44 protein-coding genes and 1 pseudogene (1 of these 45 running past the window's edge) are annotated in these 57,671 nt (G+C 70.6%); 23 read left to right on the forward strand and 22 right to left on the reverse strand.

What is annotated here, in order from left to right:
• The first annotated feature begins 3,070 nt into the window (after positions 1 to 3,070).
• The 7 genes from K8640_RS34200 (at position 3,071) to K8640_RS34230 (ending at position 7,673) form a co-directional block, all read left to right on the forward strand.
• Positions 3,071 to 3,391, forward strand: coding sequence for a hypothetical protein (locus K8640_RS34200; protein ID WP_223750915.1), 321 nt, complete (start codon positions 3,071 to 3,073; stop codon positions 3,389 to 3,391).
• Positions 3,392 to 3,684: 293 nt separating this feature from the next.
• Entirely contained in the window at positions 3,685 to 4,488 is an 804-nt protein-coding gene (locus tag K8640_RS34205; RefSeq protein ID WP_046718730.1) for a ParA family protein, read from the forward strand.
• A gap of 93 nt (positions 4,489 to 4,581) precedes the next feature.
• Entirely contained in the window at positions 4,582 to 5,475 is an 894-nt protein-coding gene (locus tag K8640_RS34210) for a ParB/RepB/Spo0J family partition protein (protein ID WP_141325121.1), read from the forward strand.
• A 3-nt stretch (positions 5,476 to 5,478) separates the two neighbouring features.
• Positions 5,479 to 5,925 carry a bactofilin BacM gene (gene bacM, locus K8640_RS34215; protein WP_141325120.1) on the forward strand — a complete coding sequence of 149 codons (447 nt, stop codon included), beginning with the start codon at positions 5,479 to 5,481 and terminating at the stop codon, positions 5,923 to 5,925.
• A 3-nt stretch (positions 5,926 to 5,928) separates the two neighbouring features.
• On the forward strand, positions 5,929 to 6,462 hold the full coding sequence (locus K8640_RS34220; RefSeq protein ID WP_223750916.1) for a hypothetical protein: 534 nt from the start codon (positions 5,929 to 5,931) through the stop codon (positions 6,460 to 6,462).
• A 360-nt stretch (positions 6,463 to 6,822) separates the two neighbouring features.
• The gene (locus tag K8640_RS34225; protein WP_223750917.1) at positions 6,823 to 7,290 is read left to right on the forward strand and encodes a CoA-binding protein; all 468 of its coding nucleotides are present in this window, start codon (positions 6,823 to 6,825) and stop codon (positions 7,288 to 7,290) included.
• Between the two features lie 197 nt (positions 7,291 to 7,487).
• A complete protein-coding gene (locus tag K8640_RS34230; protein WP_223750918.1) occupies positions 7,488 to 7,673 on the forward strand; it encodes a hypothetical protein in 186 nt (61 codons plus the stop codon).
• Positions 7,674 to 7,751: 78 nt separating this feature from the next.
• On the opposite strand, the gene egtD is transcribed toward K8640_RS34230, so the two are convergent.
• Both egtD and egtB read right to left on the reverse strand, forming a co-directional pair.
• On the reverse strand, positions 7,752 to 8,774 hold the full coding sequence (gene egtD / locus K8640_RS34235; protein ID WP_223751026.1) for an L-histidine N(alpha)-methyltransferase: 1,023 nt from the start codon (positions 8,772 to 8,774) through the stop codon (positions 7,752 to 7,754).
• A gap of 18 nt (positions 8,775 to 8,792) precedes the next feature.
• Entirely contained in the window at positions 8,793 to 10,136 is a 1,344-nt protein-coding gene (gene egtB, locus K8640_RS34240; protein ID WP_223750919.1) for an ergothioneine biosynthesis protein EgtB, read from the reverse strand.
• Between the two features lie 192 nt (positions 10,137 to 10,328).
• On the opposite strand from egtB, the gene K8640_RS34245 reads away from it, so the two are divergent.
• Complete coding sequence (locus K8640_RS34245; protein ID WP_223750920.1) at positions 10,329 to 10,718, forward strand: response regulator transcription factor; 390 nt, start codon at positions 10,329 to 10,331, stop codon at positions 10,716 to 10,718.
• Between the two features lie 12 nt (positions 10,719 to 10,730).
• On the opposite strand, the gene K8640_RS34250 is transcribed toward K8640_RS34245, so the two are convergent.
• Positions 10,731 to 10,922 carry a hypothetical protein gene (locus tag K8640_RS34250; protein WP_141325115.1) on the reverse strand — a complete coding sequence of 64 codons (192 nt, stop codon included), beginning with the start codon at positions 10,920 to 10,922 and terminating at the stop codon, positions 10,731 to 10,733.
• Positions 10,923 to 11,325: 403 nt separating this feature from the next.
• On the opposite strand from K8640_RS34250, the gene K8640_RS34255 reads away from it, so the two are divergent.
• Positions 11,326 to 11,856, forward strand: a complete 531-nt coding sequence (locus K8640_RS34255; RefSeq protein ID WP_223750921.1) for a hypothetical protein — start codon at positions 11,326 to 11,328, stop codon at positions 11,854 to 11,856.
• Positions 11,857 to 12,042: 186 nt separating this feature from the next.
• On the forward strand, positions 12,043 to 12,423 hold the full coding sequence (locus K8640_RS34260) for a helix-turn-helix domain-containing protein (protein ID WP_046717224.1): 381 nt from the start codon (positions 12,043 to 12,045) through the stop codon (positions 12,421 to 12,423).
• A 119-nt stretch (positions 12,424 to 12,542) separates the two neighbouring features.
• Here K8640_RS34260 and K8640_RS34265 read toward each other — a convergent pair whose 3' ends face one another.
• Positions 12,543 to 14,225: a serine/threonine-protein kinase gene (locus tag K8640_RS34265; RefSeq protein ID WP_223750922.1), complete on the reverse strand. Its 1,683-nt coding sequence runs from the start codon at positions 14,223 to 14,225 to the stop codon at positions 12,543 to 12,545.
• 298 nt (positions 14,226 to 14,523) lie between these two features.
• Between K8640_RS34265 and K8640_RS34270 the strand changes: the two genes are divergently transcribed.
• On the forward strand, positions 14,524 to 15,018 hold the full coding sequence (locus tag K8640_RS34270) for a hypothetical protein (RefSeq protein WP_223750923.1): 495 nt from the start codon (positions 14,524 to 14,526) through the stop codon (positions 15,016 to 15,018).
• A gap of 7 nt (positions 15,019 to 15,025) precedes the next feature.
• Here K8640_RS34270 and K8640_RS34275 read toward each other — a convergent pair whose 3' ends face one another.
• A complete protein-coding gene (locus tag K8640_RS34275; protein WP_223750924.1) occupies positions 15,026 to 17,872 on the reverse strand; it encodes an Ig-like domain-containing protein in 2,847 nt (948 codons plus the stop codon).
• Positions 17,873 to 18,432: 560 nt separating this feature from the next.
• On the opposite strand from K8640_RS34275, the gene K8640_RS34280 reads away from it, so the two are divergent.
• Positions 18,433 to 19,608: an ankyrin repeat domain-containing protein gene (locus K8640_RS34280; RefSeq protein WP_223750925.1), complete on the forward strand. Its 1,176-nt coding sequence runs from the start codon at positions 18,433 to 18,435 to the stop codon at positions 19,606 to 19,608.
• Positions 19,609 to 19,698: 90 nt separating this feature from the next.
• On the opposite strand, the gene K8640_RS34285 is transcribed toward K8640_RS34280, so the two are convergent.
• Entirely contained in the window at positions 19,699 to 22,548 is a 2,850-nt protein-coding gene (locus K8640_RS34285; protein WP_223750926.1) for an Ig-like domain-containing protein, read from the reverse strand.
• A gap of 538 nt (positions 22,549 to 23,086) precedes the next feature.
• The gene (locus K8640_RS34290) at positions 23,087 to 24,046 is read right to left on the reverse strand and encodes an ornithine cyclodeaminase family protein (protein ID WP_223750927.1); all 960 of its coding nucleotides are present in this window, start codon (positions 24,044 to 24,046) and stop codon (positions 23,087 to 23,089) included.
• Positions 24,047 to 24,124: 78 nt separating this feature from the next.
• Here K8640_RS34290 and K8640_RS34295 point away from each other — a divergent pair, with 78 nt between their 5' ends.
• Both K8640_RS34295 and K8640_RS34300 read left to right on the forward strand, forming a co-directional pair.
• Complete coding sequence (locus tag K8640_RS34295; protein WP_223750928.1) at positions 24,125 to 25,075, forward strand: DUF1152 domain-containing protein; 951 nt, start codon at positions 24,125 to 24,127, stop codon at positions 25,073 to 25,075.
• A 67-nt stretch (positions 25,076 to 25,142) separates the two neighbouring features.
• A complete protein-coding gene (locus K8640_RS34300; RefSeq protein ID WP_223750929.1) occupies positions 25,143 to 28,985 on the forward strand; it encodes a serine/threonine-protein kinase in 3,843 nt (1,280 codons plus the stop codon).
• A 9-nt stretch (positions 28,986 to 28,994) separates the two neighbouring features.
• On the opposite strand, the gene K8640_RS34305 is transcribed toward K8640_RS34300, so the two are convergent.
• The 6 genes from K8640_RS34305 to K8640_RS34330 all read right to left on the reverse strand — a co-directional run bounded on the left by K8640_RS34305 (position 28,995) and on the right by K8640_RS34330 (position 33,566).
• Positions 28,995 to 29,429, reverse strand: coding sequence for a hypothetical protein (locus tag K8640_RS34305; protein WP_223750930.1), 435 nt, complete (start codon positions 29,427 to 29,429; stop codon positions 28,995 to 28,997).
• Positions 29,430 to 29,631: 202 nt separating this feature from the next.
• Positions 29,632 to 31,251 (reverse strand): sigma 54-interacting transcriptional regulator, encoded by a 1,620-nt coding sequence (locus tag K8640_RS34310; RefSeq protein WP_223750931.1) that lies wholly within the window; start codon positions 31,249 to 31,251, stop codon positions 29,632 to 29,634.
• A gap of 63 nt (positions 31,252 to 31,314) precedes the next feature.
• Positions 31,315 to 31,710 carry a hypothetical protein gene (locus K8640_RS34315; protein WP_223750932.1) on the reverse strand — a complete coding sequence of 132 codons (396 nt, stop codon included), beginning with the start codon at positions 31,708 to 31,710 and terminating at the stop codon, positions 31,315 to 31,317.
• Between the two features lie 200 nt (positions 31,711 to 31,910).
• Positions 31,911 to 32,339: a DUF4326 domain-containing protein gene (locus tag K8640_RS34320; RefSeq protein WP_223750933.1), complete on the reverse strand. Its 429-nt coding sequence runs from the start codon at positions 32,337 to 32,339 to the stop codon at positions 31,911 to 31,913.
• A gap of 15 nt (positions 32,340 to 32,354) precedes the next feature.
• On the reverse strand, positions 32,355 to 32,636 hold the full coding sequence (locus K8640_RS34325; RefSeq protein ID WP_141325103.1) for a hypothetical protein: 282 nt from the start codon (positions 32,634 to 32,636) through the stop codon (positions 32,355 to 32,357).
• A 189-nt stretch (positions 32,637 to 32,825) separates the two neighbouring features.
• Positions 32,826 to 33,566 carry a cyclopropane-fatty-acyl-phospholipid synthase family protein gene (locus K8640_RS34330; RefSeq protein ID WP_223750934.1) on the reverse strand — a complete coding sequence of 247 codons (741 nt, stop codon included), beginning with the start codon at positions 33,564 to 33,566 and terminating at the stop codon, positions 32,826 to 32,828.
• A 196-nt stretch (positions 33,567 to 33,762) separates the two neighbouring features.
• Here K8640_RS34330 and K8640_RS34335 point away from each other — a divergent pair, with 196 nt between their 5' ends.
• From K8640_RS34335 to K8640_RS34345, 3 genes are all read left to right on the forward strand, one after another.
• A complete protein-coding gene (locus tag K8640_RS34335) occupies positions 33,763 to 35,145 on the forward strand; it encodes an FAD-binding oxidoreductase (RefSeq protein WP_223750935.1) in 1,383 nt (460 codons plus the stop codon).
• A 163-nt stretch (positions 35,146 to 35,308) separates the two neighbouring features.
• On the forward strand, positions 35,309 to 35,704 hold the full coding sequence (locus K8640_RS34340) for a YciI family protein (protein WP_223750936.1): 396 nt from the start codon (positions 35,309 to 35,311) through the stop codon (positions 35,702 to 35,704).
• Position 35,705: 1 nt separating this feature from the next.
• Positions 35,706 to 36,968 (forward strand): RNA polymerase sigma factor, encoded by a 1,263-nt coding sequence (locus K8640_RS34345; protein WP_223750937.1) that lies wholly within the window; start codon positions 35,706 to 35,708, stop codon positions 36,966 to 36,968.
• Between the two features lie 549 nt (positions 36,969 to 37,517).
• On the opposite strand, the gene K8640_RS34350 is transcribed toward K8640_RS34345, so the two are convergent.
• Complete coding sequence (locus K8640_RS34350; protein WP_223750938.1) at positions 37,518 to 39,104, reverse strand: class A beta-lactamase-related serine hydrolase; 1,587 nt, start codon at positions 39,102 to 39,104, stop codon at positions 37,518 to 37,520.
• Positions 39,105 to 39,278: 174 nt separating this feature from the next.
• A complete protein-coding gene (locus tag K8640_RS34355; protein ID WP_223750939.1) occupies positions 39,279 to 40,109 on the reverse strand; it encodes an alpha/beta hydrolase in 831 nt (276 codons plus the stop codon).
• A gap of 379 nt (positions 40,110 to 40,488) precedes the next feature.
• Between K8640_RS34355 and K8640_RS34360 the strand changes: the two genes are divergently transcribed.
• The 3 genes from K8640_RS34360 (at position 40,489) to K8640_RS34370 (ending at position 44,516) form a co-directional block, all read left to right on the forward strand.
• The gene (locus K8640_RS34360; RefSeq protein ID WP_223750940.1) at positions 40,489 to 42,693 is read left to right on the forward strand and encodes a phosphodiester glycosidase family protein; all 2,205 of its coding nucleotides are present in this window, start codon (positions 40,489 to 40,491) and stop codon (positions 42,691 to 42,693) included.
• A gap of 441 nt (positions 42,694 to 43,134) precedes the next feature.
• Positions 43,135 to 44,064 (forward strand): hypothetical protein, encoded by a 930-nt coding sequence (locus tag K8640_RS34365; protein ID WP_223750941.1) that lies wholly within the window; start codon positions 43,135 to 43,137, stop codon positions 44,062 to 44,064.
• A complete protein-coding gene (locus tag K8640_RS34370) occupies positions 44,061 to 44,516 on the forward strand; it encodes a type II toxin-antitoxin system VapC family toxin (protein ID WP_223750942.1) in 456 nt (151 codons plus the stop codon). The genes K8640_RS34365 and K8640_RS34370 overlap by 4 nt, the downstream gene beginning before the upstream one ends.
• Positions 44,517 to 44,599: 83 nt before the next feature.
• On the opposite strand, the gene K8640_RS34375 is transcribed toward K8640_RS34370, so the two are convergent.
• The 6 genes from K8640_RS34375 to K8640_RS34400 form a co-directional block, all read right to left on the reverse strand.
• Positions 44,600 to 46,657 (reverse strand): serine/threonine-protein kinase, encoded by a 2,058-nt coding sequence (locus tag K8640_RS34375; protein WP_223750943.1) that lies wholly within the window; start codon positions 46,655 to 46,657, stop codon positions 44,600 to 44,602.
• Between the two features lie 115 nt (positions 46,658 to 46,772).
• Positions 46,773 to 47,585, reverse strand: coding sequence for an exopolysaccharide biosynthesis glycosyltransferase EpsA (gene epsA, locus K8640_RS34380; RefSeq protein ID WP_223750944.1), 813 nt, complete (start codon positions 47,583 to 47,585; stop codon positions 46,773 to 46,775).
• Positions 47,582 to 49,783: a GH44 family glycoside hydrolase EpsB gene (gene epsB / locus K8640_RS34385; RefSeq protein WP_223750945.1), complete on the reverse strand. Its 2,202-nt coding sequence runs from the start codon at positions 49,781 to 49,783 to the stop codon at positions 47,582 to 47,584. Before epsB ends, epsA begins: the two co-directional genes overlap by 4 nt.
• Before the next feature lie 29 nt (positions 49,784 to 49,812).
• Positions 49,813 to 50,376 carry a serine O-acetyltransferase EpsC gene (gene epsC, locus K8640_RS34390; protein ID WP_223750946.1) on the reverse strand — a complete coding sequence of 188 codons (564 nt, stop codon included), beginning with the start codon at positions 50,374 to 50,376 and terminating at the stop codon, positions 49,813 to 49,815.
• Positions 50,373 to 51,401 carry an exopolysaccharide biosynthesis glycosyltransferase EpsD gene (epsD, locus tag K8640_RS34395; RefSeq protein WP_223750947.1) on the reverse strand — a complete coding sequence of 343 codons (1,029 nt, stop codon included), beginning with the start codon at positions 51,399 to 51,401 and terminating at the stop codon, positions 50,373 to 50,375. The genes epsC and epsD overlap by 4 nt, the downstream gene beginning before the upstream one ends.
• Positions 51,398 to 51,919: a hypothetical protein gene (locus K8640_RS34400; protein WP_223750948.1), complete on the reverse strand. Its 522-nt coding sequence runs from the start codon at positions 51,917 to 51,919 to the stop codon at positions 51,398 to 51,400. Before K8640_RS34400 ends, epsD begins: the two co-directional genes overlap by 4 nt.
• A 154-nt stretch (positions 51,920 to 52,073) precedes the next feature.
• On the opposite strand from K8640_RS34400, the gene epsE reads away from it, so the two are divergent.
• The 3 genes and pseudogenes from epsE to K8640_RS34415 all read left to right on the forward strand — a co-directional run.
• Positions 52,074 to 53,300, forward strand: coding sequence for an exopolysaccharide biosynthesis GT4 family glycosyltransferase EpsE (gene epsE / locus K8640_RS42970; RefSeq protein ID WP_223750949.1), 1,227 nt, complete (start codon positions 52,074 to 52,076; stop codon positions 53,298 to 53,300).
• Positions 53,301 to 53,575: 275 nt separating this feature from the next.
• Positions 53,576 to 55,144, forward strand: a complete 1,569-nt coding sequence (gene epsF / locus K8640_RS34410) for a response regulator EpsF (RefSeq protein WP_223750950.1) — start codon at positions 53,576 to 53,578, stop codon at positions 55,142 to 55,144.
• A 123-nt stretch (positions 55,145 to 55,267) separates the two neighbouring features.
• A pseudogene (locus K8640_RS34415) lies at positions 55,268 to 56,236 on the forward strand (hypothetical protein); the annotation flags it as partial.
• Between the two features lie 24 nt (positions 56,237 to 56,260).
• Here the strand turns inward: K8640_RS34415 and wzy are convergent.
• Positions 56,261 to 57,671 carry the 3' portion of an exopolysaccharide repeat unit polymerase gene (wzy, locus tag K8640_RS34420; RefSeq protein ID WP_223750951.1) on the reverse strand. 182 nt of this gene lie beyond the right edge of the window, so only the last 1,411 of its 1,593 coding nucleotides appear in the window; its start codon lies off the right edge, out of view; it ends in the stop codon at positions 56,261 to 56,263.

Below are 57,671 nucleotides of genomic sequence, written 5' to 3' on the forward strand. Positions count from 1 at the left end.
CGCAGCCATGAAACGGAAGCGGTCCACACCAAGGCCATGCCGTGTTCCACGTGGAACGCGCACCCGCATGCGGCGCGCGCGGGCTCTCCTCTCGCCTTGTCGCCATGAGGTGGAGCGGTCCGCGGCAGGCCATGTCGTGTTCCACGTGGAACTTGGATGAGCACCGCGAAGAAGCCCGATGAAGAAAGCCGACGAGTTGGCCGTTCCACGTGGAACGTGGAGGCAGGCCATGAAGGTGCGAGTCACTGCCGAGGCTCCAGCACGAACCAGGAAGAAGGGCAGGGGTTTCGTCCGGGCCCACGGTTGAGTGAGGCGCGGCCACGCGAGGAACGGCGAAAGGTGCACGTGGATGGAGACCTGTGAAGGCGATGCCAGTTCCACGTGGAACGTGGATGCGCCGGAGAAGGTGGCATCGGGTCCGAGGTCGCACCGCCACGAAGCTCGAAGACGGATGCGGCGACCCCACGTGTTCCACGTGGAACGTGGCGTGGCTCCACAGGTGCTGCCCGTACCGATGTGAAGAGGTACTGGGAAGCAGGCCGATGCTGGTTCGTGTTCCACGTGGAACGAGGATGGGCTCAGCCAGCGGGACGCGCGGTCATCACGAGAAGCAGGCGGAGGCCTTGTTCGTGTTCCACGTGGAACGTGGAGAGGCTCCGCAGGTGCTGCCCGTATCGATGTGAAGAGGCGCGGGAAGCAGGTGGACGCTGGCTCGTGTTCCACGTGGAACGAGGGTGAGCTTCAGCCAGCGGGTGCGTGCACGCTCATCATGTGGAGCATCACGAGAGGCAGGTGGGTGCCTGTTCGTGTTCCACGTGGAACGTGGATGAGTTCCCGCGAGCGGGTACGTGCGCGCTCATCACGAGAAGCAGGTGGGCGCCTGTTCGTGTTCCACGTGGACCGTGGATGGGCTCAAGCCGGCGGGTGCGCGCTCATCACGAGAAGCAGGTGGACGCCTGTTCGTGTTCCACGTGGAACGTGGATGGCCAGCATGGGCGCGCTCAGGCACCCATCGATGTGGCGCGATGGGAACGGCAGGTGGGGACCTGTTCGTGTTCCACGTGGAACGTGGATGCGCATCGCGAGCGGGTGCTCGCACAGGTGCCACCTGGGTTCGAGCCATGAAGGGTCGAACCATGTTCCACGTGGAACGCGGGATGGATGCCGTCCGGTCGGACCGAGCAAGCCACCCCATCGATGAAGGCTTCGATGACGACTCCACCGTTCCACGTGGAACGCGCATGGGCATCGAAAAGGCGTGCTCAGGCATGCCGCCAGTTGGGCTCGCGCGTGGAGGGTCGTGCCGTGTTCCGCGTGGATGAGCGTCACGCGGTGGTGCTCGCGCAGGCCGTCACCTGGATTCGAGCGTGAAGGGTCGTGCCGTGTTCCACGTGGAACGAGGTCCGGATGCCATCCGGTCGAACACCCCTCCCCACCACATCCATGAAGGCATCGATGGCGACTCCACCGTTCCACGTGGAACGCGGATGAGCGTCACGCGGTGGTGCGCGCGCAGGCCGTCACCTGGGTTGACCGTGGAGGACCGTGTCGTGGTCCACGCGGAGCGCGGAGCGGAGACCCCCAGGCATGTCCTGCTCGAACGCGGCGAAGAGGCTGACGAGAAGGCGCCGATGCGACTCCACCGTTCCACGTGGAACACGCAGGGACGTCGCGAAGCTGTCGCGGGCGTGGTGTGGCATCGGCGCGGAGTGGTTCGCGAAGCAGCGGAAGTCCGAACCACGTTCCACGTGGAACGCCACGGGATGAGTCCGCGCACGCCCCGACCAGCAGCACGCCAGAAGCTGGCGATGCTGGGACGTGTGCCTCGTGGAACCTGGATGCGCACCGCGAGGTGAGCGGATGACGACGTCGCAGCGGTGATGCGCGGCACGACACGCCAACAGGTGGTCTGGCCGTTCCACGTGGAACGTGGAGGCGGGACATGAAGGCGCGCGGTGACCGAACGGCATCGGCGCGAAGTGGTGATGGGGGCCGATGGATGGCCAGCCCGGTTCCAGGTGAAGCGTGGATGCGCGCGGCACAGGTCCAGATGTCTGGACGTTCAGATGTCTGGGCGTTCAGGGGCGCATCACCGCGAAGCTGTGAAAAGTCAGCGGAGGCCAGTCCCTGTGCCAGGTGGAGCACGGATGCTCGCGATGCAGGGCTCGGGTTCGGATGCCGCATCGCCGCGAAGTCGCGAGACGTCGATAGAGGTCAGTCCCTGCTTCCCGTGGATGGGGCGCATGACGGTCCACGCCAGCGGTGACACGGCGTCGATGCGTGGCGGCGAGGAGGAGTCGATAGATGCGGGTCCCCGTTCCGCGTGAACGTGGATGAGGTGATGCAGGCCGGTGGTTCGGATGCGGCATCAGCGCGAACCAGGGGGAGGGCGATGGGCGGTCGGTCCTCGTAGAACCTGGATGAGGGACAGGAAGGTCCAGCCACACGCGACCGGGCCTCGGTGGGGAGCCGCGAGAAGTCGATACCCGTCGGCCTCGGGTCCAGGTGGAGCTCGGATGCGACACTGAGGTCCAGTCCAGGCGGGACGCGACCGCAACTCCAAGCCGCACGAAGTCGATGGAACCCAGCTCCTGCTCCATGTGGAACCCGGATGCGGAGCATCAAGGCTCAGCCGTCCATCGCGCGGCCTCGGTCCGAAGCGGCGTGAGCTCACGTCGACGCGCCGAACCGAGCTTCGCGGGGACGGGCCTCACCGAGGTCTGCGCGACCTGTCACGACATCGGTCTGAAACGCGGGTGGACGTCGCGAAGGCGGGTCCTCGTGGCGCCGCGTCGGTGAGACGCAGCTCGAGAAGCCGGCCGCGGGCTTCGTCGAACCTCACATGAACTCCCCTCAAGAGCCACGCTGCGCTGTTCACGTGATGAGGCCAGGCCCTCGTTCAGGAGGTGCTCGAGGTGCGCGCCGAAAGGTCATCGTGTTCCGCGTGGAACGCCCGCCCGGTTCGCGTGACGGAAACACCCACCCACGCTCCACGCGGAACCTCGTGTCCGGACTCCTCCCGTCCCCGCGTCCACGCGCGGCCACCCGCTCCGGAAGGAAGGAAGACCCCATGCCGCCCCACGACGACGCGACGCTGTCCGACATCTCCAAGCGATGGAAGTCCGCGCTGCTCATCGAGAGCTGGCGGTCACTCCCCGCCGCGTCGCGCGAAGAAGTCCTCGCCGACATGGAGGACTCAGCTCGCACGCTCCGCGACCACGACCCCAAGCTGTCCGAGTCCTACGTCGCCGCGATGGACGCGCTCGATGTCGTCGGACTCGATGGAACCCTGCACCTGTGGACCCAGGCCACGGACGACGTACGGCACCTGCTCGACGAAATCACGCGCCTGCGCGCCGAGCTCCAACGCGAACGCACCCGCCTCAGGTAGCCGCACGCGCCTCCTTATAAGGAGGGCATCCGAGCGAGCCCGTTGCGGCACCGTGGACCCAGGATGCCAGGGCACCGCTCGCCGGGTTCTCCAGCATGAAGACGGCTCTTCCAAGTCTTCGGAATCAGGCCGTTTGGAAGGCTGGCAGGCCCTCGGATGAAGCGTTCGCGCAACGTGCGCCGCGAATTTGATCCGACACCGAGGCGCATGTTAGCAGCGGGATCAGCGTGCAACCGTGCACCGCATCACGCACGGCGCCTGGCTCTCGCCAGGCATGAGAGAGGATGGGGCTCGTGGGTCGAATCATCTGCATCTCCAATCAGAAGGGCGGCGTGGGCAAGACGACCACCGCCATCAACCTGGCCGCGAGCCTGGCCTCCGCCGAGCGCCGCACGCTCCTGGTGGACATGGACCCGCAGGGCAACGCCGGCAGCGGCCTGGGCCTCAAGCAGGACAAGCTCCACGGCACCATCTACGACGCGCTCCTCAACGGTCGTCCCATGAAGGAGCTGTTCCACCCCACCGAGCTGCGCTACCTCCAGGTCGTCCCCGCCACGCCCGACCTCACCGGCGCCGAGGTGGAGCTCGTCGGCCAGGAGAACCGCGAGTTCCGCCTGCGCGACGCCCTGCGCCCGCTCGCCGCCGAGTTCGACTACATCATCATCGACTGCCCGCCCTCGCTCGGGCTGCTCACCCTCAACGCGCTGTCCGCCGCGGACTCCGTCCTCATCCCGCTGCAGTGCGAGTACTACGCGCTCGAGGGCCTCTCCCAGCTGACGCACACCATCGACCTGGTGAAGCAGGGCCTCAACCCGGACCTGAAGATGGAGGGCATCCTGCTCACCATGTTCGACGCGCGCGCCAACATCGCCCACCAGGTGGTGGAAGAGGTGCGCGGCTACTTCAAGGACCAGGTCTTCCAGGTCGTCGTCCCGCGCAACGTGCGCCTGTCCGAGTGCCCGTCCTTCGGCAAGCCCATCATCCTCTATGACATCAAGTCGAAGGGCTGCGAGAGCTACCTGGCGCTCGGCCGCGAGTTGATGAAGCGCGACACCCCCAAGTCCCCCCGTCAGGCGCCTCGTCGTCGGGTGGCCTGAAATCTTGCCGCGCGTCGTGCGCCACCGTCACGCCCGGTCCGCTCGCGCCGCCCATGCCCGCCGTGAGTCGACTCACGGCGCCGGAGTCATGTCTTGGTGAAAGCAGACACGCAGAAACGCGCTCTCGGTCGCGGCCTCTCCGCGCTCATCCCCCAGGCCGCTCCCGGTGGCGGCAAGGCCGCCGAGCAGGCCGCGCTCAAGGCCGGCGTCCTCAAGCTCCCGATTGAGTCCATCCACCGGGACAAGGACCAGCCCCGCCATCACTTCGACGAGGAGAAGCTCAAGGAGCTCACCGAGTCCATCCGCGTGCAGGGCGTCATCCAGCCCATCCTCGTGCGCAAGGACCAGGACGGCTACCGCATCATCGCGGGTGAGCGCCGCTGGCGCGCGTCCCAGGCCGCGGGCCTCAAGGAGGTCCCCGCCATCGTCAAGGAGGTGACGGAGGTCCAGGCCTTCGAGCTGGCCCTGGTCGAGAACCTCCAGCGCGCGGACCTCAACCCGATTGAAGAGGCGGAGGGCTACAAGCGCCTCACCGACGAGTTCAAGCTGACGCAGGAGCAGATCAGCCAGCGCGTGGGCAAGGAGCGCTCCACGGTGGCCAACGCCCTGCGCCTGTTGGCCCTGCCCGCGGACGTCAAGGGCATGGTGGCCGACGGCTCGCTGAGCATGGGACACGCGCGCGCGCTGCTGGGCGTGCCCCGGCTGCCGGAGCTGCAGAACCTGGCCAGGCAGGTGGCCGAGAAGAAGCTGTCCGTGCGTGACACGGAGCGGCTGGTCCAGCAGAGTCGCTCCAACGGCAAGAAGGATGCGGGCAAGACGCCGCCGAAGCAGAGCCCGCAGGTGAAGTCCCTGGTGGAGGAGCTCCAACGTCGATTGGGGACGAAGGTCCGGTTGACCGAACGAAGCCCGGGAAAGGGCACCATCGAGGTGGACTTCTTCTCCTACGATGACCTGGACCGGCTGTTGAAGCTGCTCAGGAAGGAGTAGCGCGTGGCGCTCCTTGGCGGGAAGAAAGACGAAGCACCCAGCAGGCCCTTGTTCAAGCGGGAGGAGGAATCCGTGTCGCAGCGCTCTGGTGAGGTCCATACGCTTCTGGGCAAGGGAAGCGAGTTCGAGGGGAAGCTCACCTTCGAGGGGCAGGTCCGTATCGACGGGAAGTTCCAGGGGCAGATCATCACCAAGGACGTGCTCGTCATCGGTGATGGCGCCAAGGTCCAGGCCGAAATCCAGGCCGGCACCGTCATCATCAACGGACAGGTCGAAGGCAACGTGAAGGCGACGCAGATCATCGAGCTCAAGACGCCCGGCCGCGTGAAGGGCAACCTGGAGACGCCGTCCCTGTCGATGGACCGGGGCGTCATCTTCGAGGGCTCGCTGAAGATGGAGAACCTGGGCGGCAACACCCGTCCTCCTCCTCCTGGCGGCGAGAAGAAGTAGCCGGTGCGGCGCGCCAGGCACATCGCGTCCGGCGTGGTGCTGGCGCTGCTGTCCGGGTGCAAGGGCTGCGACGGGGGGAAGGACTCCCCCGACGCGTCCTCCCCGGAGCAGACCTCGCGCTCGGGCGTGAAGGTGCCGCTGCCGGAGGGCTGGTCCGCGCAGGTCGCTCCTGATGACAGCTTCCAGGCGGGCCCTCCTGGCCGCCCGGTGCTCCGGGTGGACCTGCGACGCGGCAAGGGTGAGGAGATGCCCTCCGTGGAGGACCTGGCCGACCGGGTGCGCGCGGAGTCGAAGAACTTCGAGGTGTCCCTCGACCAGGAAGAGGAGAAGGACACCTACGCGCTGCTCCGCGTGACGCTGGCGCCCAAGCAGGGTGACGGTGGCGTCGGCGCCGCGGCGCCCGCGCTGTTCGGCGCGCGCCGCGTGGGCAATGACTTGTTCCTCTGCGCGACGCTGCCGGGGGCCACGCCGGAGGATGTGCGGCTGGCCACCGAGGCGTGCCGCGAAATCGAGGTCCAGTCGGCGCAGCCGCGCTGAGCCTCACGGCGCGCCGGGGCCCCCGGGCGCGATGTCCCGCTCATCACCGCGAGTCTTCCGCCCACGCGGCGTCGTGCCTCGGTGGGTGGGCGCGAGACGCTGGCTCCTCGGGACGCGCCCTTCGACGCACAGCCGCTGCTCCTCGTGGAACATCTCCCTCGGTGTGAGGCGCACGACGCGGGCGGAGACTGCGCTCGCCCCTTCGAGCAAGCGGGCAGGAAGGCTCCGTTCCGCTCGCACCCCCCACGAGCGCAACGCGGCGCGCGTGCGCGCGTCTGTCGCTGGGACTGGGACCTCGCGGGTGGGCTGTTGCCACCCGGAAGCGGCTCCCATGCACGGCGGCTCGTGGTGGAGGTGGTCATGGACTGGAGAGCGAATCTCATCGAGGACGACGCGGGCGTCCGGGACGTGCTCACGCGCTCCCGACGGGTGGCGGTGCTGGGCATCCGCCCGGAGAGCCACGCGCACAAGCCCGCGCACTCGGTGCCCGCGTACCTGCAGAAGCACGGCTACGACATCGTGCCCGTGCCCGTGCACGGCGAGACGGAGCCCATCCTCGGGCGGCCCGTGTACCGCGCGGTCGCGGACATCCCCGGACAGGTGGACCTGGTGCAGGTGTTCCGTCGCCCGGAGGACATCGACGCGCACGTGGCGGACCTGCTCGCCAAGAAGCCGCACGCGGTGTGGTTCCAGCTGGGCATCCGCAATGACGCCGCGGCCGAAAAGCTCGCGCGCGCGGGCATCCGCGTGGTGCAGGACCGGTGCATGAAGGTGGAGCTGGCGCGGCTGTCCCAGGAGCGGGAGCTGTCCGGGGCGAGTCCGGCGTGACGCCCGGAAGCAAGCAGGCGTGGCGCGGTCCTGAACATTCCGCGAGCGCCAAGCGTCCCACGCATTATGGAAGGATGGAGTGGGGACTTCCCCATTCCGTCGCGAGTCCTTAACCTTGTCGTTACCCCGGCCCGTGGTGGGTGAACACCCCGACCCATCCCAGGACCTCCACGCAGCGCCCAGCAAGGAGTCCCCGCATGTCGTTCACCGGAATGCTCCCCCTCCACCTTGCCACCGTGGACCTCAGCCCCGTGGGTGAGCGGCTGTTCGCCGCGAGCGGGCTGGCCGTCACCGTGCTGGCCGCGCTCTGGTACGCGTGGACGCGCCCCGTGGCGCAGCCCGTGCCTGTGCGCGTCTCCTCGCGTCGCAACCCGCGCCGCTAGTCGCTCCGGTGTTTGAAGCCCTCGGGCCCGAGGGCCGGGTGACACCCGACCCCAGGCCCGAGTCCGAGTCCGGACGTCTCAGCCGCGCTTGAGCGCGAGCGACAGGGCGAAGTCACCCGCCTCGTCCGTCCACCACGCGGCAAGCCCCAGCCCGGCCGCGTCCAGCTCCGCCTCCACGCGGTGCTGTTCGAACTTGCAGCTGACCTCCGTGCGCAGCACCTCGCCCGCGGCGAAGTCCACGCGGCGCTTGAGCGACTGCATCCACACGGTCTGCTCGCGCCGCGACACCAGGCGCATCTCCACCCAGCGGTTGTGCTCGTCGAAGGGCGCGAAGTGCTCGAACCCGTTCGGGTCGAAGTCCGCGCCCAGCTCGCGGTTGAGCACGCGCAGCACGTTGCGGTTGAACTCCGCCGTCACGCCCGCGCTGTCGTTGTACGCGGCGTACAGCCGCTCGCGGTCCTTGATGAGGTCGGTGCCCAGCAAGAGGCCGTCACCGGGGCGCAGGCCCGAGGACAGCTCCGCGAGGAAGCGCGCGCGCTGCGCGGGCTTCAGGTTGCCGATGGTGCCTCCGAGGAAGGCCACCAGCCGCCGTCCGCCCTGGGGCAGCCGGTTGAGGTGGTGCTCGAAGTCGCCCACCACCGCGTGCACACTGATGCCCGGGTACTCGCGCGCCAGCGTCCCCGCCGCGCGGCGCAGGAAGGACTCGCTCACGTCGAAGGGCACGAAGCGCGACAGCTGCCCCGCCTCCTCCATCGCGTCCAGCAAGAGGCGCGTCTTCTCGCTGGTGCCGCTGCCCAGCTCGATGAGCGTCGTCGCGCCGCTCAGCCGCGCCACGTCCCCGGCGTGGGCGAGCAGGATTTCGCGCTCGCGCCGCGTGGGGTAGTACTCCGGCAGGCGGGTGATGTCGTCGAAGAGCTGGCTGCCGCGCTCGTCATAGAGCCACTTCGGCGACAGCTCCTTGGGCGTGTTGCACAGCCCCTCGAGCACCTCCTGCTTGAGCGCGCGCCGGGCGTCCCCCGGCCTCACGTAGACCTCCACCTTCACCCCGGGAAAGCCGTTCGGCTTCTCCTCGAGCGTCGTCGTCTCCACCGCCTCCACCATCGAGCTCATCGCCTCTCCTCACGCCTCTGACGCACAACGAAAGCCGGCGAAAATCTGCCGGCGGATGGGGTAGTCCCAGTTGCGGAATCCGTTGCGGACCGCCACCGGTGCGCTCGCCCACGCTCCTCCTCGCAGCACCTTGTAGTCCTCGCCGAAGAACACCTCCGAGTACTCGCGATACGGGAACGCGCCGAAGCCCGCGTAGGGCTGGAAGTCGCTCGCCGTCCATTCCCACACGTCGCCCAGCAGGCCCCAGACCCCCTCGGCGCTCACGCCCTGGGGGTGGCTGCCCACCGGCAACGGGCCCCACGTGTCTCCACCCAGGTTGGCGTGCGCGGCCGTGGGAGGTGCGTCACCCCACGGGTGCTCGCGTGCCACGTCGCAGGCGCCGTGCGCGGCGCGCTCCCACTCGGACTCGGTGGGCAGGCGCTTGCCGGCCCAGCGCGCGTACGCATCCGCTTCGTACCAGCACACGTGCTGTACGGGCTCGTCCGAGGGCAGCGGCTCCACCTGACCGAAGCGCCTGCGCAGCCAGCGTCCCGCCTGTTGTGGCAGCCAGAACTGCGGATGGGCGAGCGCCTCCGCGCGCACGAAGTCCCAGCCCTTCGGGTGCCACCAGCGCGGCTCGGCGTAGCCACCGTCCTCGATGAAGGCCTGGTACTCGCCGTTGGTGACGGGGTGCGCGTCCAGCAAGAAGGGGCGCACCTCGCGGGTGTGCACGGGGCGCTCGTTGTCGAAGGCCCACGGGTGGGTGCTGCCCAGCCGCGCGACGCCGCCGGAGATGAGCACGGGGTGTCGCGAGACAGGCGCGGGCGCGGGGCGCGCGGGCACCGGCGGCAGGCGGTACTCCACCTCCGTCATCAACTGGAGCGTGGCCGCGAGCGTCTCCGCGTGCTGCTGTTCGTGCTGCGCCACCATGCCGAAGACGTAGCCCCCGGCGAGCAGCGGCGTGTCGCCGTCCTCGGGGACGTGCTCGGACAGGTGCGCGCGCACGGCCTCGCGCACGCGCGCGGCGTAGGCGAAGGCGGACTCGGGAGGGAGCAGCGGGAGCGTGGAGCGCGTGCTCCTGGGATGTCGGAAGGCGTCGTAGATGGTGTCGAAGGCCGGGTCCGTCAGGGCCGGGGCCCCGAGCGCGCGCAAGAGCCACTGCTCCTCGTAGTTGGCCACGTGCGCGACGTCCCAGATGAGCGGCGACATCAGCGGCGAGTGCTGGTTCATCAACACCCGCTCGGGCAGCCCGGCGAGCATGCGCAGCACCCGCGCGCGCGCGGCCTCCAGCTGCGCCCACGCGCGCGCCTTCCACCCCGGCCTCGTTCCATCCCCTGTCGGTGCTGTCGTCGAGCGGCCCATCGTGCGGGACATGGCGGACTCAACCTAGGGAGTGCCTGGGCGAGGAGGTAAGTCCCAGGCCCCCAGGGCCCGAGTCCCCCGTGCTGGAATGTACGTTTCTGGAGCACGCGGGGCGTCTGGCCTCCCCGCGGGCCGCGCGCAGTTCTGTCCACTATCCCCGCGTCGTACAGGACCCCCGGTCGCCGCGAGGGGGAGGGGGCCCCTATGCTGCGTGCCATGTCCAGTGCTGCGAAGCACCGCACCGTGCTCGTCGTGGAGGACGAGGACGACATCCGGGCCGCCATCGCGGAAATCCTCGAGGGCGAGGGCTACGACGTCACCGTGGCCTGCAACGGCCGCGAGGCGATGGAGGAGCTGACGGACGTGCGCTACGTGCCGAGCCTCATCCTGCTCGACCTGATGATGCCGGAGATGAACGGACACGAGTTCCTCGAGCGGCGCAAGGCCATCGCCAGGCTGCGCAACGTGCCGGTGATGGTGCTCACCGCGGTCACGACGGACATCCCCCCGGGGGCCAACAGCCTGTTGCGAAAGCCCTTCTCCGTGGAGGAGCTGCTGGACGCGGTGCGGAGCATGCTGCCCATCGCCGCGTGAGCCCGGCCGCGCTCACGGCTCACGCTCCAGCGACAGGAGCGTCAGCGTGCGCGAGCGGTCCTCCCACGCGTAGCCCAGCACCAGCCCGTGGCGTGAGAGCCGGTGGCGCCCCGCTCCGCCGCCCTCCGGCAACGGCCCCCTGACGGACGCGTCCCCCAGCCGCTCCAGCGCGCCCTGGAGCTCGCCGAAGGCCTCCGCGCTCATACGGCCCACCTCTCGCCACGCTTGGGGCGAGTAGTGGATCCGATGAGGTCCTTGCGGACGCTGGCGAAGCTGCGCGGGCATCGGCCAGAGCCCTATGCCAATGCCGTGCCCACGCGATGTCGCCTGGGACTCGGAGCATGGGTGCGGGGGAGGTGGTTTGAGCCTGAAGGAGTTACCGAACAACGCCCTGGGAGACGGAAGAAACGACAGGTGGCGAGCGGGCGTGGGCTCGCGAGTCCAGGCGGGGGCGGGGCGAGCGCCAGGGCCGCCCTGGAGCGCCGTCCGCGTGCCCGAGGGGGAGGCGACATCCCGAGCCGTCGCCGTGCGCTGGCTGCCCGTGGATGGCGAACGTGCTCAGGTTGACACAAGGGGCGGACAGCGGCCCCGGACAAGGAGAAGCCAAATGGCGGCACGGAGGCGGTACACCCCCTGGTCTGCCACGAACGGGCTGCTGTTCGGAGTGGCCGCGGGCGTGGTGCTGGCGCTCGCGGAGGTGGTGATGGCCCTGGCCTCGGGTGACAGCCCATGGCGGCCGGTGCGCATGTCCGCGAGCGTGGTGTTGGGGCCACGGGCCTTCGGCGAGGACTACCCGCTGGGGACGTTGGTGATGCTGGGCGTGGGGATGCACCTGACGGTGTCCGCCATCGTCGGGCTGTTCTACTCGTTCCTGGACGCGATGCTGCCGCCGGATGGACGCGGGCGTTGGGAGTTCCAGGCCGCGGTGGGGATGCTGTTCGGCATCGGCGTGTGGCTGGTGGACTTCCAGTTCGTCGCGCGTGGCTACTACCCGTGGTTCCTCGACGTGCCGCAGTTCGCCCAAATCGTGTTGCACGCCGTCTTCCTGGGGCTGCCGTTGGCGATGCTCTTCACGGCGGCGGAGCGGCGTCGCGCGTTGATGGACATCGCGGAGAGCACACCGTCGTCGGCGCCGTGAGGCGGGTGCTCACCAGAGCGCGTGGCATGGGTGCCACCAGAGGCGCGGGCGGGTGCGACGCGAGGCGTCGCGCGTGTTTGAAAAAACGCTGAAGGTATGGTGAAAGTACCCGACCTTCAGGGTTATCCAGGGGCCTTCGGGGTGCCTGGAGCACGGCCCCTCCTTTCGTGGACGACTGACACAGGCATGGACACAGAACTGGCGAGCATGCTGGGCGCGGCGGCGAGGGCCGCCCGGGTGCGGATGGGACTGACGCAGGCGGATGTGGCGGAGCGCATCGGCATGGCGTCGGAGGTGTACGGGCGCCTGGAGCGGGGCCACATGCTCCCCAGCGTGCAGAACCTGCGGCGACTGTGCGTGGTGCTCAACGTGCCGCCGCACCAGCTGCTGGGGTTGGGGGATGACCTGGCGGCGCCGCCTCCCGCGAAGGACAAGTCGGGCGCGAAGGCCCGCGAGGACGACACGCCGGAGATGCGGCGGCTGATGCGCAACCTGCGCAAGCTGTCCCCGGTGCAGCTGAAGCTGATGAACCTGGTCGCCTCGGCGATGCAGCAGAAGAAGAAGTGACGCCTCGCGGCCCCGGTGCACGGGGCCGTGGGTGACGGCGCCCTCCTCGCGAGCCTCGTGGGTTCGCTGGAGGAGGGGCCGGGGGGGGATGCTCCCGACCTGGATCGCCGAGGAGGCCGTCACGGGCGCCGGTCGCGGATCCGCTCGGGGCGGGGTGACTGGAGGGTGGCGCCGGGGTGCGCGGCGCTCTCCAGGGTGGACTCCAGGGTGCAGCGCAGGGCGGCGAAGGTGCCCCCGAACAGGAACAACAGGCCCAGCCACGTGCCCGCCACCCAGAGCTTCCGCGCGCGGCTCCAGTGGGCCGGGTCCACCCGACGCAGCCACGCGAGGGCGAGCGCCTCTTCGGTCGGAGTGATGCGACGGAGGGGCGCGCGACTCCCTCGGGGCGGGGTGGAGCGCGGGTGGGCGCGCCTCCCCTCGGAGGAGGGGGACGGGTGCGAGTGAGCGCCCTCGGACGGCGTCCTCGCGCGACGACGCGCCGCCTCATGTGGATCCGCGGTGTGCCCGAGGGTCCCCTCGGAAGGGGGCCTCGCACGACGACGTGCCGCCCCATGGGGCTCCTCGCCGCGCTCGTGCGGGCGGGCGTTCTCCGAAGGGGGCCTCATGTGGGGCTGCACCGCCTCGTGGGAGTCCACGGAGTGCTCGTGCGGGTGGGCCACCGCGGAAGAGGCCCCCGCCTGGAGATGCGCACCCTCACGTGGATCCACGCTGTGCTCGTGCGGGTGGGCGTCCTCGGATCCGAGGCCCACACGGGAGCCTCCCGACGAGGTCGCATGTCGCAGGTGCCGTCGCGCCAGTCGCACGGGCCACGGACTCTCGGAGGCGTCGTCCGGTGACAGCTTCCTCCGTGTCGCCTCGGAGTCCGAGGGTGACGGAGTCCGTGGGAACAGCGGCCGGTCCCACTCGGGCGTCGCCGAGCGCAGCGCCGCCTCCAGCGCCGCGTGCAGCGAGCCTCCCTCCTGGAAGCGCTCCTCGGGTTTCTTGCGCAGCAGCCGCTGGGTGATGGCGTCCAGCTCCATCGGGACGCGCTCGTTCAGCGAGGACGCGGGCGCGGGCATGCGCGTCTCGATGTGCTCGGAGAGGACCTCGCGCGGCAGCGTGAGCGAGAACGCCGGCGCGCCCGTGAGCATCTCGTGCAGCGAGACGCCCAGCGCATAGAGGTCATCCGTGGCGCGGAAGGCATAGCGCGCGGCGCGCTGGGCGTGGTGCTCGCGGTGGAAGCGCAGGGCCTCCGGGCTCCGGTACTGGGGCGTGCCCGGAGGCAGCGGGCCTTCGGTGAGGGGCTGCGACTCCGCGTGGTTGGCGCTGCCGAAGTCCACCAGCACGGGCGACTCGTCCGAGGCGCGCACGAGGATGTTGGAGGGCTTGAGGTCCCGGTGGAAGACGTGGCGCGAGTGCAGTTCCCCCAGCGTCCACGCGAGCTGGGAGAACAGCCGGGCCACCCGCCGCGCGGAGGGGGCCTCGCGCTTCACCCACGTGGCCAGGGTGGCGCCCTCCACGTAGTCGAGCACCACGTAGTGGTACCCCGTCCTCACATCCGGCCAGCGCCCGTGCGCCCAGACGCGCACGACATGCGGATGCACCGCGTGCAGCAGACACGCGAGCTCCCGGACGGCGCGCGCGTCCGTGCGGTCCAGGTCCTCGCTGCCCGGTCCTCGCAGCGCGAACTTGAGCGCGTGCAGGCGCCCGCCCTGCTCCACCTGGAACACCGCGCCGAAGGCGCCCTGGCCCAGCCGGGCCCGGACGCGCCACGGGCCCACCTTCATCCCGGGACGCAGCGCGAGGGGATGGCCCGTCGTCATGGGGCGCCTCGGGGGCTGTGGGCCATGCGGGTGATGGGGGATGCAACGGGCCACGGAGCAAAGGGGGCAATCATCGACATGACCCGGGGGTAGGGTTGGAACACTGGCTGACGACCTCCTGGGTAACGAACCTAACAGGGAGGGACCACATTCAGTGATGGAACAGGTCGTGTCCTGTCACGCCGTGGATGAAACCCCCGGAAATCCCCGGGCTGTAACCCGCGGGCACGTCCCGGCGTAGCGAGGGTGTCCCCGCGCGGGCCGGCTCCGGTCCGCGCCTCTCCTCACGAGGCCCCACGTGCGTCCCTCCTCCCTGCCGTGCACCGTGCTCCTGGCGCTGGTCGCCTGTGGACCCTCGTCCTCCGTCGACGAGGGCCTGGGGGAGGTGGGAGGCCTGGACACGTCCGAGGCGGGCATCACCGCCTTCGTGCGGGAGGGGCGCTATCGGGAGTGGCTCGCGGAGCCGGCGCCCCGTCGCTCGGTGCGCTCCCATGGCGACCGGGTGCGGGTGTTCTTCAACGACGTGCTGGCCCGCTCCATGGCGGAGGGCAACCGCGTCCACCCCGTGGGCAGCATCACCGTGAAGGAGCTGTTCGAGTCGGACGGCCGCACGACGCGAGGCCACGCCCTCGACATCAAGGTGGCCGAGGGCACCGGCAAGGACACCTGGGTCTTCTACGAGGGCTTCGGCCCCGACTACGACGACAACTACTACGGCCGGGGCCACGACACGTGCCACGGCTGCCACGCGGACCAGGGGGCGGACTACGTGGCCACGCCCCTGCCGCGCTGACCTCGCGCTACGGCTGGTTGCGGGTGACGAAGGGGAAGGTCTGGATGATGAAGTTCCCCGCGGAGTCCTCCATCCACACCTCCACGGTGTGAGGGCCGTCCAGCAGCTCGCGCGTGTCCAGCTCCGCCGTCCACACGCCATCACCCTGGTCCGTCCCCGCGCGGATGCCCGAGCCGTCCCGCGTGAAGGCCACGCTCCTCACGCCGCTCACGTCGTCCGTCACCCGGGCCTCCAGCACCACGATGCCGGAGACGGCCTCGTCCGGTCCGGGTGAGAGCAGCTGGGCGCGCGGGGGCGTGTCGTCGTAGCGCACCGTGCGGGTGAGGGTGGTGCTCAGGCCCGTCTCGCTCGTCGCGACCATCGTGAAGACGTTGTCCCCAGGCACCAGGGGCAGCCGGGCCACGAAGACGCCTCCGCCGCGCGGCACCTCGTACGTGCCCCCGCCGGGCGTCACCTCCACCCGCGTGGCGGACTCCGAGTACACGGCCAGCTCGTAGTCCATCATGTCCCCGGGCTGCGGCCCCACGAGCCACCCGTCCGGAAGGCCCGCCACGAGCCACGGCGCCTCGGCGTCCACCCAGAAGGTGAGCACGTGCTCCGTGACGTGGCCCGCAGCGTCCGTGGCGCGAATCAGCACCTCGTTGGCCCCGGGGGTGAGCGCCAGCTCGTGCGCCACCAGTCCTCCGCCCGCGGGCACCTCCGTGACGTGCACCCAGTTGGTCTCCACGCGCACGGGGGAGGCATCGTCCACCCACACGCGGACCTCCGTCAGCAGCGAGCCCACCATCGAGCCCTCCGCGGGGTACAGCACGGTGATGCCAGGCGCCACCGCGTCCACGCGCACCGTGGCCTGCTGGCTGGAGCGTCCGCCGAACGTGTCGGTGGCCACCAGCTGGATGACGTTGAGGCCGTCGCGCAGCGGGAGCTCCGTCCACACGAAGCCGCCGCTTTCCTCGGGCACCACCGGGTACTGCTCACCGTGGAGGATGAACGCGGCGGACTCGATGGTGGCCCCGGGCGCCAGCGCCGTCACGAAGCCGCACACGCCCAGGCTCGTCTCGCCCATGAAGTCGGGCAGTCCGCACAGCGTCACCGAGGGCAGCGGGTCCGGCGATGGCAGAATCTCCACCGCGCGTGTCCCGCGGCTGCCCAGGCGGTTCGCCTCGCGAGGCTGGAGCGTCACGCCCGAGTACACCGCGCGCACCTCCGAGGCGCCCAGCACCTCCCAGCCCCCTCGCGGCCGCCACACCACCGAGTACACCCCATCCCCATCCGCGTCGTGGTCCGTCCCCACGGTGACGCCGGCCACCTGGAATGTGACCTGTCCCTGTCCCGGGCCCCGCGCGCGCCAGCCATCGGCGCTCGTCACGCGGGCCGACAGCGGGTTGTCCCGGCCCACCGTGAGCTGCGCACCCGCGAGCACCGTGGTGGTGGTCTCCAGGCCCTCGGTGGGAGGCGGAGGATTCGTGTACGCGGTGACCCACGTCGCGCCCGAAACGCCCGGCCTGCTCATCGACGTGGCCGTCACCTGGACCTCCGAGGTGAGGGACGGGGCGAGCTCGACGGGCGTTCCCACCGAGAGCGTCACGGAGGTCCGCTCACCCGGAGCGAGCGTCACGGTGGTGCGGTCCAGCGTCGCCGTCCAGCCCGGCAGCCCGCCCGAGGCCTCGAGCGTGAACGTGTCCGCGCGAGCGCCCTCGTGGAGGACCCAGAGCGTGTACGTGACGCGCTGGGGATGGGGCAGGGCCTGGGCCACGGGTTTGCTCGCGGCGTCGTCCACGGTGACGCTGACGCCGTCACCCTTGTCGGGGAAGCAGGACAGCGCGAGCGTGGCGAAGGTGGTGGGGATGTCCGGGTGGCGCGAGGTGCCCACGCCCCAGCCTCCGTCCTCGGCCTGCCGTGAGATGAGCCACTCGAGCGCCCGGGCCACGCGAGGCTCCTGCTCCGGCGTGCGGCCCGCGAGGCACAGCGCGTACAGGGCGAAGCTGGTGGAGGTCTCGTCCGGGGCCTCCTGGTCGAGGCTGCCCCAGCCCGGCGCATCGTCGAGCGTGCGCGTGGCGAGCAGCCGCGTGGCCACGGACTCCAGCGCGGCCGTGTTCTCACCCTGCTCACCGGGGCCCGCGGCCTTCAGGCCCACGGCCGTCCACGCCACCTGGTACGTGTAGCGCTGGGCGTCGTCGAAGGGCCCTTCCGACAGGTCGTTCAGGTGCTCGCGCAGGTACGCGGCGGCGCGGCGGAGCGCGTCCTGGTACCGGGCGGCGCGAGCGGGGTCGGCGTGCACGCGGGCCTGGGCGAGCGCCGTCATCAACCGCGCGGTGACGCCCATGTTGGAGGCGCCCACGGGCCGGAGCGGATAGTCCTCCACCCAGCGCCCGCTCAGCTCCTGCGTGCTCACGGCCCAGTCCGCCGCGCGCGCGAGCGCCTCCGAGTGCCGGGTGCCCACCTTCGCGTCGTAGCCCGCGAGCCCGAAGGCCGCGTAGCTGGTGTACGCGTTGCGGTAGTGCACGCCCTCCAGCGACCACGAGCCGCTCGCGTCCTGGCCCACGAGCAGGTCCCTGGCCATCCGCTCCATGTTCTCGCGGTTGGTGCGCCCGTTGGTCGTGACGGTGTCCAGGTCGAAGCCGTTGGCGCCGGCCTGGGTGAGGCCGAAGAGCGTGGCGCCGTGGCGGTGGCATGAGGTGCAGCCCTGGTCCTTCGTCCACGTGACGGCGTCCGCGCTGACGAAGTCGAGCGCGCGCTGGGCCGCCGCCACGCGCTCGTTCGCGCGAGAGGCCGTGGCCGACAGCAGCGTGACGAGCACGAGCCCCCAGAGCGAGGACGAGACGGAACGAAGCGAGCGCGCGCGGATGGACATCGGACGTGTTCCCATGGAGCCGGGCCCGCGCGCGGTGCACGCCCAGAGACTCGGCGCCCGGGACGAATCATGACCGGCACGCGCTCAATCACAAACAAAGGAGCCCGCACTTTCGCGCCTGCCCGCAGGGCAGGTGTAGAAGGTGTCATCAGACCCAGCACCGGGTCAGGAGGAGGGTGTCCGCGAGAGCGGCATACTGGGTGAGCACGGGGGATTTGCTCGGGAATCCGCGAGTCGATTCCTCCTGTCCATGGAATCCCGAATGACAGTCATTGTGTAACGCGCCCGAGCCCCGCCTCGGTGGGCGAGCGAGGCGCCGGGCCCTGTGGCTCTCGCGGCTCGCGAGACGGGGCTCTCACAATGTCAGACTCCAGGGTGTGTCCGGACTCGTGAGGTCCGTGTGCACTGCTCGCGGTGATGGATGCGTCGTGTCATCGCGGTTGGCTGCTGACCGGGCGCGCTGAAACATGCGAGGAAGACAGCCTGTCTCGCGCCTCATCTCGTGGCCCATCCCGGTGCTCGTCGCTCTCGCGCGTGGGGACAGGAAGGACGACCCTCGAATGTCTCAAGCGCTGCTCGAAGCCATCTCCCAGGACGATGTCGCCGCCGTGAAGACGCAGGTCGCGACGGTGGATTGGAGTGTCCGCGACGGGTTCGGTCGGGCCCCGCTCGGCATGGCGGCCTCGCGCGCGGGCACGAAGGCGCGGGACATCCTGACGGTGCTGCTGGACGCGGGCGCGGACGTGAACGCGGCGCAGGGCGCGGGCAGTGACGAGGAGGAGGGGTGGACGGCGCTGCACCAGGCCTGTGTGCGCGGCACGTCGCCGGAGGCGCTGGGCGCGGTGGAGGTGCTGCTCGCGCGGGGGGCGAAGGCGGACGGGGTGAGCGCCAAGGCGTCGGTGACGCCGCTGGAGCTGGCGCTGCGCACGCACCACCTGGGCATCGCGGAGGCGCTGCTGAAGGCGGGGGCCAACCCGGACGCGGTGGGCCCGTCCGGCATGGCGCCGCTGCACCTGCTGGTGCAGCTGTACCGCGAGCGCGAGGGGGACCGGTACAAGAAGGGCGAGCGCGAGCACATGGCGGGGGCGGCGGTGAAGCTGCTGCTCGCGCACGGCGCGAAGCCGGGCACGAAGGACCAGAAGGGTGAGACGGCGCTGGCGAAGGCGCTCCTGCACCGGCTGCCCGAGGAGTTCGTCCTGGCGCTCGTCGCCGCGGGCGCGCCGCTGGACGAGTGGGTGGACCTGGGCACGCCGCCGGAGCAGGTGCTCGTCACGCCCGCGTCCATGGCGGTGGGGTTGGGGCAGCCGCCCTCGGTCATCAAGGCGATGCTGGAGACGGGGCTCGACACCACGAAGCCCGTGGCGCCGGACCAGCAGAACCTGCTGCACTACGCGGCGATGAAGCGCTTCGCGGCGCTGGCGCTGGTGCTCGAGCACCGGCCCACGCAGGACGTCGACGCGCGCGACGCGTCCGGCGCGACGCCCCTGTTCCTCGCGTCGTGGATGGGGCTCGTGAGCAGCGTGCAGGCGCTGCTGGCGCGCAAGGCCAACCCGGACATCCCGGACCTGGATGGGAACACGCCCCTGCACACGGCGGCGCGCAACGGGCTGCAGGACGTGGTGGAGGTGCTGCTCGCCGCGGGCGCGAACAAGTCGCTGCGCAACCTGGAGGGAGAGACGGCGGCCGACCGCGCCCGGAAGAAGGGCCACGAGAAGCTGGCCCTTCTGCTGGGCTGAGCGGTCCGGCGAGGGGCCACGAGGACTCGGGCCCACACGAAGCAACGGGGTGGCCTCCAGCGAAGAGGCCACCCCGGACCTACGGGTGCATCAGTTGTCGACGAAGAAGTTGAAGCGCTGGACCGTGGAGTTGCCCACGCCGTCGCTCATCCACACGTCGACGGTGTGCGAGCCGTCCAGCAGCTCGGTGGTGTCGAGCGTCGCCGTCCAGTCCCCATCGGACTGCTGCGTGCCCGGGCGGATGCCGGACATGTCGCGGCTGAAGCCCACGTTGGTGATGGGGCCGAAGTTGTCGGTGACGCGCGCGCGCAGGGTGATGGTGCCGCCCACCGTGGCGCCCGAGGCGGGCGACAGCAGCGTGGCGGTGGGGGCCTGCACGTCGTAGTTCACCCGACGCGTGGTGGTGGTGGACACGCCCGTCTCGCTCAGCGTGACGATGGAGAGGTTGTTGACGCCCGGGCTGAGCGTCAGCGTGCTCTGCACCGCGCCGCCGCCGCGCGCCACCGACAGCGCCGCGCCGCCGTTGATGCGCACCGTCGTGGCGGACAGCGACTGCACGTTGACCGTGTACGTCAGCTGGTGGTTGGGCTGCGCGCCGAAGAGCTGGTTGTCACCGGGGTTGGTGGAGACGACGGGCGTGCCCGGGTCCACCCAGATGAACACGAGCTTCTCCGTCACGTTGAAGGCGCTGTCCGTGGCGCGCACCAGGATGACCTGGTCGCCGTAGTTCATGGGCACCGTGTGCTCCACCGTGCCGTTGCCGAACTCCAGGATGGACGACGCCACCCACTGCGTCTCCACGCGCACCGGCGTCTGGTCCTGCACCGACGACGTCACCGTCACGTTGAGCTGGCCCAGCGCCGCGCCGTTCACCGGCGACTGCACCGTCAGGATGGGCGGCACGCGGTCCACCGTGAGGTTGACCTGCTTCGTCGTCACCCCGCCGAAGCTGTCGCGCGCGGTGAGCTGGATGATGTTGGGGCCTTCCTGCAGGGTGATGGTCGTGTAGATGAGGCCGCCGTTGCCCGGCGTGAGCGGGATGACGGTGGCGCCGTTGATGATGAAGGCCGCGTAGGTGACGACCGCGCCGGGCGCGCGCGGTGTGGCGTAGCCCCAGATGTCCAGCGTCGTCTCGCGGGTGAAGGCGGGCGGGTTGCCGATGGTGACCGACGGCGTCAGGTGCGGGAACGGGTCGATGATGACGGTGCGCGCGTCGGTGCTGCCCAGCAGGTTGGACAGCGGCGCCTGGCGCTCGATGCCCGAGTACACCGCGCGGAAGTCCTGCGCGCCCGTCACCGTCCACGCGTCCGAGGGCGGCACCCAGTCGAAGGTGAACAGGCCGTCCGCGTTGACGTCCGCGTCCGCGCCCACCGGGACGCCGGCCACGTAGAACGTGACGACGCCGTGGGTGGGGCCCACGACGGGGTTGTTGTTGGCGTCACGCACGCGCGCCGACAGCACGTTGCCCGTGCCGATGGTGATGTGCGCGTTGACCGCGGGCGCCTGGATGGTGGTCGTGGTGGCCAGGCCCGTGACGGGCGGCAGGGGCGGCGTGTACGCGTTGACGCGCGCGGAGCCGGACACCCCCGGGGCGCCGCCGGACGTGGCGGTGAGCGTGAACTCGGACGTGAGCGCGGGCAGCAGGTTCGCCGGCGCGTTGACGGTGACGGTGACGGTGCCCTCGCCGCCCGCGGGCAGGAAGAGGCTGACGGGGTTGGGGAAGGAGGCCCAGCCGGGGAGCCCGCCCGACGTGCTCAGCGTGTACGTGTCCGCCTGGTAGCCGTGGTTCTTCACGTTGAAGGTGAACGTCGTCTGCTGGCCCTGCTGCGAGCCGATGACCAGCTCCTTGCGCGCCTCGCCCACCACCGTGACGTGCACGCTGAAGTCGCCGTAGCAGGACAGGCCCAGCGCCGCGAACGTCGTGGGGATGTCGAACGTGGCCGAGCCCGTGCGCCAGCTGCCGTCCGCGGACTGGCGCGTCTTGAGCCACTCGATGCTGCTGCGCACGCGCGGGTCCGTGGCGGGCTCGCGGCCGGCCAGGCACAGGGCGTAGATGGCGCTGCCGGTGGACATGTCGTTGGCGGCCGCGTTGGGCAGGTCACCCCAGCCCGGGTTGCCGGGCGAGGCGCGGGTGAGCAGCCGGTTGGCCAGCGTGTCGATGGCGGTGGTGTTCACGTTGGAGGGGCCAGGGCCCGCGGCCTTCAGGCCCACCACGGCCCAGGCCACCTGGAAGGTGTACGGCATGCCGTTGCCCGTGGCGGACTGGTCCGCGTTGTCCAGGTTGGCGCGCAGGTAGGCGGCGGCGCGGTCCAGGGCGGTCTGGTACTGCGCGGCCCGGGCCGGGTCCACGCGCTGCTTCGCCTGGGCGATGCCCACCATGATGCGCGCGGTGGTGGGCACGCTGCCGTGGTCCACCGGGAAGTTGGCGTGGTCCGACGGCCACCGGCCGCTGGCCTCCTGCGTGAGCAGCGCCCAGTTGGCCGCCGCCACCAGCCCCGCGCTGTACTGCGTGGACACGTACTGGTCGTACCCGGCCAGGCCGAACGTGGAGTAGGACGTCTTCTCGTTGCGGAACGACGTGCCCTCGTGAATCCACGAGCCGTTCGCCAGCTGCTCCGTCTTGATGCGCTGGCCGAGGAACTCCAGGTTGTACTGGTTGGTCCGCCCGTTCGAGACGACGACGCTCATGTCGTAGCCGTTGGCCCGCGCCGCGGCCAGGCCGAACGTCGATGCGCCCACGCGGTGGCATGCCGCGCAGCCGTTGGCCGACACCCACGTGGCCACATCCGAGCTGAGGAAGTTGATGGCCCGTTGGGTGGCCTGGGCGTTGGTCTGCGTCTGCGCGGAGGCAGGCGTGGACAGGAAGGCGAGCAGCAGCGTCACGAGGCCGACGAGGGCCGACGGACGCGCGACACGCCGCGACGAGGCGGGGTGGAACATGGGTCTCCGGACAGGCGAAGGGCCGGTGCCAAGCATTGGCACTGGGCGCGTCACCTCCGGGGCGCCTGGACGCAATCCGGCCTCTCCGGGCGGATGACTCGAGGTCATCCTCCCAGGTCAGCTCCTTCAGGATGTCGTTTGGCCCCCCCACAGGCAGCGCGTATTCGTGAAATACTCCACAGTGGTTGAAATTGTCCAGTCGCCGAAAATCGGACAGTTTCAGTGATAACGGGGTTTTAAGTGACACCCACCGTTCGTGGGAGGGCGGCGTGCCCGGAGGGGTCTGGAAAGACCCGCAAGTGGGACTTCCGTGACGCCCCCGTCACGAGGCCGCGAGCACACCGCCGGGCGGGGTGGGGGCGCGCTCGAGCGGGTGTGTCGGCCTCACGGCCGTGAAGTGGGGGCGGCTCCGCGCGAGGAGAGGTGAGGACCACGGTGCGACACCACGGTGCGACACCGCGGTGCATCTCAGCGGGGCGCAGACCTCGCGCGGGGTGTCCGCTCGCGCGAGGTGGGACACGGCCTTCCCGGGCGGGCTTCAGCCTCCGACGATGTCGAGCGTCTGGCCGACGCCCTTGGCCCGGGCGACGTCGTAGAGCGCGCGGGCGAGGGCCACGTCCTGCAGCGCGAGGCCGGTGGAGTCGAAGATGCTGATCTCCTCCCCGGCGCGGCCGGGCTTCTTGCCGGCGACGACCTCGCCGAGGGTGCCGGCAATCTGCTCGGCGCGCAGGAGGCCGTCGTGCAGGGGGACGTTGACCTCGCCGGAGTGCAGGGCCTGCTCGGTGTCGTCGATGAAGACGCGGCCCTCGGTGAGGATGCGCGGGTCCAGCTCCTGCTTGCCGGGGGCGTCCGCGCCCATCGCGTTGATGTGGGCGCCGGGCTTGAGCCACTCGCGCTTCACCACCGGGGTGCGCGAGGGCGTGGAGGTGCAGACGATGTCCGCGCCGGAGGCCTCCTGGAGGCTGACCACGCGGCCGCCCTTCTCGGCCTGGAGCGCCTTCGCGGCGGCGTCGGAGGCATCGGCGAGCAGCAGCTCCAGCTCCCCGAACAGGGCGCGGTGCGCGTCGATGAGGACGCGGGCCTGCACGCCGCAGCCGACGAGCCCGAGCGTGCGGGGCTGGGGCTTCGCCAGGTACTTGGACGCGACGCCGCCGGCGCAGCCGGTGCGCCACGCGGTGAGCCAGGTGCCGTCGAGGATGGCCAGCGGCGACGCGGTGTCCGGGTCGCTGAGGATGTAGAGGGCGCGCACGGTGGGCAGGCCGTGCTTCTTGGGGTTCTGGGGATGGGCGTTGACCCACTTCACGCCCGCCGCGCCGTCGAGGAACGCGGGCATGGCGCGGAAGTCGCCGTCGTACCGCGGCAGGGAGAGGTACACCTTGGGCGGCATGAGGGACTCGCCACGGCCATGGGCCCGGAAGGCCTTCTCGACGGCCTGGAGGCCGAGCTCGACGGTGTAGAGACCGCGCAGCTCTTTCGCGCTGAGGATGAGGGTGGACATGGCGGCGCTATATACCGGAGGTGTCGGTACGCCGCCCTGTGGGTGATGCTCCAGGGCCCGGTGAAGGGAGATCCCGTCGTGGACTTGTGCACTTCTCCGCTGTTCGAGCGACTCGCCTCCGCCCGCCACGTGCTCATCGCCGGGGGCGGTGGAGGCTTCGACGTGTTCAGCGGGCTGCCGCTGTACTTCCGGCTGCGCGCGCAGGGCAAGACGGTGTCGCTGGCGAACATGAGCTTCACGCGGCTGGAGGCCGTCCAGGGAGAGTGGACGGCGCCAGGGGTGGTCCGTGTGGACGCCACCACGGCGGGGCCGGAGCACTACTTCCCGGAGGGGTGGCTGGCGCGCTGGTTCGCGCGTCAGGGGGAGGAGGTGTCCATCCACTGCCTGGACCGGGGCGGTGTGGCGCCGGTGCGGGAGGCGTACGCGGCCCTGCGCGCGCAACTCGGGTTCGACGCGGTGGTGCTGGTGGATGGGGGCACGGACATCCTGATGCGCGGGGATGAGGTCGGACTGGGCACGCCGGTGGAGGACATCTCCAGCCTGGGCGCGGTGCAAGCGCTGCCGGAGATGACGAAGCTGGTGGTGTGTCTGGGCTTCGGCGTGGACCGGCACCACGGGGTCTGCCACGCGCACTTCCTGGAGTCGGTGGCCGCGCTCAGCAAGGACGGGGGCTACCTGGGCGTCACCGCGCTGCTGGAGTCGATGCCGGAGGTGGCGCGGTACAGGGACGCGGTGTCGTTTGTGTGTGAGCGGATGCCGAGGGCCCCGAGCATCGTCTCGCTCTCCGTGGTGTCCGCGCTGGAGGGCGAGTACGGCGACGTGCACCGCACGGTGCGGACGCAGGGCAGCACGCTGTGGATCAACCCGCTGATGAGCATGTACTGGGCGTTCGACTTGTCGGCGGTGGCGCGCAGGTGCCTGTACCTGGAGGCGCTCGCGGACACGCGGACGCCGTGGGAGATGAGCGAGGTCATCGAGAAGTTCCGCGAGGAGCGTCCCATCCGGCCGTGGATGGACATCCCGGTGTGACGCGCGAGGTGTGCGCGCATTTCGGTAGGCTCGCGGGGAGGGCCTCGGGCCCGAGGAGCGCGCCAGCGTGAGCGAGCAGGACGAAGCGCAGCTGCGGCAGGCGGTCGCCGAGGGACTCCTCGCTCGCGACGAGGTGGAGGTGCTGCGCGCCGAGGCCGCGCGGCTGGGACAGCGTCCCCTGGAGGTGCTCCGCGCGCGAGGCCGGCTCTCCGAGGATACGTATGCGTCCCTGGTGCGGATGTGCGAGCCGGTGGAGTCGCGGGAGGACTCGCTCGCGGCGCCGGGCGGGCGGGCCACGTCCGGGCTCGGGCGCGCCGGAGCGGACGGTGTGCCCTCGGCGATGAACGGGCGCGAGGCGGCGGTGACCCCAGGGGCCTCCCCGGTTGCGTCCGTGACTCCCGCGCTCGAGCGTCGCGAGCCGTTGACGCCAGGGGCTCCCGTGGCGGGCGCTGTCGCTGTCGCGGCGGAGGTCGTCCACGTACGCCCTGGAGGCGCGCCGGCCGCTGACGACACGCTCAGCCTCCCAGGCGGGAGCCCGCCGGGTGCCTCGGACAGGCTCGGCGCGGAGGTGCCATCCGGGCGGGTGCCCGCCGACGCCGACGTCGACGTGCCCGCGTTCCCGGTGCCGGGCTGGGAGCGCTACTCCCCCGTGCGCTTCCTCGGCCAGGGCGGCATGGGCCGCGTGTTCCTCGCGTGGGACGCGCGGCTGCATCGTCACGTGGCGCTGAAGTTCGTGCGCGGGGACGAGCCGGAGCTCGCGCGTCGGTTCGTCGCGGAGGCCCGTGCGCAGGCGCGCGTCTCCCATCCCCGGGTCTGCGAGGTGTACGAGGTCGGCGAGGTCCAGGGGCGCGTCTACATCGCGATGCGCTACGTGGACGGGCTGCCGCTCCAGTCGCTGGTGGAGTCGCTCGGCGTCGAGCAGAAGGCCCGCGTCCTGCGCGACGCCGCCGAGGGGGTGCACGCCGCGCATCGCGCCGGGCTCATCCATCGCGACCTCAAGCCCGCCAACATCCTGGTCGAGCGCTCCGCCGACGGCGAGCTGTCCGTGTACGTCATGGACTTCGGGCTCGCGCGCGACTGGAAGGAGAGCGCCACCGCGACGGGCACCGTGCTCGGCACGCCGCACTTCATGTCGCCCGAGCAGGCCCGAGGGGAGGTCACCCGACTGGACCGCCGCGCGGACGTGTACGGCCTGGGCGCCACGCTCTACGCGCTGTTGACGGGGCGCGCGCCCATCCCGGGTGAGAACGGGCTGGAGGTGCTCGGCAACATCGCCACCGTGGAGCCGCGTCCTCCGCGGGCCCTGGACGCGGACATCCCCGTGGACCTGGAGGCCATCACCCTCAAGTGCCTGGAGAAGGACCGCTCCGCGCGGTACGGCTCGGCGCGTGAGCTGGCGGAGGACCTGTCCCGCTTCCTCGATGGCGCGCCCGTGCTCGCGCGCACCGGTCCGGGCTACCGCGCGCGCAAGTGGCTGCGCAGGCACCGTCGCTCCGTGGCATTGGGGACGGGGGCGCTCGTCGTGGTGTCGCTCGCGCTGGGGCAGGGGGTGCTCGCCCGTCGCGAGGTCTCCCAGCGCGAGGCCCTGGCCCGCCGGTTCACGGAGCAGGTGGAGCGCATCGAGGCCCAGGTCCGTTACACGGGCATCGCTCCCGCGCACGACACGCGCGCGGACCGCGAGGCCCTGCGCCAGCGCATGCGTGAGCTGGAGGCCGCGATGCGCGAGGCGGGGCCCATGGCGGATGGCCCCGGACACTATGCGCTGGGGCGCGCACACCTCGCGCTCGGGGACGACCTGCTCGCGCACCATCACCTGGATGCGGCGTGGCGGGCGGGCAACACCGAGCCGCGCGTGGCGTACTCGCTGGCCCTGGTCCTGAGCCACCTGTACCAGCGCGCGCGACTGGACGCCGAGCGGACCCGGGACGAGACGACCCGCGCGAAGCGGCTCCACGACGCCACCCGTCGCTTCGGTGAGACGGCGCGCGACTTCCTGCGCCGGAGCGAAGGGGCCCAGGTTCCCTCTCCGGAGTACGTGGCCGCGCTGCTCGCGTTCCTGGAGAACCGCCTCGACGAGGCGCTGGCGAAGCTGGAGGCGCCGGGCTCGCGACCGCCCTGGTTCCACGAGGCCCCGTTGCTGCGCGGGGACATCCTGGTGACGCGGGCCGCGAGTCGCTGGAACACGGGACAGCGGGAGGGCGCGCTCGCGGACCTGGAGGAGGCACGGCGCGCCTATGCGCACGCGGCGGACATCGGTCGCAGCGTGCCCGCCGTGGCGCTCGCGCGGGCGCGCCTGGAGGGCTGGGCGCTGTTGCTCGCGCTGTATGGCCAGGGCGAGGTGGCGCCTCACTACGAGCGGGGCATGGCGGCGGTGTCCCAGGCGCTGTTGCTCGCGCCGGACGATGCGGAGGCCCATGAGCTGGAGGCGGGCTTCCACCGGCGCCTCGCCGAGCATCACGCCCGGCGGGGCGGTGAGGTGGAGCCGCTGCTGGACAAGGCCCTGACCTCGGCGCGTCGGGCGATGGCGCTGTCGCCGCTGCGACTCCAGGGCTTGCATGAGCTGGCCCTGGTGCACTGGCAGCGGGCCCGGCTGCGGCAGGAGAAGGGGCTGGACCCTCGGGACTCCCTGCGCGAGGCCGTCGCCGCCTTCGACCGCGCGAGCCCCGAGACGTGGGACTACGACTTCCACGCCGACCACGGGCAGGTGTTCCGCGTGTGGGCGGACCACGAGGACGGCGTGGGGGGCGACTCGCTGCCCTATCGGCAGCGGGCCATCGACTCGCACGAGCGCGCGGTCGCGTTGGACGCGAAGCGGCCCGAGGCGTGGATCAACCTGGGGACCGAGTACCTCGCGCGCGCCACGACTCCCCGGGCGCCGAGCCCCGTGGAGGACCTGGACAGGGCCGCCTCCGCCCTGGAGCGCGCGCGGACCCTCAACCCCGCGCACGTGGTGCCCTGGTTCTACGAGGGCGAGGTGCACCTGGCGCGGGCCACGAGGCAGCGCGACTCGGGCGCGGACGCGAGGCCGACGTTGCTGCGGGCCCGTGAGGCGTATCTGCGCGGCGTGGCCATCAACCCGAGGCTGCCTCCGCTGCACAACGGCCTGGGCACGGTGGGGTTCGAGCAGGCGAAGGACACGTGGGAGCGCGGGGGAGACCCGGAGCCGTCGCTGCGCGAGGCCCTGAAGTCGTTCGAGCAGGCCATCGCGCTGGCGCCGGCCCAGGGCTACGGACAGAACAACGTGGGCGAGGTCCACGCGTGGCGCGCGCGGATGCGAGTGCTGGAGGGGCGCTCTCCCGAGGCCGAGGTGAAGGCGGCGCGCGTCGCGCTGAAGGACGCGCTGGAGAAGGTGCCGGACCTGGCCCCGCCGTGGATGAACCTGGGCACGGCGCTCCTGGCGGAGGCCGAGTGGAGGCGCGCGCGGCGACAGCCGGTGGAGCCGGTGCTGACGGAGGCCGTCCAGGCCCTGCGTCGCGCGCTGACGCTGAATCCGAAGCAGGCCCAGGCGTGGCGGGAGCTGGGCGAGGCGCTGGCCCTCGAGGCGCTCGCGAAGGGAGACGCGGAGTCGCTCACGCAGGTCGAGCATGCGTTCGAACAGGCCCTCGCGTTGGAGCCCACCCAGCCCGAGCACCGCCTGGCCTTCGCGCGCTTCTGTCTGTCATGGGGACAGCGGCCCGGTGCGAGTGACGCCAGGCGGCTGGAGCGTGGGCGGGTGCTCACGCAGGAGGTCCTCGCGGCGAGGCCCACGTGGCCACGAGCGCGGGCCTTGCGCGCCGGGTTGCTCCTGGCCTCGACGGAGACGGGGAGCACCCATTCAGAGGCGCGCGAGCTGTTGTCCCGCGCGCTCGGCGACAATCCGCACCTCACGCGCGCGTGGAGTCCGCTGCTCTCCGTGGCGGAGTCGCGGTGAGGGGGCGCTTCAGTCGGATTCCCCGGTGGGCTCGGGCACCTTGGTGACGACATCGAGGTTGCCGCGGATGGTCTGGTCATCCGTGACGCAGTCGGAGTCCTTGCAGCCCTGCGCGCAGTGGTCGTCCTTGTCGTCACAGATGCTCAGGCAGTACTCGCCCGAGGGCAGGTTGGGGTCGGACCATGCGCTCTTGCTCCGCAGCTTCGTCAGGGCGACGACGCCCCCATCCGCGGTCGAGCGCACGTCGCGCAGGTCGATGCACAGGTCCTTGTCCAGGTCGGAGGTGATTTCGAGTCCCTGACCGGAGCACAGCGTCCAGCCCTTCGCGCCGGGCTTCGGGTCGAACCGCTTCCCCACGCTCCCGGTCTCCACGGCGATGCCCAGACAGCCCGAGTCTCCCGCCAGACACGGGTCCACCGCGCAGCCTCCATCGGTCTGCTGCAAGCGGGGCAGGCCGTCCTCCTGTGCTTGCCGTGGGTTCGACTCCGGCGCGCCGACTGTCTCACGCGTCCGTGACGCGCACGCCGCCCAGCCCGCAACGAGCAACACTCCCAGGACCCAGCTTCCGTTCCTCACGTTCCCTCCCATCGACACATGTCGCGATGCACGCGGAGACAGCATGCACCGTGCCACGCGGGAGCGTGTGTCACTCCCCGCGCGGTGTCAGGCCCAGCTCCTTCATGCGCCGGCCCAGCGCCTTGCGAGACACCTCCAGCGCTCGGGCCATCGCGTCCAAATCACCGCCGTGTGCCTCGTGGGCCTGGGCAATCTCGTCCGAGCGCAGGTCGCCCGCGGTGCGCAGGTTCGGGCTCTTGTCGATGAGGTCGTAGAGCGACGGCCTGGGGATGCCCAGCGCCTCGGCGGTGGCCTTCAGGTCCCACGCATGCTCGCGCAGCGCGGCCAGCAGCTCCTGCTCCGTCACCTGTGAAGCCTTGCGACGTGGTGTCGCCGGGGCCCGAAGCTCCGCGACGGGCTCGGGCGAAGACACCGAGGCCCCGGGGGTCGAGGCCGCGGCCACCTCCAGCTCATGCTCCAGTCGAGGCTCGGCCTGGAGCGTCGGCTTTCCGCGACTGCCGATGACGAGCTGCCGCGCGAGGTTGCGCAGCTGCCGGATGTTGCCCGGCCACGGGAAGCGCACCAGCCGCGTCGCCAGCGGCGCGGGCAACCACGGCGCCGCATACGCGTCCTCGTTGTCCAGCCGGTGCGCCTCGCCCAGCGATGCCAGCTCCTCACGGGCGAAGTGGAAGAACAGCCGGCCCAAATCTTCACGCCGCTCGCGCAGCGGAGGCACATGCACCTCGTAGCCCGCGAGCCGGTGCAGCAACGGCGCCTTGAAGCGCCCATCACGGATGCGCTCGTCCAGGTCCGCATCCGTGGCGGCGAGCAGCCGCACGTCCACGGCCACCGGCGTGGTGCCTCCGACGGGATACAGCTCGCCCGTCTCCAGCACGCGCAGCAGCATCACCTGGACCTCGGGCGGCGCCTCGCCCACCTCGTCGAGGAAGAGGGTGCCCCCATGCGCCGCGCGGAAGAAGCCCTCGCGGCTCTGCGCCGCGCCCGTGTACGCGCCCTTCTGCGTACCGAACAGCTCCGCCGCGGCCAGCTCCTTCGGAATGGCGCCCAGGTTGACGCTGAGGAAGCGGCCCTCTCGCCGACGGCTGCGCTGGTGGATGGCCTGGGCCACGCGCTCCTTGCCCGTCCCCGTCTCGCCGCGGATGAGCACGGGCACATCCAGGTCCGCCACGCGCTCGATGTGTCGACGCAGCCGGCGCACCCCGGTGCTCTCGCCCACCATGCCGAGCATGTCCACCGTGGCCGAGTCCTCCGCCGCGTCCATGAGGTGCAGCAGCACCACCACGCGCCCGCCCAGCTCGAGCGGCACACCCTGGAGGAGCTCCGCCTCCGACAGCTCCCAGGTGCCCTCCAGCGCCGAGCCGGCGATGACCACGCGCTCGCCACCGGCCGTGCACGTCAGCCGCACGCTCCCCGGCTTCGAGCCCGGGGCGAACGTCAACGGCTTGCGACTGATGAACGGGTCGTTCAGCGGCTGTCCCAGCGCGGACCCGGGACGCGTGAAGTCCGGCGCGTTGCGAGACAGCGCCACCTCGCGTCCCGCCACGAGCGCATCCAGTCGGAGCCGCTCTCCGACGCGCGCGGGCACGGGATGGGAGACGAGCGTCAGCGCGGGCACGAGGCGAGGCCCCTGCGGACCTCCACCGCGTTGGGGCATGGCGGCGGTGGACACATCGGCGAGCGTCGGAGACATGGTGGCCGGGGCCTCATGCTAGCCGAGTCGGGAGCATGAGGCCCTCGGGCCCGCCCGCGCGCCTCAGCCCGCGCTGACGAACCAGGACGCGGAGATGTTCCAGCCGCTCAGCGAGCCGCTCTCGTTCGCGACCAGCCCGGGCGTCGTCGGCCAGCTGAAGCTGTTGGGACCCACCGAGGGGATGTCCCAGTTGAGCGTGAAGGTGGCGTTGTTCACCGCGGACGCCTGGTACACCACATAGCCGGTGGAGGGGTTGCTGAAGTCACCGGGGCTGATGAAGCGGCCGGACTGTCCGGACGGGATGACGCTCGGGGGCGGCTGCGTCCACTGCTGGTTCGTGATGGACTTCACCAGCACCAGGTCGCCCGAGGTCTGGTTGACGATGGTGGCGGTGAGGCTCTCGGTGGACTCGGGGCCGGGCTTCGTCTGGGTCGGCTTCTCGACGCTCACTTCGGGCATGGCGCACTCCAATGGGAAGGGATGGGCCAGGGGCCTCGTGTGCCCCCGGTGCCTGCCCTCACTGCAGCGCGTGTGCCGCGCGCCCCGAGCCCGGTCCTCCGAGGGAGAACCCCGTCGACACGGCCTCCGACACATGGGTCGACACGGCTTCCGACACGTCGGAGCGCGAGCCCGACATGTCGACACCGGCGCGAGGGGCCTCAGCGCTTCGCGCGCGAGTCCAGCCAGGACACCAGCACGTCGGCGTGACAGGGGCCGGGCTTGCACCAGCACCCCAGGCGCTTGCCGCGCAGGGCGAGCACGTCCTCGCGCCAGGCGGCGTCATGGCGGGAGCGCAGCTCCAGGTACCAGCGGAAGGACTCGAAGGCATCCACGTTGGGCCCCATGCGGCGGAGGGCCTCCTCGTGGATGCGCTGTGGCTCCGCGCCCGGCAGCCCGGCGACCCAGGGGGCGAAGTACTTCTTCCACAGGGCGCCCGGGGTGCCGACGCCACCGGGCTTGAAGGGGTTGCCGAAGCGACCGGGCACGGGGTTGGTGGGGCCAGGCTTCGCCCACGCGCGGAAGGCCCGGCCCACGTACACGTCGCAGCCGTCGTGGACATGGACCGCCTGGGTGCGCGCCCCGGTCATCGGCGGGTCCCCCGACTACTTCTTGCGCTTCTTGCCGGCGGACTGGGCAGCGGCGGCGGCCTCGGCGGCGGCCTGCTCGACGGCGGCCTTCAGGTCATCGCGCTCCTTGGTGACGCTGGCCACCTCGCCCTCCAGCTCCGTCACCTTGGTCTTCAGCGCCTCGTTCTCCGAGCGCAGCTCCTCCGTGGTCTTCTTCAGCACGTTCGTCTCGGCGCGCGCGCGGTTCAGCTCACGCGAGCCACCGCATCCGACGAGGGGAACCACCGCCAGCATCGCCACGGCCATCCAAGCCTTCATCTGAGTCTGCTCCTGTGGGGCCCCGGAAGGGGGAGGTCCGGGGCCCGGGTCATCCGGCACGGAAAGAGGGACGCACCGCGCCCGGGTCCTGCCGGCCGGTATCGGACCGGCGAGACTAGACAGTAAGGCCCACGAGAGGAAGCCACTGGAGGGTCGGGTGCGCCCACTCCCTCGGACGGGCGGGGATTCTCAAGCGGTGGAAGTCGGGACCTGGGCGGTGGAGTCCGGGACTTCGTGAATCCACACGGGCTCGAGGCCCCAGGTGAAGAGGGCGCGGTGTCGGGAGCGCACGGTGAAGCCCGGGGCCTCGATGGGGCGCGTCACCGTGAGGACGCGGGTGCCGGGGCGGCAGGTGCGCAGGCGGGCGACGAGTCGGGTGCGCGTCTGGGGGGACAGGGCCGTCCAGTTGACGAGGACATGGGTGGCCTCGCCCAGGTCGGCCAGGGCCGCGTCGCCCTGGCGCAGCACGGCGCCGGCCCGGGACAGGGGGCCGGAAGCGAGGGTGACGTGCTCCTCGAGCAGCTCGATGCCCGTGGCCCGGGCGCCCAGCCAGCGCGCGGCGAGCAGGGCCCGGCCGCGTCCGGCGCCCAGGTCCACCAGGTGGCCGTGGGCGGTGAGCCCGGCCCGCTGGAAGAGCGACAGGGCGGTGTGCACGGGCGTCTCGCCGTACATCAGCTCGTCGAAGCCCTGGCCGCTGGACTGGAGGAGGCGGACCACCTCGAAGGAGCGACGCGGCCGGTAGGGCGACACGAGCAGCTCGCGCAGCCACAGGGACAGCGCGGGGCCGAGCAGTCGTGGGCGCCATACGAGGACGGCCAGGTCCGCCGCCCGGTTCACCGCGTCCAGCCACAGGCTCCAGAGGCGCACGAGCAGGAGCCGGGGGAAGGACAGCCGGGGGGATGTCGTCGGGGTGGAGGCGTCCTCGGCCATGGCGCGTGAGGCGGAGGTTAGCCGAATCCGCGCGAGGGGCCGTGGGCGTCGCGCGTCGAAGGCTCAGGGCGCGGGAGCCGGCGGCAGGTGCTCCGCACCGGGTTTAGAAATCGTTAGAGAAAGGGCTTTTGCCCAGGAAATCGTTAGAAACGGCGCCTCGGCTTCAAAAATCGTTACGCGGCCGCGAGGGCACTCCATGACGAAGGACACGAACGCAGCCCTGGTGCGAGCGCTCGCCGCGGTGCTCCCCGCTGATGCCCTCGTCACCGACGCGGACGTGCTGGAGGCGCACCGGCGTGATCAAGCCGAGTGGGCCCCCGCGGGCACCCCTGGCGTCCTCGTGCGCGCCACCCGCACGGAGGACGTGCGCGCGGTGCTCAAGGTCGCCTCGGCGCACAAGGTCCCGGTGGTGCCTCGGGGCGCGGGCTCGGGACTGTCTGGCGGCGCCAACGCGCTGGAGGGCTGCATCGTGCTGTCGCTGATGCGGATGAACCGGGTGCTGGAGGTCGACGCGAAGGGGATGCTCGCCGTCGTGCAGCCGGGCGTGCTGAACGCGGAGGTGAAGGCGGCCGCGACGGCGCACGGGCTCTGGTACGCGCCGGACCCGGCGAGCTGGGAGTTCTCCAGCCTGGGTGGCAACCTGGCCACCAACGCCGGCGGCCTGTGCTGCGTGAAGTACGGCGTCACCGGGGATGCGGTGCTGGGGCTGGAGGTCGTGCTCGCGGACGGCTCGGTGGTGCGCACCGGCGGGCGCACCGTGAAGAACGTCGCGGGCTACGATTTGACGCGGCTGTTCGTCGGCTCGGAGGGCACGCTCGGCGTCATCACCGAGGCGACGCTGCGCCTTCGCCCCAAGCCCCCCAGGGCGACGACGCTGGTCGCCACCTTCCCCACGCTCGCGGGCGCGGGCTCGGCCGTCACGGACATCATGGCGCGCACGCGCCCGTCCATGCTGGAGCTGATGGACCAGGCCACCTGCCGCGCCGTGGAGGCGTACAAACCCCTGGGCCTGGACGTGGACGCGGCCGCGTTCCTGCTGGCGCGCTCGGACGCGGGCGGCGACCAGGGCGTGGCGGAAATCGAGACCATGGCGGCCGTCTGCGAGGCCGCGGGCGCGACCTTCGTCACCCACTCCACCGATGAAGCGGAGGGCGAGCTGCTGCTCACCGCGCGCCGCCTCGCCTATCCCGCGCTCGAGCGACAAGGCGCCACGCTGCTCGACGACGTGGGAGTGCCCCTGTCCCGAATCCCCGAGCTGCTCGCCGCCGTGGAGCGCATCGCCGCCGAGCGCGGGGTGCTCGTGGGGACGTTCGGCCACGCGGGCGATGGGAACATGCACCCCACCGTCGTCTTCGACCGCCAGGACCCCGCGGCGCTCATCCGGGCACGCGGCGCGTTCGATGACATCCTCGCGGCCGCGCTGGACCTGGGCGGCACCATCACCGGTGAGCACGGCGTGGGGGCGCTGAAGCAGCCCTTCCTGGGGCGGCAGCTCGGCGAGGAGGGCCTGCGCCTGCACCACCGCCTCAAGGCCGCGATGGACCCCCTCGGCATCCTCAATCCGGGCAAGGTGCTCTGAGCCTCATCCCTTCCAGGGGCACGGACTCCCCTGGAATGACGAGGGCTTGCGGAAATCGCCGGGTATTTTCGGAGGCATGTCGAGAAGCTCTCCGCAGCTTCGACATAGGGGTGAACGCACCCCGATTCCGGGGCGCGGCCGACACGGAAAGAGGGAGCCACCCATGAAGTACATGCTGATGATGAACCACGCCGGTCAGGGCCCGTACGCGATGATGAACTGGCCGAAGGAGGACATCCGGGCGCACATCGCGTTCATGGTGTCGTTCGCGAAGAAGCTCTCCTCCGCGGGAGAGCTGCTGGCGGCCGAGGGGCTGGCCGGGCCGGACCAGGCGAAGCGCGTGAAGGCGGGGGCGGACGGCAAGCCCATCACCGACGGCGTCTTCCCCGAGTCGAAGGAGTTCCTGGTGGGCTACTGGCTGGTGGAGGTGGACAGCCCCGAGCGCGCCTATGCCATCGCCGCCGAGGCGTCCGCCGCGCCGGGCCTCGCGGGCAAGCCGATGAACATGGACATCGAGGTCCGGCAGGTGATGAGCGGTCCTCCTCCCGAGTTCCTCTGACGTGAAGTCCCCAGCAGGCCACCCCATCGAGTCCCTGCTGCGCGAGCACGCGCCCAGGGTGCTGGGCGCCATCCTCCGACGGTTCCGTGACTTCGGAGCCTCGGAGGACGCGGTCCAGGAGGCGCTGCTCGCGGCCGCGATGCAATGGCCTCTCGATGGCGTGCCGGAGGACCCGCGCGCCTGGCTGATCCAGGTGGCCTCCCGGCGCATCACCGACCAGGTGCGCGCCGAGGCGGCCCGACGCCACCGGGAGGAGCTGGTGGTGAGCATGGTGCCGCCGGAGCTCCAACTCGTCCTGCCCGTGATGGGGGACGAGTCCATGGGGCGCGACGACACGCTGGCGCTGCTCTTCATGTGCTGTCACCCGGCGCTGACGACGACCTCGGCGATTGCCCTCACGCTGCGCGCGGTGGGCGGCCTGACGACGGCGGAGATCGCCAGGGCGTTCCTCGTCCCCGAGGCGACGATGGCGCAGCGAATCAGCCGCGCCAAGCAGGGCATCCACACCTCCGGGGTGCCGTTCCAGAAGCCCACGCCGGAGGAGACCGCGCAGCGGCTGGGCGCGGTGTTGCACGTGCTCTACCTCATCTTCAACGAGGGGTATGCGGCGACCTCCGGGGCCCAGGTGCTGCGCACGGACCTGTCGGGCGAGGCCATCCGTCTGACACGGATGCTGCACACGGTGTTGCCGGAGGACGGCGAGGTGGCGGGGCTGCTCGCGCTGATGTTGCTGACGGATGCGCGGAGGGCCGCGAGGACGGGGACGTCGGGAGAGCTGATTCCGCTCGACGCACAGGACCGGAGTCTCTGGGACGCGGCGATGGTTGCCGAGGGCGTGGCGCTCATCTCGGCCACGCTGTCGAAGGGCTCGCTGGGGCTGTACCAGGTGCAGGCGGCCATCGCGGCGGTGCACGACGAGGCGACGCGCGCCGAGGACACGGACTGGCCGCAGATTCTCGCGCTCTACGGCGTGTTGATGGGACTGACGGACAACCCGATGGTGGCGCTCAACCACGCCATCGCGACGGCGATGGTGCATGGGCCTCGCACGGGGCTGACGTTGCTGGACGTGTTGGACAAGGGCGGGCGGCTCGCCGGGAACCACCGGCTGGACGCGGTCCGCGCGCACCTGCTGGAGCGCGCCGGTGAGCCCGCGAAGGCGGTGGTGCATTACCGCAAGGCCGCCGAGCGCACCACGAGCCTGCCGGAGCGCGACTATCTGCTGCTGCAGGCCGCGCGGTTGAGCGAGTCCGCGGGCCTGTAGTCGGATATGGAGCGCATCGCTGGAGTGCGCGGTCGACGCGCTCCCGGGTCAGGCCTCGCGCCAACCCGTCGCATGGAGCGCAGGGTCGATGATGGAGGGCGACTCAGTGCGCGGGCGGTCCGGAGCGAGGTACCGCGAGTGCTTCATGGATGACGAAGCTCGCCACTGACGAACGGGCCCTCCTCGGGGGCGAGTCGGCTCGGAGCGCGGCACCGCGAGAGCCTCGTTGGTGACGAAGCCGAACGTGCCCTCCACCCTCCGCGGCGCGTCGACTCCGAAGGTGACGCGCCTGAGGGGCCCTCGACGGAGTTCCTTCAGGACAGGAGCCTCTGTCTCTCGACGGCCTGCTCCGCGAGGGTCTCCCAGCGGCACGGTATTGCGCTCGTCGGCCGCCGCGCGACCTCACGTTCTCGCGCTGGATGCTGGCCGAGGAGGCCGCCGTCACCGTGTGCATCGTTGACGGGGGGAACAATACCGATGCACGTCAGGGCGAAGGACGGACTCCAGGAAAGAGAGCACGGTCTTCGCCCCGGTAACACCCCGGGCGGACTACTTCGTCGTCGCGGCGCCGAGGGTCTCCAGCACCTTGCGCGCGTTGTCGTTCTTCGGGTTGAGCTCCAGCGACTTGCGGTAGCTCGCGGCGCCCTCGGCCTTGCGACCCGCGGCCACGTAGCCCTCACCCAGGCTGTCGTGCGCGTTGGCGTCCTGGGGGAAGAGCGCGACATTGGCCTCGAACAGCTTCAGCGCGTCGGCCTGCTGCCCCTCTCGCAAGAGCGAGTACCCCAGCTCGTTGAGCACGTCCGCGGACAGCTTCTCGTCCTGGGGCGCTTCCGCCTTGCGCGCCTTGAACCACGCGATGGCGTCCTCGACGCTCTTCGTGCGCACCAGCAGGTCCACCGTCACCGAGGGGTGCTCGGGCTCGACGGTGTAGCCCTTCCAGCCGTACACGGAGATGGCGCTGGCCATGATGCGCTCGAACAGTCGCGAGCCGTTGTCCGAGTTGGTCATGATGACCACGCCGCTACCGGACTCGGCGAAGGCCACGAGCAGGGCGCGGTAGCCCTCGTTCGCGCCGCCGTGGCCGAACCAGTCCTGCCCCGGGTTTCGCAAGAAGCCGATGCCGAAGGACTTCGACTCGGGCTGACGGGTGAGCATCTGCTTCGCCATGGCCTGCGACACCACGCGCTTCGACTGGCCCTTGGTGGCCTTGGACATCTCCAGCGCGGCGCGCGCCAGGTCCGACGGCGTCGTCCACAAGCCAGCGGGCGCCAGCTCCGGGTACACGTGCCAGCCTCCCTGGACGCGCTCGCCGTCGGGGGTGGTGCCGGTGGCGGCGCGCGAGGCGAGCGACGCGGGCAGGGGCTGCTCGAAGGTGCTGTCCTTCATCCCGAGCGGCGCGAGCACCGTCTCCTTCATGATTTGGGGGAACGGCTTCTTCAACTGGTCGACGAGCAACTGCTGGACGACGGTGGTGCCGCCGCCGCTGTAGCGGGTGAGCGTGCCAGGCACGGTGTTCACGCGCACGGCCGACGAATTGGCGGGCTTCTCCCCATCGAGAATCTGCTGCACCGTGGGCAGGGGCGCGTCGACGGCGTAGCCCGCGAAGCCATGCACGGTGGTGCCCGCGGTGTGAGAGAGCAGCCGGCGCAGGGTGACCTTCTGCTCCTTCGTGAAGTCGTTGTCGGGGAGCTTCCACGACACCAGCTTGTCGTTGACGTTCTCATCGAGCGACCACTTGTGCTTCTCGGCGTGGTGCATGGCGGCCATCGCCGTGACGGGCTTGCTGATGGACGCGGCCTGGAAGAGGGTGTCGACGGTGACGGGCTCATCTCCGCCCGCCTGCTTGACGCCGTAGGCCTTGGCCCAGACGAGCTTGCCCTGGTCGAACACGGCGAGGCTCAGACCGGGGACCTTGTACAGCTCCATCCACTGCGGCAGCGACAGGTGCCGCGGCGTCTCACCGGGCAGCGCGATGGCGGGCAGGCCCTCCTCCACGCGGGCCACGCGCGCGGCCTCCGCGGGACGCGACAGCCACTGCGTCTGGGGTTTGGAGGGAGCCGCGCCGGTGAGCAGACCGAGCGCGAGCGTGCCCGAGAGGGACACGGCGGCGAGGCGGAGAGACGGAAGTCGGGACATGGATGGGGATTCCTGGGGGACTCGCGCGATAACCGGGTGGGTACGCACGGGGTTCCACATGATTGCCTCGACGAGCGCCGTGAGGAACTCCCGAATCCTCCGGGGAGCGTCGACCCTGGGTCGCCAGGCGACGCGCGTGGGGACACTCCCCGGGTTTCTTCACGACAGGGACCTTCAGTTGCGGGCGGCGGCGTGCTCCACGGCCCAGCTCAAGGCCTGGTCCGCGATGGCCTCCCAGCCGGGCTGGGCCACGGTGTAGTGCGAGCGGCCGGGCACCTCCACGTACTCCGTGACGGCGCTCGACTTCGCGTAGCGCTTCGCGTTCTCGCGCTGGATGCTGGCCGGGAGGATGACGTCCAGGTCACCCGAGAGGAACAGCAGCGGGGCGCGCGCGTCGTTGCGCAGATTCACCGTGACTTCCGAGCGCGGCGTCAGGTTCGCCAGCGCGCCCTGGAACAGCGCCCGGCCCGAGCCGGGGATGTACTGGGTGCGGTAGATTTCGTCCGACTCCTCCTGCGTCAGCGTGTTGGTGAAGGCGTAGTGGAACTGCTCGGGCGTCATGGGCGCGTGGCGCTTGACGTTGGCGGGGTTGAGGAGCGTCGACGCGGTCGACTTGATGGTGGTGAAGGGCAGTGTGTAGACGCCCTTCACGGGCGCCGAGTGGATGGCCACGCCCGCCGCGCCCACGCCCCGGTCCAACAGCAGCTGCACGAAGGCGCCGCCGAACGAGTGGCCCATGAGGATGGGCGGGGTGGGCAGCGCGCGGATGATGCGCTCGTAGTGGTCGACGATGTCCTTCACGCCCAGGTTGTTGAGCGGCGTCGGGTCCTTCTGCAGCGCCTCGACTCCGCCCTCCAGCCCCGGCCACGTCGGGGCGATGACGCGGTAGCCGGCCTTCTCGTAGCGCTGAATCCAGCCCTGCCAGCTGCGCGGCGTCATCCACATGCCGTGGATGAGGACGATGGTATCCGGCTGGCCCTGGGTCTGCTGAATGGTGGCGCTCATGACGTGTTCCCTCTCGGTTCACCGCGTCGTCGCGGTGTGCGGCGTTGACGAGAGGAACAGTACGGATTCGGGCCGGGGCGAAAAACGGGCTCCCGGGAAGAGCACTGTTTCCATCCCGGAAACAATCCGGAGGGGCTGCTTCGTCACGGCGCCGAGCGTCTCCAGCACCGCGCGCGGGGTCGTTCGTCGGTCTCGAGGCCCGCACGATGACTGCGCGGGCTTCTGCGCCTCGTGGAAAGCCACGATACGCAACGACCGTTCGACGCGAGGTCCTGTCTCGCGGGCAACTAAATCGGGCTCGGCGAGCGTCCCTAGGAACTCCGGAATTCGTCGGAACGAGAATCGGTAGACGGTCTCGATTCGCGAAAAGGGGTGACTGATGGGCGGCACGACGTCGATTCGTGGTGGCTCTTCGACAGGTTCATCATCGGGGGCATCTGGAGCGGACGCGGCCCGACGCGCCGAGGAAGCCCGGCAGCGGGCCGAGGCTGCGCGCAAGGCGGCGGAGGCTGCGCGCAAGGCGGCGGAGGCAGCCCGCAGGGCCGCGGAGGCGGCGCGGCTCGCGCAGGAGAAGGCTCGCGCGGAAGCGGCGAAGGCGAAGCAGCAGGCCCAGCAGCCGGGTCAGACGCCCGAGGAGCAGAAGGCTTCTCGCAAGGAGGCCGAGGCGGCGGCCAAGGCCCAGAAGGTGGCCGAGCAGCGCGCATCCAAGGCCGACGAGGCGCTGCGGGCCGCGGAGGAGAAGGCGGCGCGGACGGCCCGGCAGGCGCAGGGCGCCATGGGTCAGGCGAACGTGCTGGCGACGCAGCAGGGGCTGGCGCAGCCGTTCGACGACAAGAGCGTCAACGGCGTGAAGCCGAGGGCCGCCACGTCGGACGTGTCGTCGTTCGACGCCGCGCCGCGCAGAGAGGGCATGGACAAGCTGTTGGGCAACGTGCCCTCGCCGACGGGGAGCGCGGAGGGCTCCACGCTGCTGACGGAGGACGCGAAGGACGGGAAGGTCAACTGCCTGGATGTGGCGGCGGACTGGGTGGACAAGGCATCGCCGGAGCTGCGTGCGCGCTCGGAGATGGTGTTCCTGCAGGACCAGCGGCCGGGGGCCGAGGGGCAGACGGGACACGTGGTGGTGCGCCAGGGCGAGCAGGTGTTGGACCCGACGACGAACCAGTCGTACGAGTCCATGGAGGCGTACAAGAAGGCGCAGCCGCAGTACCAGGAGGTGGGCAGCGTGCCGGCGACGGACGCCCAGCGCATCTTCGACACGCCGCCCGGCTCGCCCGAGCGCGCCGCGGAGCTGGAGAAGGCGAAGCTGTCGCCCGAGCTGCGGAACATGATGGTGGCGGACGCGAGCCCGGCCGAGCAGCAGGCGTGGGACCGCTACGACGCGCACGTGAAGGCGGGGCCGCCCAAGGATTTGCCGCAGAACATGGGGCTGAGGCAGGAGCTCCTCGAGGCCCATGCCGCCAAGACGAAGGAGCTGGCGGACGCGGCGAACAAGGCGTCCGTGGAGCGGCTGCGCACGGAGCTGGGCTCGACGCCCGAGGGCAAGAAGGCGCTGGAGGACCTGGACGCGCGCGGCGTCGGCATCCACGTGGTGGACGACGCGTCGTACGCGCGGCTGCCGGGCGCGGGGACGGACGGGCACGCGTTGCCGGGCAACGGCGACATCACGTTGAGCCGCAAGGGCGCGACGGTGGACGTGCTCCAGCGCGAGGCGCAGCGCTCGGCGGAGACGCAGCAGCTGAAGCTGCCGACGACGCCGGAGGACGGCGAGCGGTTGGCGGTGTCGGTGTCGGAGACGTTGAAGGCGAACCCGCGTCAGCCGGTGGAGTTCGAGGACGGGGGCATCCACGTCGTCGCGATGAGGAACCCGAAGGCGTCGCTGGTGGAGAACGGGGGCAGTGTGGCGGACGTGCTCGGGCTCTCGCCGTCGTTCACCGAGGAGGCGCAGGCGGCGGGGAAGCAGCCGGGCAGTGACACCATCGTCAACACGAGCTTCTACGACTTCGCCGCGTGGGGGACGAACCCGGTGGGGCAGGTGGTGAAGAACGGCGAGGTGATTGCGGGAAATTCGGATCCGGACCGCTTCTACGCGGCGTGGACGGACTCGGGCATGAAGTTCGGGCAGGGGGATCCGCCGAAGGACGCGAACGTGGCGTTTGGTGGCGCGGTGCCGGTCATCATCGACGGCACGCCGTACGGCGTGGGCAATCAGTACAAGCCGGGCACGGACGCGGCGGCGCCGGACAAGGGAGACCCCGGGGCGTTCTCGGGGGACCTGACGCAGCGGAACAACGAGAGCTTCCGTGCGCAGGAGGAGCGGGGCAAGGAGGTTGGCAAGGTCATCGTCGGCTACGACCGGGACACGGGCACGACGTACGTGGTGGCGCAGGAGGACGGCTCCAAGCCGGGCAAGACGCTCTCGGAGATTCGCGACGCGCTGGTGAAGCTCGGCGTGGATGACGCGGTGTCGTTCGACGGCTCGGACTCGGCGACGCTCGTGCGCGACGACCAGGTGAAGGTGGAGCCGGGCTGGGCGAAGAACCAGACCATCCCCTACGGCCTGCGGCTCAGCCTGGGGGAGTGACGTGACGTGCTCGAGGCGGCGCGTGGGTGGCGCGCCGCTTCGAGAGGCCATGTGGATGATGCGCCCGTCACGCCGAGGCTCGGATTCTCGGCGCTGACGGGTTTCGTGTTCATCCGGGATGGGATGTCGCGTCCACGTCCTGGGATGCCTGCTCGAAACAGTGGAAGGTTCGTGTGCGGACACCGGCCTCTCGGGTGGGCGGTCATCCGTGCGGGTGTGACGCCGTGGGCCTCGTTCGTGCAATCGCCGGCTTCGCTTTGGCCGAGGTGCCAGAGCTGTCTAGATTCATTCCGGCGGCGGGGAGGAGTGACACGGGGTCGACGTGGCACCGGGCATGACTCCCTTCACGCGAGGGAGGAGATGCATGCTTGAAACAGAAGTGACGCCTGCTTGCCTGAATTCGCGGCGAGTCCTCCACGGGCTTCATCCTGGAGGCCTGCCATGAGCCTGCTCCATGAAATCAAGCTGAAGGGGGCCGCGGTCCATCCGGAGCGAATCTCGGCGCCGTTGTTCCAGGACCTGCTGCACATCTTCGTGGAGGGCGCGCAGCGGGCCCTCCGCTTTCGCATTGAGGGACGCAGCACCGCTCGCGGAGGCATGCCCTCGTGGCTCAGGTCCGCCGCGCAGTTCGACCTGCTGCTGGAGCCGCAGTCCGAGGCCGGTGTCTTCAAGGTGGAGTCGAGGCCCCTGAGGCAGGTGCTCCCAGGACATCTGCGCTCGAGCGAGGCCTTGTCCGACGTGGGCGCGGAGGGGAGCGCGGTCGACTTGTTCGAGGCGGGGCTCGAGGATGCGCTCGCGGGCGTTGCGGACAGCGACAGGTTCGATGAGGGGCTGGTGGAGACCTTCAGTGCGTTCTCCAGGCTCCTCGACCAGGGCGTGGAGGGCATCGAGGTCGTCAACGGGCACACGTTCCACATCGACGCGGAGGGCGTGGAGCGTGTGGTGAGGTTGCGTCGGCAGACGCCTCCGCCCCGGGCCATCCGCATCGCGGGAAAGCTGGATGCCATCCGGCACAGCGACCGCTTCTTCACCCTGGTTCTGGAGGGCGGTGCCGCGCTTCGAGGGGTCTGGGAGCGTCTGGAGTCCGACAGGGTGACGGCCTCGTTTGGTCAGAACGTCATCGTGTCGGGCGTGGCCGTGTTCCGTCCCTCCGGCTCGGTGTTGCGCATCGAGGCGGAGCACCTCGAGCCCTCGTCCGCGCAGCAGGCGGCGCTCTGGTCGGTGCTCCCAAGGCCGTTGTTCACTCCGATGGACCCGCGCGCGTTGAGGCAATCGCAGGATGAGCGCTCGGGCCTCCGCGCGATTTTCGGCCAATGGCCCGGTGAGGAGACGGAGCAGGAGCTGTCCGCCGCCCTGCGGGAGTTCTCGTGAGCGGGCTGGTGCTCCTCGATACGAACATCCTGGTGCACCTGTTGAGGGCCTCCTCGCTCGGCAAGCGGGTGGCGGAGGTCCATGGCTTGCTGAGCAAGGGCCACCGTCCGCTCGTCTCCGTCGTCACGGTGGGCGAGCTGCTGGCCTTCGCGAAGAAGCGAGCCTGGGGAGCGCAGAAGGTCTCGAAGCTTCACGAGCTGCTTCGGCAGCTCGTGGTGGTGGACATCCACCTGGACGCGGTGCTCGAGCGGTACGCGACCTTCGATGTCTTCTGTGGGTCGACGGGACGAGTGCTCGGCAAGAACGACTTGTGGATCGCCGCCACCGCCTCGGCGGTCAGCGCGTTGCTGCTGACCACCGACAAGGACTTCGACCTGCTGCACTCCGAGAGCCTGCTGGCACGTTCCTGGTTCGACCCGGTACCTGCCGGCGAGGCGTCCAGCGGTGGGTGAGGGGGGCGGGGGGCACGTGCACGCTGCGCCGGTGCTCACGCCCTCGGAGCCACCTCGTACCTCGTCCGTTTGAGGGCCGCGGGTTACTTCGGAGTGGCCCCGTTGAGGACCTCTTCCCATCCATCCAGTGCGTCGTGGATTTGTGTGATGGTGGTGGGGGTCTTTGCCTTCATCGAGAGGTCGTGGATCCGGACCAACAGGTCCTCGAGGAGCTTGGGATACTCGCGCTTCGAGGCGCGCTCCAGGTAAACCGCCTTGAGGTGGATGAGGCGACGGGCGAGCCCTTCATCGTCCGGAGTCAGCGCTGGGGTGGTGAGCATCGCCAGGAATTGGGGCCCTGGTGCGCGGAGCGCCGCCTGGGGGGTCGGGGAGGGTGCGGCGGTCTGGGGCGGTGGGCCGTCCAGGTTGGGTTTCGTGGTGGTGTCGGATGCGGACCCGGCGGCTTGGAATGTGGGCAGGTCCTTGCTCAGCGCGGACAGCGCGGTGCTCACCTTCGTCACCTCGGACCGGGTTTTCGCGCTGAGTGCGCGCGCATGGAGGCTTTCGAGCTGCTGTTCGAACTCGGTGGAGCGCGTGCTCCCCGAGGTCTGCTTCAGGTAGCGCTCCTCGAGTTGATAGACGCGCTGGAGCAGCGTCGCGTCCAGAGGCGCCTTGGCGTTCTGGGCGAGGAATGCCTGGGGGTGGCGACTCATGACCGCGGGCACGGCGCCCTGCCGCTTGTTCGAACTCGCGGGAACCGCCGCGGCTCGCTTGGGAGGGCCGGACTTGGCCTGCTTCTCCGTCGTCGTCACGCTCTCCGTGAGGGCCGAGACGCGGGCCTGTTCGGTCGGAGCGCCTTGCTCTGTCTTCTCCGTGGCCGGGGCGTGCTTCGAGAGGGTCGAAGGAGGTGGTGGTTCGGGAGACGCCTCTGAACGTGCCACCTGGGGGGCCCCTGTTCGGACTGTCCCCGCTGGGTCGGGCATTGCCTGGGGCGTCTCGGTCCGAGCGGAGGGCGGAGGGCGGTGCTCGGCGGCTTGGGGCTCTCGAGCCGGAATCTGAGATGCGGTCGCCGTACTCGTCGTGCTGGATTGGCGTGAGCCCAGGAAGAAACTGCCCAGGGCGACGCTGGTGATGAGCGCTCCACCAACGGCCCAGGTTGAGCCTCGACTCCAGCGTACTCCGGGCAGCATGGGGCGGACCTGGGACGCGGTGGTCTTCGTCCTGCTCTCCGGGACGGGGAGTTGCGCGGGGAGCGGGACGGTGGCGGGGGCCGAGAGGACGGTGGGCGGAATCCGCTTCAACGCCTGTCGCACGGCCTCGGCGGACTCGGGCCGGAGCGCGGGGTCCTTGGCGAGCAGGTGGAGGATGAGCGTGTCGAACTCGGCGGGGAGCCCGGGGACACGGGAAGAGGGGAGGGGTGGAGGCTGCTCGATGTGAGCGAAGAGGACCTGGAGCTGTTCGCCCTTGAAGGGGCGCTCACCCGTCAGCATGTGGAAGGCCATCACGCCGGTGGCATAGAGGTCCGTGGCGAAGCTGACGGTGTTCCCGCGGACCTGCTCGGGGGCCATGTACTCGGGCGTCCCCAGGATGGTGCCATCGACGGTGGTGGGCCCGTCGGCGCTGCGCATCAACTTGGCGATGCCAAAGTCGACGAGCTTGACGGTGCGGGTGCCATCCAGGCCCTGGGCGAGGAAGACGTTGCCGGGCTTGAGGTCTCGGTGCACGACGCCCGCCTCGTGGGCCGCGCCGAGCGCCGACAGCATCTGGTCGAGAATCCAGACGGTGGTGTTCGGGTCGAGTCGGGTGTTCTGCTGGAGCAACGCCGCGAGGGACTGGCCCCGGAGCAGCTCCATGATGATGTAGGGCCGACCGTCCGGCAGGGTGCCGAAGCCGAAGATGTCGATGATGCCCGGGTGGCGGATGGCATTGACCGAGCGGGCCTCGATGAGCAGACGTTCCACCTGCTGCTGGGTGACGTTCTCCGCGCGGAGCACCTTGATGGCGACCTGTTTGCCTATCAGCGGATGGACGGCGCGATAGACGACGCCCATCCCTCCCTCGCCGATGCGCTCCTCGATGACGAAGTCATTGACCTGCGTCGAGACCAGCGAGTCCCTTCCCCGTGGCGCTCGTTCCCCTCGCGTCTTCTCGTTCGTACTCATGGCCTGACATTGAGCGTAGCCAGGGACTGTCAGGCCATTCAAAGACCGACAGGGAGGCCTTACCCACGCAATGTCAGGTGTTGGCCACCCGAGGGTGGCCATGGGTTCGCCAGCCCTACTCCGGCTTCCCGCCTGTCCGCTTCCACAGCTCGCGCGCCAGAATCGTGGCGAAGCGAGAGTCATTCAGGATGTACCGGCGCCACAGGCGCTTGGGCTCATTGGCCAGGCGGTACAGCCACTCGAAGCCCGCCTTGGCAATCCACTGAGGGGCGCGCTTCGCCGTGCCCGCGATGAAGTCGAACCCCGCCCCCACGCCAATCGCCACCGTGGGGCCCAGCTTCTGCGACACCTGCGAAATCCACACCTCCTGCTTCGGGCTGCCCAGCGCCACGAAGAGCAGGTGCGGGTCCTTCTCCCGGATGCTCGCGACAATCGGGTCGTTCTGCGCGTCCCCCGCGTCCGTGCGCACCATCGGCGAATCCCACCCCACCACCTCCACCCCGAACTTCTCCCCCACGATTCGCGCCACCTTCTCCGCCACCCCCGGGCCCGCGCCCAACAGGTACACCCGCCACTTGCGCTCCGCCCCCAGCTTCATCAGCGGCAGAATCAGGTCCGAACCCGCGATGCGCTCGGGCAACGCCACGTCCAGCGCCTTCGACGCCCAGACGATGGGCATCCCATCCACCACCGAAATCGCCGCGCGCGAGTACGCCTCGCGGAACTGCGCGTTGTCCTCCGCCAGCACCACGTGGTCCACGTTGGCCGTGAACACGTAGCCACCCTGGCGTGAGTCCACCAGCCGTCCAATCTCCAGCACCGCCTCCTCGAAGGTGAGCTGGTCGATGGCCAGCTGGCCGATGCTCAGCCGAGGGTGGCCCGTGGTGAACGGCGTCGTCTGCTTCGTGTCCGGAGTCGCGGTACTCATGGCTTCTTCACCGTCAAATCAAGCACTGTCATCGAGTAGGGCGGCAGCCGCTGCGTCAGCCCCGCCGCCGTATGGTTTCCCGCCGGCTGCTGCAGGAACCCGCCCGGCGCGCCCGAGTACCCCAGCACGCGCACGTTCTCGAGCGTCCCACAGCCGTTCAGCTTCACCCGCGCCTGCGCCGCCTGGTCCGGGTCGAAGTTCAGCACCACCGCCACCACCTTGGTGCCGTCCTTGTTGCGCGAGGCGAACACGCTCGTGCCCTCCTCCGCCTTCGCCGGCACCCAGACGTCCTGGAAGCGGCCACCCCGCCCGTCGAAGTCCCTGAACGCGCGGAACGCCCAGAACACCGGGCTGCCGTTCGTCGGGTACTGCCAGAAGTAGGCGGAGTAGATGTTCTCCTGCGCGAAGCGGCCCAGCGCCTCGGCCTGCGCCAGGCCTCCGCTCATGTGGCCGAACGCGCCGAAGTTGTACTCACCAATCGAGATGCGCCGGCCCGGGTAGTTCTGCGCAATCCACTCCTTCATGCGCGGGAGCAGCCGCACCGGCTCGCCAATCCACGACTCGTCCTTGTACGTCGGGTCCCACAAGGCGCGCGTGGAGCGGATGCGCCGCGCGTTCGTCTCCGGGTCCGTGTTCCCCTCCAACCCCACGCCCACGTTCGTCTGCGGGTAGAAGTGCAGGTCCACCACGTCCAGGATGCGCACGCCCGTCTTCTTCTCGTGCTCGCGCAGCTGCCGCAGGTACCAGGGGAGCAGCGGCACGTCCCCATGCGCGCGGCGGTCCGAGTGCGGCGCCTTGCCCGGCGCGAAGTCCGCCGCGGACCAGAGGTAGTTCGTCCAGCCCCACTCGGCGGGGCCCGCGATGAGCGCGTCCGGGTCCGCCTTGCGCACCGCGGTGCCGTACGCAATCGTGCGCGACAGCAGCCCGTCGTACGTCAACGGCTCCGGGAACACATCCCGGTGCGTCGAGTTCCAGAGCATGGGCTCGTTGTCGAGGATGTACATGTGCACGCTGCGCTCGCCGCGAGCCGCATCTCGCTCGCGGATGGCGCGCACCCACTCGGCGACGAACTCGGGCGAGGCCTCGGTGCTCGTCTGCGACGGAGGCCCCGGCTTGAGCGGCGTGCCGTCGCGCGTGACGCCGTTGCCGGAGCCGTTGTCCTCGCCGCGCTGCGGGCCGAAGGTCGCCACCGGGAAGCCCACCGAGCGCGTGTCCTTGGCCACCCACCCGAGCAGCGGCACGGTGAGCGCGGAGCTCATCCCGTTCTTCCGGTTGGACTCGAGGAAGTCCGTGTAGCTCAGGCCGATGTCCACGTTCTGGAAGAACCAGTCGTTGGCCGTGTTCCACGCGCCGCCCAGCTTCCAGTTGTAGCGGGAGGTGGGGTTGCCGCCCCAGCGTCGCGTCGTCGCGCCCAGCTTGTACTGGTGCTGGTCCTTCTTCTCGCGAAGGCCGTCCAGCGCGATGCCGTAGATGAGCGGGCTGATGTCATGCCCGGGCGCCGTGCAGTCGATGGTCATCGACGTGTCGCGCCCGCTGCCCTTGCCCGTGCGGCCTCCACCGGCGGCCAGCGCGGCGGCCACGTCCGGCGGCAGCGGCACCAGCGCCACCTTGTCGAGCAGCACCCAGTCGCGCCCCACGTCCTTCGACGCGCGCAGCACCACGCGGTCGAACGCCTCCCCCTTGGGGTTGAGCAGCTCCATGGGGATGACGATGTCGGCCCACTCGCCGTCCTTGCGCACCTGCAGGTCCGCCGTCACGGGCACGCGAGGGAAGGACACCGCGCCGGGCGTGTCCAGCCGCACCTCCAGGAACTCGCCGTAGGCCTCCGGCGCGCTCAGGCGCAGGGACAGCGCCCCGAAGCTGCCCGACAGCTTGGGCTGATAGAGAATCCAGCCGCCGTAGTTGAACAGGCGCATCCGCGCCGGAGCGCCCTTGGGCAATTCGCGCGGCGCCCAGCCGATGTCCTTCCACCCGGCACCGAGGCCGCCGTCGTAGAGGACCACCGGCGCGGTGCTCGCCGCCTCGACGGCCGCGGGCTTCGTCTCGCCCGGCTTCGCGGCGTCACCCACCGCGGGCTTCACCTCGCCGGAGGGCTCACCGCCGCGCGCCAGCGCCACCGAGCCACCGGCGACCGCCAGCGTGCAGACCACCACGGCGGCGCCCGCCTTGCTCCGCGCACCCTTCACACCTGCCTCCATGGACTCAACTCCCCCGGGCCTGGGGGCCCTCACAGCACCACGTCGTCCGTGTCCTTGCGCGGGAAGATGCGCGCGGGAATCCCCACGGCCACGCTGTCCGGCGGCACGTCCTGCAGCACCACGGCGTTGGCGCCGATGCGCGAGCGCGCGCCGACGCGCACCGGCCCCAGGATGCGAGCGCCGGCCCCAATCCACACGTCATCCTCGATGACGGGGTATCCGTTGTCCTTGGCGGTGCCCACGGTGTTGTTGCCGTAGAAGCGCACGCGGTCGCCGATGCGCGCGTCCCCGCCGATGACGATGCCCAGGCTGTGCACGAAGTACACGCCCTTGCCCAGCGTCACGTCCTTGCCGATCTCGATGCCCAGCACCGCCGTCTGCGCCACGCGCAGCACGTGGTTGACCAGGGGGATGTGGTAGTCGAGCGCGGCCTCGCGGGCGCGGTTGAGCGCGGTGATGCGGTACGAGTCGCTGGTGAGCACCACCTTGGCGACGGACTTCGCGTCGGTGTGTCCATTGGCGGCGCGGGCCAGCTCCATCGCATCGGAGACCAGCGCGCCAATCATCGAGCGCTTCGACTTCAGGAAGTTCATCGGTTCCCCCCGCCCTGGAGGTAGCGGACCACCTCACGGGCGATACCCGTCCAGCCGCCGGCCTCGTTGCGAGCGCCGCGCAGATACTCCATGCCGTACACCACCGACGTGCCCGCGAACGCGGCCTTCTCCAGGCCCAGCCTGTCCGCGGCCTTCGCGGCGCTCATCACCGCGCCCGTCAGCACGCGCGTGGCCTCGGGCGCGACGACGGTGGCCGCGAGCAGCGGGCGCGCCAGGGGGTTGGTCTCGAAGAGCAGCCGCCACGGATTGACGCCGCGCACGTCCGGGTGCTTGCGCGCCACGTGCGTGTCGAACATGCCGTAGCGGTTCGCGCGCTTGAGCCAGCGCTCGAAGGACACGTGGTCGCTGCCGTGCAGCACGTGCGCGTCGCTGGCGAACACGAACGCGCAGCCCGCCTTCTCCAGCCGCACGCCCAATTCCACGTCCTCGGACTGGCCCAGCGACTTGTCGAAGCCGCCCACGCCCACGTAGTCCTCGCGGTGGAAGGACACGTTGCCCGTGTACAGGTGGTTGCCGTGCGCGCGCGCGCCGGGGGTGGACAGCTCCTCCGCCATGCGGTGGTTGAGGTACGCGTACCAGCGCTCGAACAGCGGCATGTCTCCGATGGACGGGTCCGGACGGATGCGGCCCAGCACCACGTGCCGCGAGCCCTCCGGGTGGTGCGCCAGGTGCCGCTCGAGGAAGTCCTTCTCCACCTGCATGTCGTCGTCGGTGACGAGGACGATGTCCCCCCGCGCCGCGAGCACGCCCCGGTGTCGCGCCGCCGCCGCGCCCGCGTTGGCCTGCACCTCCACGCGCAGGGCGTAGGGGAGGCTCTCGCCGAGCGCGTCGAGCGGAGCCTTCACCGGCTCCTTGGAGCCGTCATCGACGACGACGACCTCGTAGCGCTCGGGCGGGAGCGTCTGCTGGGCGAGCTGCCCGAGCAGCCGGGTGATGAGGGGCAGTCGGTTGTAGGTGGCGACGACGACGCTGAGGCGGGGCGTGGAGGCTTCCGAGGGCGTCATGGCTTCTTCTTCTTGCGGGAGAAAAGACCCCGGCCCTTCTTCTGCCGGGGGAAGGTGACGCTGCCCACGAAGCGCTCCGGGCCGATGAACTCCATCGTCTTGCGCGCCGAGCCGAAGTCCGTCTCCCCCAGGGTGACGCACAAGAGGACGCCGTCGGCGGCGAGCGCCACGGGGAGGCTGGCGGGGCGGGTGAGGACGGAGTCGATGACGGCGACCACGCGCTCGCCCCGGGCCACGCGCTCGCGCAGCTCCAGCACCCGGCGGGGGGCCTCGGCGGGGGACAGGCCGATGGCGTCATCCAGGTGGATCTTCTGCGTGGCCGCGTAGGGCGCGCCGGCCTCCAGGATGGCGGTGGCGGCCTCCAGCGCGGGGGCGCCCGGGTGCGCGGGGACCACGGTGAGGAAGCTCCAGCCGGTGCGCTCCAGGGCGAACCACAGCCGCTGCAGTGCCGGTGAGGGCACGGTGCTGTCGGGAACCTCGGCGTCCGAGGTGGAGGGCGGTGCGCTGGAATCGGCCATGGAGCGCCGCCCGGTATAGCCCAACGCACGGTGTCGACCCAATGACCTGGCGGGCGGGCGGGGGAGCGGGTGCCCTGCGACCTGCCCCAATGAGTCCGGGGACTTCCGGGCCCTCCCCGTGGGGCCGTGGGAGCGGCCGTGTTATGGAAAGCAGGTGCCGAAGATTGGTTATCTCATCCCCGAGTTTCCCGGACAGACACACATCTTCTTCTGGCGAGAGTTGCAGGCCCTTCCCGGGAAGGGCGTGACGCCGGAGCTGGTCTCCACCCAGCCGCCGCCCGCGCGCATCATCTCCCACAGCTGGGCGCGCGAGGCCATGGCCCGCACCGAGTACCTGGCCCCGCCCGGGCCGCTCGGCGTGGTGAAGGCCGTGGCGGAGATTGCCCGCGCCATGCCCACGGGCTGGGCGCGGTGCCTGGCCTCCATCGCCCGCGCGGAGGGGCTGGACGCGAAGGGTCGCGCGCGGCTCCTGGCCTTCGCGGTGATGGGCGGGCGGCTGGCGTCGCTGGCGCGTGAGCGGGGGTGGACGCACGTGCACGTGCACTCGTGCGCCAACGCCGCGCACGTGGCGCTGTTCGCGAACCTGTTGTCGGGGCTGCCGTACAGCATGACGCTGCACGGGCCGCTGGACGACTACGGGCCGAACCAGCGGGAGAAGTGGCGGCACGCCAGGTTCGCGTTCGTCATCACGAAGAAGCTGCTCGGCGAGGTGAACCAGGAGCTGGCGGGGAGCCTGCCCAAGGACATCGAGCTGGCGCCGATGGGCGTGGAGCTGGGCAAGTTCAACCGCTCGACGCCGTACCGGGCGTGGACGGGCGAGGGGCCGCTGCGCATCTTCTCGTGCGGACGCCTCAACCCGTGCAAGGGGCACGCGGACCTCATCGACGCGGTGGGGATGCTGCGGGCCAAGGGCATCGACGCGCGGCTGTCCATCGCGGGTGAGGACGAGGCGGGCGGCACCACGTACCGCAAGGTGCTGGAGGCGAAGCTCGCGGAGTCCAAGCTGGGCGACGCGGTGACGCTGCTGGGCGCGGTGGGCGAGGACGTGGTGCGCGACGGCATCGAGCGCGCGCACATCTTCGCGCTGGCGAGCCTCCAGGAGCCCTTGGGCGTGGCCATCATGGAGGCCATGGCCATGCGCGCGCCGGTGGTGGTGACGGGCGCGGGCGGGGTGAAGGAGCTGGTGGACGACGGCGTGGACGGGATGCTCGTGCCGCCGCAGACGCCCTCTGTCCTGGCCGAGAAGCTGGAGGCCGTGGCGCGAAATCCGCGCGAGGCCGAGCGGCTGGGTGAGGCGGGCCGTCGCAAGGTGGAGACGCAGTTCAGCAGCGAGCGCAGCGCGGACATGCTCGCGCTGATGCTCCAGCGCGCGGTGGGGTAGTCGAAAGCAGGGGGGCGGGCGGGCCCCTGTCCGCCGCTCCCTGTCCCTCATGGGCGGCCTGCGCCTGCGTCACGGAGGGACGGCGGAGCGTGCCACCGCGTCGTCGGCTCCATACCCTGGGAGGAGAAGCGGGCGGGCGCCTTCGGGGCAGGGCGTCCAGGCGTCCGAGCGCGGGGTTCCCCGGTGAGGGGCCGGACCGGGGAGTTACATGGGGGCTGACCGTTGGAGCCGCGCTGATTAAGCGATGGGGTCTGACGGAGGGAGGGAAGGGAGGAATGGCCTTGGAAGGCACCGAGCAACTCACCCCCCATGCTCCTGCCCGGGTGGAGCCACGGACGACGAGCATCCTCCTGGTGGATGACCACGCGTCGAACCTGCTGGCGCTGGAAGCCATCCTGGAGCCCATGGGCCAGAAGCTGGTGAAGGCGGCCTCGGGGCCGGAGGCGCTGCGGTGGCTCTTGCGCGAGGACTTCGCGCTCATCCTCCTGGACGTGCAGATGCCGGGGATGGACGGCTTCGAGACGGCGCGCATCATCCGGCAGCGTGAGCGCTCGCGGTACACGCCCATCATCTTCCTCACCGCGCACGGGCGCGATGAGGCGAACCTGGTGAGCGGCTATGCGTCCGGCGCGGCCGACTACGTGGTGAAGCCGTTCCACCCGGAGGTGCTGCGCTGGAAGGCGGAGGCGTTCGTCGCGCTGTATGTCCAGCAGCGGGCCCTGCAGCGACAGGAGGCGGCGCTGTGGGAGCGCGAGCGGCGGATGCTCGAGCGACAGGGCGAGCTGCGCTTCCGCCGGCTGGTGGACTCGATGCCGCAGTTCGTCTGGGCGCTGTTGGCGGACGGCACCATCAGCTACGCGAACCGGGGCTGGCTGGACTACGCGGGGCTGACGGCGGAGCAGGGACGCCAGCGCGAGGAGAACCTGCGCTGCTTCCATCCCGATGACCTGGGGAAGGTCCAGGCGACGTGGGAGGTGCTGCGCCGCTCGGGGATGCCGGAGGAGCAGGAGTACCGGCTTCGGCGCGCGACGGATGGCGAGTTCCGCTGGTTCCTGTGCCGCACGCTGCCGGAGCGCGATGGCGCGGGGCGGCTCGTCGGGTGGATATCGACGGCGACGGACATCGACGACGCGCGGCGCGCGGTGGAGACGCTGCGCGCCACGAACGAGGCGAAGGACATGTTCCTCACCCTGGCGGCGCACGAGCTGCGCACGCCCCTGCAGGCGGCGCGCAGCTACGCGGACCTGGCGAGGAAGAAGGCGGGGGAGGAGCAGACCCCGAACGTGGCGCGGGCCCTGGAGGGCATCCAGCGCAGCGTGGGTCGCATGGCGCGGCTGGTGGAGAACCTGCTCGACATGGGGCGGCTGCAGCGCGGGGAGCTGTTGTTGGAGGAGGGAGACGTGGACGTGCGCGCGCTCCTTCACGAGGTGGCGGAGCACTTCGAGCCCTTGCCGGAGGGGCGGGACATCCACGTGGAGGCCCCCGAGGGGCTGGTGCTGCGCGCCGATGGCGAGCGGCTGGACCAGGTGCTCTCCAACCTGGTGTCCAATGCGCTGCGCTACTCGCCGGACGGAGGGGACATCCGCCTGCGGGCGCGCGAGGAGGGCCGGTGGGTGCACGTGGAGGTGCTGGACCACGGGCTGGGCATTCCGGCGGACCGGCTGGAGAACATCTTCGAGCGCTTCGGACGCGCGCATGGCGTGTCGTACGGAGGTCTGGGATTGGGGCTGGCCATCGCGCGAGGCATCGTCGAGCGCCACGGCGGGCGCGTCTGGGCGGAGTCCTCGGGGCGGCCCGGCGGCGGCAGCACGTTCCATGTCGTGTTGCCCCGGCCCGTGAGCTGAGGCGCCCGGGCCGGCGTGACGCGGGCGATGCGTGAGACACGTGTCGCATCGGCGTGGGATGTCGGAGTCGGTTGGTATGTGAAACCCATCAGGTGATTTCGGCGCCCATGCCGGAGGGCTGAGATGGGTCGTGGTCGGGCTGTGTCCTTGTGTCTGTGCTTGTTCATCGTGACGGGGTGCTCGACGACGCGGAGCGTTCGTCTGGAGCTGGGCTCGGGAGCGTCCGTCCGTCACCTCCCCGTCGAGGAGGACTCCGGGCCGGTGGAGCTGGGGGAGGACACGTTCCAGGAGGCGATGACGAAGCTCGCCCGGGACGTGAGGCCCTTCGCGCATCCGCTGCGGGAGGCGCGGCTGCGCTTCGGTGTCCCGGAGCGGGGCGGCGTGTATCTGTATGAAGGGCGCAGGCTCCACGCGGTGCAAGAGGGCGCGGATGAGACGTCACCGCACCTGCTGGAGTCGTATGCGGACGAGACGCTGACGCGCGGGTACGGCCGCTGGTGTGCCAGCGAGCTGCGCGCGGGGGACTGTCTGCGGTTGCTCGAGGAGGGGCCGCTGCTCGGCAGTGATGGCAAGTACGCGCTGGCGCTGGCCATCGCGATGGAGGACGTCTGGGAGGAGACGGCGGAGTCCCTGCGGGGGGTGGGGGACCCGGTGGCGCTCCGCGCGACGCTGACGTCCTCGGTGGCGATGTATTTGATGCTGTGGTCGCTGCCCGAGCCGGTGTCGAAGGGGCTGGCGGCGCTGCTCACCGCGACGGCGATGGCGTACCTGGGCGTGGACACGGTGTGGCGGGTGCTGGATGCGTGGGTGGTGCTGGTGCGGCGCGTGGACCTGGCGCGCTCGTTCGAGGAGCTGGAGGCCGCCGGTGAGGCCTACGGCGAGGTGCTGGGCGACGACGCGGCGCGGGTCTTCGTGATGCTGGCGACGGCGGCGGTGGGGCGCGCTGGAGGGCTCGCGACGAAGGGGCCGGGGCTGCCCGGCGCGGCGCGAGCGGCGGTGTTCCTGAAGGCCCAGGCGGGCTTCTCATATCCCGCGCTGGAGCGCGTGGAGTCGGTGGCGCTGACGGCGGAGGGCTTCACCGTGGGCCTGTCGGGCGGAGACTGAAGTGCCGTGCGCTCAGCCGTGCTTCGCGAGCGCGGGGGCCTGGGTGTCCTCGGGGTTGGTGTGGATGATGGCGCCCGGAGGCGGCACGGGCGCGGACGGCGCGGGGGGGACCAGGGCGGTGTGCGGCATGGGCCACGCGCCGGTGGCGACGGCCAGCTTGCCGGACGTCACCACGCACAGCGACACGACGAACGTGCAGATGTACGAGATGATGCCCATGTCTCCGAACACCTGGTTGATGTAGCAGATGACGGAGCCCACGATGATGAGCCCGGCGGCGCGGTGCTCGGCGATGTGCGAGCGATGGTACGCGCGCACGGCCAGGAAGATGGTCACCACCAGGTACATCCACACGCCCGTGTAGCCGACCATCCCGCCGAAGGCGAACAAGCCGAGCAGCGAGTTGTGCGGGTGGTAGCGGTACTGGGGGAAGACGAAGGCGATGTTGGGCAGCGGGATGGGCTCGAGGAACTCGTGGCCGTAGCCGGTGCCGAGCAGCGGGAACTGGGTCCACGTCGCGATGACGTCCAGGTTCTCGATGTCGCGATAGTCCAGGTTGCCCTCGCCGCCCTCGCCGTCGATGAGGGAGCGCACCTTGTGCACGGGCGCGAAGGCGCCGCCGCGCGCGTTCCAGCCCACCGCGAAGTAGACGAGCATCAGCGGCGCCATCAGCACGAGCCCTCGGGTGAAGGTGCGCTTGATGGCGGGCCAGGGCGTGATGAGGTAGCCGGCCAGCAGGCACCCCACGAAGCTGACGTAGGCGAGCCGGCGGTCGTTGTAGACCATGCCCATGAAGATGCAGAACATGAGCAAGAGGCCGCGCAGCGCGTGAGCCCCCTTGGGCTTCTCCAGGAAGCGCATGGTGGCGACGAGCAGGCAGAAGTTGAACGTCATCGAGTCCGAGTGACACGTGGTGTACTCGACGAAGACGCCCATGGACGGCACGACGATGGCGCCGAAGTAGACGCTGATGGCGGCCTTGGTGAGCCCCGCGGCGATGACGGTGCGCGCGAAGATGGGCCAGTCCTCCGGGCCGCGCATGGCGTAGTGAAACATGGCGACGATGAACGGCATCATCGCGGCCTGGTGCCACTGCCACAGCGAGTTCTTGAAGTCCCCGCCGCGCATCACCCCGCGCACCTCCATGAAGAGGATGGCGATGAGTGACAGCGCCACCACGGCGATGAGCGGCCGGGGCATGGGCAGCGCGGGCGGGTCGATCTTCGACTTCGTCACCCGCCGGTACATCGCCAGGCCCAACAGGCCGACGATGAGCACGTCCACCAGCGGGAAGCGCAGCGCTCCAATCTTGGTGATGTAGCTGAGCTGGGCGAAGAGCAGCTCGCCCAGGGGGTGCAGGGGGGACGGCCAGAACCCGGACTGGGGCCGCTCCGGGACGTAGTCCACCGCGAGCACCAGGTAG

The organism is Myxococcus sp. XM-1-1-1 (assembly GCF_020037095.1).
Lineage (GTDB): Bacteria > Myxococcota > Myxococcia > Myxococcales > Myxococcaceae > Myxococcus > Myxococcus fulvus.

Coding starts and splice junctions, on each gene's coding strand:
- K8640_RS34200 (WP_223750915.1), top strand. CDS start 3,071: ATGCCGCCCCACGACGACGCGACGCTGTCCGACATCTCCAAGCGATGG.
- K8640_RS34225 (WP_223750917.1), top strand. CDS start 6,823: ATGGACTGGAGAGCGAATCTCATCGAGGACGACGCGGGCGTCCGGGAC.
- K8640_RS34230 (WP_223750918.1), top strand. CDS start 7,488: ATGTCGTTCACCGGAATGCTCCCCCTCCACCTTGCCACCGTGGACCTC.
- egtD (WP_223751026.1), bottom strand. CDS start 8,774: ATGGTGGAGGCGGTGGAGACGACGACGCTCGAGGAGAAGCCGAACGGC.
- egtB (WP_223750919.1), bottom strand. CDS start 10,136: ATGTCCCGCACGATGGGCCGCTCGACGACAGCACCGACAGGGGATGGA.
- K8640_RS34245 (WP_223750920.1), top strand. CDS start 10,329: ATGCTGCGTGCCATGTCCAGTGCTGCGAAGCACCGCACCGTGCTCGTC.
- K8640_RS34250 (WP_141325115.1), bottom strand. CDS start 10,922: ATGAGCGCGGAGGCCTTCGGCGAGCTCCAGGGCGCGCTGGAGCGGCTG.
- K8640_RS34255 (WP_223750921.1), top strand. CDS start 11,326: ATGGCGGCACGGAGGCGGTACACCCCCTGGTCTGCCACGAACGGGCTG.
- K8640_RS34260 (WP_046717224.1), top strand. CDS start 12,043: ATGGACACAGAACTGGCGAGCATGCTGGGCGCGGCGGCGAGGGCCGCC.
- K8640_RS34265 (WP_223750922.1), bottom strand. CDS start 14,225: ATGACGACGGGCCATCCCCTCGCGCTGCGTCCCGGGATGAAGGTGGGC.
- K8640_RS34275 (WP_223750924.1), bottom strand. CDS start 17,872: ATGTCCATCCGCGCGCGCTCGCTTCGTTCCGTCTCGTCCTCGCTCTGG.
- K8640_RS34280 (WP_223750925.1), top strand. CDS start 18,433: ATGTCTCAAGCGCTGCTCGAAGCCATCTCCCAGGACGATGTCGCCGCC.
- K8640_RS34285 (WP_223750926.1), bottom strand. CDS start 22,548: ATGTTCCACCCCGCCTCGTCGCGGCGTGTCGCGCGTCCGTCGGCCCTC.
- K8640_RS34290 (WP_223750927.1), bottom strand. CDS start 24,046: ATGTCCACCCTCATCCTCAGCGCGAAAGAGCTGCGCGGTCTCTACACC.
- K8640_RS34310 (WP_223750931.1), bottom strand. CDS start 31,251: ATGTCTCCGACGCTCGCCGATGTGTCCACCGCCGCCATGCCCCAACGC.
- K8640_RS34315 (WP_223750932.1), bottom strand. CDS start 31,710: ATGCCCGAAGTGAGCGTCGAGAAGCCGACCCAGACGAAGCCCGGCCCC.
- K8640_RS34320 (WP_223750933.1), bottom strand. CDS start 32,339: ATGACCGGGGCGCGCACCCAGGCGGTCCATGTCCACGACGGCTGCGAC.
- K8640_RS34325 (WP_141325103.1), bottom strand. CDS start 32,636: ATGAAGGCTTGGATGGCCGTGGCGATGCTGGCGGTGGTTCCCCTCGTC.
- K8640_RS34330 (WP_223750934.1), bottom strand. CDS start 33,566: ATGGCCGAGGACGCCTCCACCCCGACGACATCCCCCCGGCTGTCCTTC.
- K8640_RS34335 (WP_223750935.1), top strand. CDS start 33,763: ATGACGAAGGACACGAACGCAGCCCTGGTGCGAGCGCTCGCCGCGGTG.
- K8640_RS34340 (WP_223750936.1), top strand. CDS start 35,309: ATGAAGTACATGCTGATGATGAACCACGCCGGTCAGGGCCCGTACGCG.
- K8640_RS34350 (WP_223750938.1), bottom strand. CDS start 39,104: ATGTCCCGACTTCCGTCTCTCCGCCTCGCCGCCGTGTCCCTCTCGGGC.
- K8640_RS34355 (WP_223750939.1), bottom strand. CDS start 40,109: ATGAGCGCCACCATTCAGCAGACCCAGGGCCAGCCGGATACCATCGTC.
- K8640_RS34360 (WP_223750940.1), top strand. CDS start 40,489: ATGGGCGGCACGACGTCGATTCGTGGTGGCTCTTCGACAGGTTCATCA.
- K8640_RS34365 (WP_223750941.1), top strand. CDS start 43,135: ATGAGCCTGCTCCATGAAATCAAGCTGAAGGGGGCCGCGGTCCATCCG.
- K8640_RS34375 (WP_223750943.1), bottom strand. CDS start 46,657: ATGAGTACGAACGAGAAGACGCGAGGGGAACGAGCGCCACGGGGAAGG.
- epsA (WP_223750944.1), bottom strand. CDS start 47,585: ATGAGTACCGCGACTCCGGACACGAAGCAGACGACGCCGTTCACCACG.
- epsB (WP_223750945.1), bottom strand. CDS start 49,783: ATGGAGGCAGGTGTGAAGGGTGCGCGGAGCAAGGCGGGCGCCGCCGTG.
- epsC (WP_223750946.1), bottom strand. CDS start 50,376: ATGAACTTCCTGAAGTCGAAGCGCTCGATGATTGGCGCGCTGGTCTCC.
- epsD (WP_223750947.1), bottom strand. CDS start 51,401: ATGACGCCCTCGGAAGCCTCCACGCCCCGCCTCAGCGTCGTCGTCGCC.
- K8640_RS34400 (WP_223750948.1), bottom strand. CDS start 51,919: ATGGCCGATTCCAGCGCACCGCCCTCCACCTCGGACGCCGAGGTTCCC.
- epsF (WP_223750950.1), top strand. CDS start 53,576: ATGGCCTTGGAAGGCACCGAGCAACTCACCCCCCATGCTCCTGCCCGG.